48 protein-coding genes and 1 tRNA gene (1 of these 49 running past the window's edge) are annotated in these 57,671 nt (G+C 62.7%); 43 read left to right on the forward strand and 6 right to left on the reverse strand.

Features of this window, described 5'->3' with window-relative positions:
* The 17 genes from ACZYOF_RS08705 to selD form a co-directional block, all read left to right on the forward strand.
* On the forward strand, positions 1-127 hold a 127-nt coding region (locus tag ACZYOF_RS08705), incomplete at its 5' end, for an ExbD/TolR family protein (protein WP_463715522.1).
* 21 nt (positions 128-148) lie between these two features.
* Positions 149-682 (forward strand): hypothetical protein, encoded by a 534-nt coding sequence (locus ACZYOF_RS08710; RefSeq protein ID WP_394570308.1) that lies wholly within the window; start codon positions 149-151, stop codon positions 680-682.
* The gene (locus ACZYOF_RS08715) at positions 679-1,440 is read left to right on the forward strand and encodes an energy transducer TonB (protein WP_394570307.1); all 762 of its coding nucleotides are present in this window, start codon (positions 679-681) and stop codon (positions 1,438-1,440) included. The genes ACZYOF_RS08710 and ACZYOF_RS08715 overlap by 4 nt, the downstream gene beginning before the upstream one ends.
* Before the next feature lie 80 nt (positions 1,441-1,520).
* Positions 1,521-1,736, forward strand: a complete 216-nt coding sequence (locus ACZYOF_RS08720) for a hypothetical protein (protein WP_394570306.1) — start codon at positions 1,521-1,523, stop codon at positions 1,734-1,736.
* A 45-nt stretch (positions 1,737-1,781) separates the two neighbouring features.
* Positions 1,782-3,656, forward strand: a complete 1,875-nt coding sequence (locus ACZYOF_RS08725) for a putative porin (RefSeq protein WP_463715490.1) — start codon at positions 1,782-1,784, stop codon at positions 3,654-3,656.
* A gap of 2 nt (positions 3,657-3,658) precedes the next feature.
* Positions 3,659-4,258, forward strand: coding sequence for a hypothetical protein (locus ACZYOF_RS08730; RefSeq protein ID WP_463715491.1), 600 nt, complete (start codon positions 3,659-3,661; stop codon positions 4,256-4,258).
* Positions 4,255-5,304, forward strand: a complete 1,050-nt coding sequence (locus ACZYOF_RS08735; protein ID WP_463715492.1) for a peptidylprolyl isomerase — start codon at positions 4,255-4,257, stop codon at positions 5,302-5,304. Before ACZYOF_RS08730 ends, ACZYOF_RS08735 begins: the two co-directional genes overlap by 4 nt.
* A gap of 7 nt (positions 5,305-5,311) precedes the next feature.
* Positions 5,312-6,061 (forward strand): hypothetical protein, encoded by a 750-nt coding sequence (locus ACZYOF_RS08740; RefSeq protein WP_463715493.1) that lies wholly within the window; start codon positions 5,312-5,314, stop codon positions 6,059-6,061.
* A 309-nt stretch (positions 6,062-6,370) separates the two neighbouring features.
* Complete coding sequence (locus ACZYOF_RS08745) at positions 6,371-7,024, forward strand: STN domain-containing protein (protein WP_463715494.1); 654 nt, start codon at positions 6,371-6,373, stop codon at positions 7,022-7,024.
* A 92-nt stretch (positions 7,025-7,116) separates the two neighbouring features.
* On the forward strand, positions 7,117-7,596 hold the full coding sequence (locus tag ACZYOF_RS08750) for an RNA polymerase sigma factor (RefSeq protein WP_463715495.1): 480 nt from the start codon (positions 7,117-7,119) through the stop codon (positions 7,594-7,596).
* Positions 7,597-7,693: 97 nt separating this feature from the next.
* The gene (locus ACZYOF_RS08755; RefSeq protein WP_463715496.1) at positions 7,694-8,683 is read left to right on the forward strand and encodes a FecR family protein; all 990 of its coding nucleotides are present in this window, start codon (positions 7,694-7,696) and stop codon (positions 8,681-8,683) included.
* 418 nt (positions 8,684-9,101) lie between these two features.
* Entirely contained in the window at positions 9,102-21,230 is a 12,129-nt protein-coding gene (locus ACZYOF_RS08760; RefSeq protein WP_463715497.1) for a filamentous haemagglutinin family protein, read from the forward strand.
* Between the two features lie 467 nt (positions 21,231-21,697).
* On the forward strand, positions 21,698-24,775 hold the full coding sequence (gene fdnG / locus ACZYOF_RS08765) for a formate dehydrogenase-N subunit alpha (RefSeq protein ID WP_463715498.1): 3,078 nt from the start codon (positions 21,698-21,700) through the stop codon (positions 24,773-24,775).
* An 11-nt stretch (positions 24,776-24,786) separates the two neighbouring features.
* On the forward strand, positions 24,787-25,698 hold the full coding sequence (fdxH, locus tag ACZYOF_RS08770) for a formate dehydrogenase subunit beta (protein ID WP_130577375.1): 912 nt from the start codon (positions 24,787-24,789) through the stop codon (positions 25,696-25,698).
* Entirely contained in the window at positions 25,695-26,381 is a 687-nt protein-coding gene (locus tag ACZYOF_RS08775) for a formate dehydrogenase subunit gamma (protein ID WP_463715499.1), read from the forward strand. Before fdxH ends, ACZYOF_RS08775 begins: the two co-directional genes overlap by 4 nt.
* Before the next feature lie 71 nt (positions 26,382-26,452).
* A complete protein-coding gene (fdhE, locus tag ACZYOF_RS08780) occupies positions 26,453-27,310 on the forward strand; it encodes a formate dehydrogenase accessory protein FdhE (protein ID WP_463715500.1) in 858 nt (285 codons plus the stop codon).
* 3 nt (positions 27,311-27,313) lie between these two features.
* Complete coding sequence (selD, locus tag ACZYOF_RS08785; RefSeq protein ID WP_463715501.1) at positions 27,314-28,360, forward strand: selenide, water dikinase SelD; 1,047 nt, start codon at positions 27,314-27,316, stop codon at positions 28,358-28,360.
* Between the two features lie 13 nt (positions 28,361-28,373).
* On the opposite strand, the gene ACZYOF_RS08790 is transcribed toward selD, so the two are convergent.
* The 3 genes from ACZYOF_RS08790 to selA all read right to left on the reverse strand — a co-directional run bounded on the left by ACZYOF_RS08790 (position 28,374) and on the right by selA (position 31,844).
* Positions 28,374-28,469: transfer RNA gene (locus ACZYOF_RS08790), tRNA-Sec, on the reverse strand.
* Positions 28,422-30,419, reverse strand: a complete 1,998-nt coding sequence (gene selB, locus ACZYOF_RS08795; protein ID WP_463715523.1) for a selenocysteine-specific translation elongation factor — start codon at positions 30,417-30,419, stop codon at positions 28,422-28,424. Before selB ends, ACZYOF_RS08790 begins: the two co-directional genes overlap by 48 nt.
* Positions 30,420-30,422: 3 nt before the next feature.
* Positions 30,423-31,844, reverse strand: coding sequence for an L-seryl-tRNA(Sec) selenium transferase (gene selA, locus ACZYOF_RS08800; protein ID WP_463715502.1), 1,422 nt, complete (start codon positions 31,842-31,844; stop codon positions 30,423-30,425).
* A 220-nt stretch (positions 31,845-32,064) separates the two neighbouring features.
* Here selA and ACZYOF_RS08805 point away from each other — a divergent pair, with 220 nt between their 5' ends.
* Positions 32,065-32,871: an NAD-dependent protein deacetylase gene (locus ACZYOF_RS08805; protein WP_463715503.1), complete on the forward strand. Its 807-nt coding sequence runs from the start codon at positions 32,065-32,067 to the stop codon at positions 32,869-32,871.
* Positions 32,872-32,901: 30 nt separating this feature from the next.
* On the opposite strand, the gene ACZYOF_RS08810 is transcribed toward ACZYOF_RS08805, so the two are convergent.
* The 3 genes from ACZYOF_RS08810 to flgF all read right to left on the reverse strand — a co-directional run bounded on the left by ACZYOF_RS08810 (position 32,902) and on the right by flgF (position 35,884).
* Positions 32,902-33,684: a ThuA domain-containing protein gene (locus ACZYOF_RS08810; RefSeq protein ID WP_463715504.1), complete on the reverse strand. Its 783-nt coding sequence runs from the start codon at positions 33,682-33,684 to the stop codon at positions 32,902-32,904.
* A 107-nt stretch (positions 33,685-33,791) separates the two neighbouring features.
* Entirely contained in the window at positions 33,792-35,123 is a 1,332-nt protein-coding gene (gene fliI, locus ACZYOF_RS08815; protein ID WP_463715505.1) for a flagellar protein export ATPase FliI, read from the reverse strand.
* Between the two features lie 29 nt (positions 35,124-35,152).
* Positions 35,153-35,884: a flagellar basal-body rod protein FlgF gene (gene flgF, locus ACZYOF_RS08820; RefSeq protein WP_130577366.1), complete on the reverse strand. Its 732-nt coding sequence runs from the start codon at positions 35,882-35,884 to the stop codon at positions 35,153-35,155.
* A 310-nt stretch (positions 35,885-36,194) separates the two neighbouring features.
* Here flgF and motA point away from each other — a divergent pair, with 310 nt between their 5' ends.
* The 25 genes from motA to flgK all read left to right on the forward strand — a co-directional run.
* Complete coding sequence (motA, locus tag ACZYOF_RS08825; protein ID WP_245475706.1) at positions 36,195-37,040, forward strand: flagellar motor stator protein MotA; 846 nt, start codon at positions 36,195-36,197, stop codon at positions 37,038-37,040.
* The gene (locus ACZYOF_RS08830; protein ID WP_130577364.1) at positions 37,040-37,975 is read left to right on the forward strand and encodes a flagellar motor switch protein FliM; all 936 of its coding nucleotides are present in this window, start codon (positions 37,040-37,042) and stop codon (positions 37,973-37,975) included. The genes motA and ACZYOF_RS08830 overlap by 1 nt, the downstream gene beginning before the upstream one ends.
* Positions 37,956-38,237, forward strand: a complete 282-nt coding sequence (locus ACZYOF_RS08835; RefSeq protein WP_130577363.1) for a hypothetical protein — start codon at positions 37,956-37,958, stop codon at positions 38,235-38,237. The genes ACZYOF_RS08830 and ACZYOF_RS08835 overlap by 20 nt, the downstream gene beginning before the upstream one ends.
* Positions 38,238-38,288: 51 nt before the next feature.
* Positions 38,289-38,687: a flagellar motor switch protein FliN gene (fliN, locus tag ACZYOF_RS08840; RefSeq protein ID WP_463715524.1), complete on the forward strand. Its 399-nt coding sequence runs from the start codon at positions 38,289-38,291 to the stop codon at positions 38,685-38,687.
* 11 nt (positions 38,688-38,698) lie between these two features.
* Entirely contained in the window at positions 38,699-39,733 is a 1,035-nt protein-coding gene (locus tag ACZYOF_RS08845) for a flagellar motor switch protein FliG (protein WP_130577362.1), read from the forward strand.
* Positions 39,734-39,745: 12 nt separating this feature from the next.
* A complete protein-coding gene (gene flhB / locus ACZYOF_RS08850; protein ID WP_463715506.1) occupies positions 39,746-40,822 on the forward strand; it encodes a flagellar biosynthesis protein FlhB in 1,077 nt (358 codons plus the stop codon).
* Positions 40,823-40,915: 93 nt separating this feature from the next.
* Positions 40,916-41,293, forward strand: coding sequence for a flagellar basal body rod protein FlgB (gene flgB / locus ACZYOF_RS08855; RefSeq protein ID WP_130223165.1), 378 nt, complete (start codon positions 40,916-40,918; stop codon positions 41,291-41,293).
* Between the two features lie 11 nt (positions 41,294-41,304).
* The gene (gene flgC, locus ACZYOF_RS08860) at positions 41,305-41,724 is read left to right on the forward strand and encodes a flagellar basal body rod protein FlgC (RefSeq protein ID WP_463715507.1); all 420 of its coding nucleotides are present in this window, start codon (positions 41,305-41,307) and stop codon (positions 41,722-41,724) included.
* A 6-nt stretch (positions 41,725-41,730) separates the two neighbouring features.
* A complete protein-coding gene (locus ACZYOF_RS08865; protein WP_130577388.1) occupies positions 41,731-42,051 on the forward strand; it encodes a flagellar hook-basal body complex protein FliE in 321 nt (106 codons plus the stop codon).
* Between the two features lie 10 nt (positions 42,052-42,061).
* On the forward strand, positions 42,062-42,850 hold the full coding sequence (gene flgG, locus ACZYOF_RS08870; RefSeq protein ID WP_130577359.1) for a flagellar basal-body rod protein FlgG: 789 nt from the start codon (positions 42,062-42,064) through the stop codon (positions 42,848-42,850).
* Between the two features lie 21 nt (positions 42,851-42,871).
* The gene (gene flgA, locus ACZYOF_RS08875) at positions 42,872-43,351 is read left to right on the forward strand and encodes a flagellar basal body P-ring formation chaperone FlgA (RefSeq protein WP_463715508.1); all 480 of its coding nucleotides are present in this window, start codon (positions 42,872-42,874) and stop codon (positions 43,349-43,351) included.
* Positions 43,348-44,451: a flagellar basal body P-ring protein FlgI gene (gene flgI / locus ACZYOF_RS08880; RefSeq protein ID WP_207234390.1), complete on the forward strand. Its 1,104-nt coding sequence runs from the start codon at positions 43,348-43,350 to the stop codon at positions 44,449-44,451. Before flgA ends, flgI begins: the two co-directional genes overlap by 4 nt.
* A gap of 100 nt (positions 44,452-44,551) precedes the next feature.
* A complete protein-coding gene (locus tag ACZYOF_RS08885) occupies positions 44,552-45,208 on the forward strand; it encodes a MotE family protein (protein ID WP_282529132.1) in 657 nt (218 codons plus the stop codon).
* A complete protein-coding gene (gene flgH, locus ACZYOF_RS08890; protein ID WP_130577358.1) occupies positions 45,205-45,906 on the forward strand; it encodes a flagellar basal body L-ring protein FlgH in 702 nt (233 codons plus the stop codon). Before ACZYOF_RS08885 ends, flgH begins: the two co-directional genes overlap by 4 nt.
* Positions 45,907-45,956: 50 nt before the next feature.
* Positions 45,957-46,412 (forward strand): flagellar basal body-associated FliL family protein, encoded by a 456-nt coding sequence (locus ACZYOF_RS08895; protein ID WP_394565304.1) that lies wholly within the window; start codon positions 45,957-45,959, stop codon positions 46,410-46,412.
* The gene (gene fliP / locus ACZYOF_RS08900) at positions 46,409-47,143 is read left to right on the forward strand and encodes a flagellar type III secretion system pore protein FliP (RefSeq protein WP_463715509.1); all 735 of its coding nucleotides are present in this window, start codon (positions 46,409-46,411) and stop codon (positions 47,141-47,143) included. Before ACZYOF_RS08895 ends, fliP begins: the two co-directional genes overlap by 4 nt.
* 317 nt (positions 47,144-47,460) lie before the next feature.
* Positions 47,461-48,711, forward strand: a complete 1,251-nt coding sequence (locus tag ACZYOF_RS08905; RefSeq protein WP_130577356.1) for a flagellin N-terminal helical domain-containing protein — start codon at positions 47,461-47,463, stop codon at positions 48,709-48,711.
* A 129-nt stretch (positions 48,712-48,840) separates the two neighbouring features.
* A complete protein-coding gene (fliF, locus tag ACZYOF_RS08910) occupies positions 48,841-50,463 on the forward strand; it encodes a flagellar basal-body MS-ring/collar protein FliF (protein ID WP_282529134.1) in 1,623 nt (540 codons plus the stop codon).
* Positions 50,460-51,104 (forward strand): hypothetical protein, encoded by a 645-nt coding sequence (locus tag ACZYOF_RS08915; protein WP_394565303.1) that lies wholly within the window; start codon positions 50,460-50,462, stop codon positions 51,102-51,104. Before fliF ends, ACZYOF_RS08915 begins: the two co-directional genes overlap by 4 nt.
* A gap of 1 nt (position 51,105) precedes the next feature.
* Entirely contained in the window at positions 51,106-52,473 is a 1,368-nt protein-coding gene (locus ACZYOF_RS08920; protein ID WP_463715510.1) for a MotB family protein, read from the forward strand.
* A complete protein-coding gene (locus ACZYOF_RS08925; protein WP_463715511.1) occupies positions 52,470-53,657 on the forward strand; it encodes a chemotaxis protein in 1,188 nt (395 codons plus the stop codon). The genes ACZYOF_RS08920 and ACZYOF_RS08925 overlap by 4 nt, the downstream gene beginning before the upstream one ends.
* Positions 53,654-54,877 (forward strand): flagellar hook-length control protein FliK, encoded by a 1,224-nt coding sequence (gene fliK / locus ACZYOF_RS08930; RefSeq protein WP_463715512.1) that lies wholly within the window; start codon positions 53,654-53,656, stop codon positions 54,875-54,877. Before ACZYOF_RS08925 ends, fliK begins: the two co-directional genes overlap by 4 nt.
* Positions 54,831-55,400: a transglycosylase SLT domain-containing protein gene (locus ACZYOF_RS08935; RefSeq protein WP_394565299.1), complete on the forward strand. Its 570-nt coding sequence runs from the start codon at positions 54,831-54,833 to the stop codon at positions 55,398-55,400. The genes fliK and ACZYOF_RS08935 overlap by 47 nt, the downstream gene beginning before the upstream one ends.
* 78 nt (positions 55,401-55,478) lie before the next feature.
* Positions 55,479-56,717: a flagellar hook protein FlgE gene (locus ACZYOF_RS08940; protein ID WP_394565298.1), complete on the forward strand. Its 1,239-nt coding sequence runs from the start codon at positions 55,479-55,481 to the stop codon at positions 56,715-56,717.
* A gap of 34 nt (positions 56,718-56,751) precedes the next feature.
* A protein-coding gene (gene flgK / locus ACZYOF_RS08945) for a flagellar hook-associated protein FlgK (RefSeq protein ID WP_463715513.1) crosses the window boundary here: on the forward strand, positions 56,752-57,671 show its 5' portion. Its footprint extends 553 nt past the window's final position; 920 of the gene's 1,473 nt are visible here — the first part of the coding sequence; it begins with the start codon at positions 56,752-56,754; its stop codon lies beyond the right edge, outside the window.

Raw genomic sequence — 57,671 nt, forward strand, 5'->3', positions numbered from 1 at the left:
GGAGTTTCCCGTGGTGCTGCGCGGCGACGCGCAGGCCCAGTACCAAAGCGTGATGGACGTGCTCGACCTGCTCGGCCGCATCGGCCTCAACCAGGTTGGACTCGCCACCAAACCGCTCGTGAAGTGAGTTCGTCCGAAGGCACCGCCAATGATCACGCAGTTATCGCTCCTTTCCACCCAGTCGCCGCGTCAGACGTTCTGGTCGTGGCTGCGTGGCGTGACGAGATATTTCGATCACGGCGACGATGGTCTCGACGCCAATCGAGTCGCGAGGCTGCAGCAATTGTCGATGCGACGAGGCGGTGTCGTGGAGCCTCGGCTGTCTCCCCACGCGGGCAAGGCAGAATCGGCGCGCGGTGATGTGCTGCCGTTTCCGATTCGCGGCGAAGCCTTGCTGGTGCGGCTTGCGGAGGTGTTGCGGAGCCGCCTCGCGAAACAGGGGCCGGATCACGATCCGCTGTTGCTGACAATCTCGCGGTCTCCTGGATCGCGGCTCCTGATCGACGGCGTGGCCTATGTGGATTACCTCAGCGACCTTTCGACCTATCGGGCGGCGATCGAAGCGATGCCCGACACCAAGGTGATCGTGGAAACGAGCGACTTCGACACGCTCGTCAGCTTCATCGTGCAGTATCTCACCGACAGGCTCTGCAAGCCGGCGGCAACGGAGGCCACGTCATGAGCGTGCCGGCCAATAAAAAGCGCGAACTGGCGGTGCCGCAGCCGTCGTCCACCTATGATCATCCCACCGACCGGACCGAGCATCGCTCGTTCGCGCGCTTCGGCGTCGCCTTGGTGCTGGTCGCGCTCGTCTTCGGCGGCATGGCATACGTCTTTCTCGGTCACGACGATCTGCCGCCGCCGCGGCAGGTGCGCGAGCTCACCATTGTCAACCTCGTGCCGCCGCCACCTCCGCCGCCCCCGCCGCCTCCGCAGATGCCCGAGCAGAAGATGATCGAGCAGCCGAAGATGGCCGAGCCCGAATTCAAGGAAGACAAGCCGATCGAGAAGCCGCAGGACGAGCCGGTCAAGGATGCCAAGAACGACGAGCCGCCGGGCCCACTGTCGCTTGACGCCAAGGCGACTGGACCCGGCGATCTCTTCAATCTCGGCGGCAAGCCGGGCGGCAGTCCTTACGGCGGCGGGGGCGGCGGTGGCAGCCGCTGGGGCTGGTACTCGACCGTCGTCTCGACGCAGATCGAGGCGGCGATCCGGTCCAATCCGAAGACACGCAACATGGCCGCGCAGATTCAGGTGAAGCTCTGGGCTGACAGTTCGGGCCGTGTGAGTCGGGTCGTCCTGACGCCGTCGACCGGTGATCCCGAGGTCGATGCCGCGCTTCGCAACGAGGTGATCGGCAGTCTGACGCTGCGCGAGCCTCCGCCGAAAGACATGCCGATGCCGGTTGTCACCCGAGTCACCGCGCGACGGCCGACCTGACCTGATCCTGATTTTTCAAAGCTGATGTCACGAGTGAGAGTTGAGGGGCTGATGATGTTTAACGTGAGAGCAGATGCGGAATGGCGCACGATTCCGCTTGCCGTATCGCCGTGCGCGCCTGCCTGCGCAACCCTGGCTATGGATCAGACCGCGACGGAGCAGTGCCCGCGAAGCAGGCCGACGCGAAATGGCCGGCACGCAACGACGTGCTGGACGGTCTGACGCTGCGGGGCCGCCCGCCGAAGGACATGCCGATGCCGATGGTGACGCGCGTGACCGCGCGTCGGTCGAGCTAATGCGACTCTGACAAACACAACGGACTTAAGAGGACTGGGGACAAAATGTTTGAGATTAATCCAGGCGCACGCCGGCGCACGCTGCTGCTCGCTGTCTCGCTGGCTGCGCTTTCCTGCGCGGCGCCAGCACTTGGCCAGCCCGCGGACGAGGCCGGCGCGCCTGAGAAGAAGGTGGAGTCCAAGCGGCCGAAAGTGTCGGATGCCAAGCCGACCTCGCCGAATACAACGGTCAATCTGCTCAACCTCATGGTGAAGCGCAAGCTGCTCAGCGAGGATGAGGCGCAGTCGCTGATCAAGCAGGCCGAAGACGAAGCCTATGTGTCGCGGCAGGCCTCCAAGGACGCGACCAGCAAGGCGGATGAAGCGGCGAAGGCGGCGACCGCCGCCGCGGCTGCGGCCAATCCGCCCGGAACCCGGCACGTCACCTACGTGCCGGAGATCGTGAAGCGGCAATTGCGCGAGGACATCAAGAAAGAGGTGATGGCGAAGGCCGAGAAGGAGAACTGGGCCTCGCCGGGCATGTATCCGGAATGGGCGCAGCGCATCCGCTTCTACGGCGACGTGCGCGCCCGCTATCAGGGCAGCTTCTTCCCGACCGGCAACGATCCGGGCCTGACCAATTTCAACGCCATCAACACCGGCTCACCCTACGACGTCTCCAACGCCAACCTCGCCAATTACCCGACGTACAACACCTATCAGAACCGCAACCAGGTGCGGCTGCGCGCCCGGCTCGGCATGGACGCCGACCTCACCAACGGCTTCGCGGCGGGCTTGCGGATCGCCACCGGCGAGAGCAACTCGCCGGTCTCGACCAACCAGACCCTGGGCGGCAGCGGCTCGAACTTCTCGAAATATTCGATCTGGCTCGATCGGGGCTTCCTGAAGTATCAGCTCCCGAACGAGGCTCTGATGGCGTCGGTCGGGCGTTTCGACAATCCGTTCTGGTCGCCGACCGATCTGGTCTGGTACCGCGAGCTCGGCTTCGACGGTTTCGCCGTGCAGGCCAAGCAGGAGGTGATTCCGAACGTCACAGCGTTCGGCGTCCTGGGCGCGTTTCCGATCTACAATACCGACTTCAACGTGGGTACCAACGCGCTTTCCATTGATGGCGGAAAGCTTCCGAGTCACGACAAATGGTTGTTCGGCGCCCAGGCCGGTTTCGCTGCACGGTTCGACCCGGTCTCCGAGTTCCGCTTCGGCGTAGCCTATTACGATTTCGAGAATGTCCAGGGACAGCCCTCGGCACCTTGTTCTGTATTGAACGTCTCGGACAATTGCAGCTCAGACCTGACGCGCCCACTCTTCGCACAGAAGGGCAACACTTATGCGGCGTTGCGCAACATCATCTCGGACAACTTGAACAACCTCGGAACGATCAATCAGTTTCAGTACTTTGGGCTGGTGCAGAAATTCCAACCGGTGGTCGCCAGCGCCTCGCTCGACCTCGGCGAATTCCATCCGTTCCATATCATAGTCGACGGCGAGTTCGTCTGGAATTCGGCCTTCAATCGCGCGCTGACGGTCGCCGGCACCGGACTTACGGCGCTCCCGACCAACGTCGCCGGCTACGCCATCAATAACCGCGCCGGCACCGCGGACGGCTCGTTCGGCCCGTTCAACGGCGGCGACATCGGCTGGATGGCGCGCGTCACGGTCGGCAACAGGGAGATCAAGCACTTCGCCGACTGGAACGTGCATGTCGGCTACAAATACCTGGAGTCGGACGCGACGCTCGATGCCTTCGCCGATTCTGATTTCGGGCTCGGCGGCACCAACCTCAAGGGCTACTTCCTCGGCGGCAATTTCGGCCTCAGCGAGAACGTGTGGGCGTCGATGCGCTGGCTGAGCGCCAACAACATCGCCGGCTCGCCCTATGCCGTCGACGTCCTGCTGGTCGATCTCAACGCAAAGTTCTGATCATGAAGATACGCATCCTCACCTTCCTCACGGCGGCCGTCGCGGTGTGTTCGCACGTCGAGTTCGCCCACGCCGATGCCGAGACCGATCGGCTGCGCGAAGCCCTGCGCAGCGCCACCCTGCAGACCCGGCAATTGGAGGACCAGCGCACGGCGCTGCAGGCCAAGCTGGCGGACGCCGAGCGGGACAAGGCCGCGGCGAAAGCCCAGGTCGACGCCGCCAAGGCGCAGGTCCGCCAGACCGAGAAGCAGCACCGCGAGGCCGTCGACGAGTTCAACAAGCGGCTTGCCGAGCGCGACGAGACGCTGGAGAAATGGAAGTCGGCCTATGAAGAGGCGGCCAATGTCGCGCGCGACAAGGACGCCGCGCGGGCCAAGTTCGAGGGCGAGGCCAACGCCTACAAGGCCTCGACCAAAGGCTGCGTCGCCAAGAACGACCAGATGCTGAAGGCCGGCCGCGAGCTGCTGAAGCAGTACAAGAGCGTCACGATCGGGGACACGATCGTCGCGCATGAGCCGATGCTGGGGCTGCGTCGGGTGGAAATCCAGAACAACATCCAGGATAGCGGCGACAAGATCCTCGACCAGAAGGCAGTACCATGACACGCTCTCCTCTCCGCGGCGCACTCCCGATCCGCTCCCTGCGCGTGTCGCTCATGGCGACGGCGCTCGCCGGCCTCCCGCTGGCCGCGATTGCCCAGACACCGCAGCCGCCGGCGCCGCAGCGGCCCGCCCAGGCCGTCGCCAAGCCGAAGCCCGCGGCCCCCGCAGCGGCGGCCGTGACGCAGGGCGCGGCACCGGCCAAGTCCGGTGATGACGTGATCGCCCGGGTCGGCGCCACCAACATCTCGGCCGACCAGATCCGGGCCTATGTCGCCTCGCTCGGGCCGCGCGAGCGCGCCGCGTTCGGGCAGGATCCGAGCCTGCTCAGCCAGGCGGTGCGATTGATGCTCGCCAACCGCCTGGTGCTGCAGGAGGTCGCGGCCAAGAAGTGGGACCAACAGCCCGCCATCGCCGAGCAGCTCGACCGGGTGCGCGAGAGCGCGGTCGCCGAACTCTATCTGCAGCAGGTCTCGACCCCGCCGGCGAGCTTCCCGAGCGAGGACGACCTGCAGAAGGTCTATGATGCCAACCGCGCCTCGTTCCTGATGCCGCGGCAATTCGAGCTCGCGCAGATCTTCGTGGCGGTGGCCAAGGACGCCGACAAGGCGGCCGAGGACAAGGCAAAGAAGACCGTCGAGGAGCTGCAGCGCAAGCTGAAGGCGCCTGGCGCCGACTTTGCCGCGCTCGCCAACGAGACCAGCGAAGCCAAGAACGGTGAGAAGAACGGCGGCGAGCTCGGCTGGCTGGCGGAGACCCAGATCCGGCCGGAAATCCGCACCCAGGTCATGGCGCTCGCCAAGAATGCGATCGCCGAGCCGATCAAGCTCGACGACGGCTGGCACATCATCAAGCTCACGGACACCAAGGCCTCCTACACCCGGACCTTGCCGGAGGTGCGCGACGTGCTCGTCCAGCAGATGCGCAGCGAGCGCGCGGCGATGCTGCGGCGTGCCTACATCGCCGAACTGTTGAAGCAGAATCCGCCCGTCATCAACGAGCTCGCGCTGTCGGGCCTGCTCGGCGGCCAGACCCCGGCGGCGAGGTAATCGCGCGATGGCCGCCGTGCCGCCCATCGCCGAACCGGCGCCGGACTGGATGCTGACCGCCGGCGAGCTTCAGGCGCTGCTCGGGATCTGCGGCTATCGCGGCGCCGTGCTCGCGACCTGGCGGCGGCATGTACTGCCGGCCGGGTGCCGGGTCTCGCTGCAGTTCGGCGATCAGCTCGCGCGCGATGGCGACGGCCTGACCCGTGTGGTGATCCGCTGCAGCCTGGAGCTCAACGGCCCTGACGCGCGGATCGGCGAGGTGACCTATTGGCAGATCCGCAAGGTGGTGCCGGCCACGGTCGATGGGCATCGCGTCCATTTCGAACTCGAAACCGATCTGTTGCTCGGCAGCATGATCCGGTTTGACGATGTGCTGACGCAGGGGGCGGAGATGCTGCGCCATCTGCGGCTGCTGATCGCGGATGCGCGGCTGACGCTGGCGCATCTGCCCATCAACGACCGGCTTGGCGAGGAGGCCCGTGCGCCGGTGCTGCGGATCGAGGCCCGCTTCGCCGCCGACCTGGCCGCCGGACGCTCGGGTCTTGTGGTCCCCGATCCGCAAGACGCCGGCGCGCCGTTCCGCACCACGACGCGCCATGCCGGCATCGGCCTCGCCGCCTGCGATTGCCTGGCCGACCAGGTGCTGCCCGACCTGGCGCAGGCGGCGCGCGCCCTGATCGCGCAGCAGCGCTCGACCCGCGCCCCTGGGACGGCGCAATGGCCATCCCAGGTGCTGCCCGCAAGCGCCGCCTTTTGATGCCGATGACGCGGGGATTGTCGGGGCTGGACTGTTTTTCAGCATCAAGCTTGAATCCGAAATCCCGCCAACAGGGAATCCCCAATGCCGGGAATACGCACACTCAAGGACGGCGCTTTGCCTTGGGTGTTACCGTACTGTCATCTTTAATGGATATGACCCGCTTCTATGGGGTGCGATTGCCTCGTGATTAGCGCATAGCCCGGCCGCGCTCGATCCTCGTCGGAGGTGGCGTCTATCCCGGGTGCTGCGCGTCCAGAATCATTTGGCAGCAGTCACTTGTCTCTGTGTGATCCAGCACGGCTTTTGTTGGCTCTTGGCATCGCCGTCACAGTGTTCGCTTTCAGCAATATGTTGTCTCGAGCCCAGTCACAGATTGCTGAACCAGAAATAGAATTTGACATTCCAGCGCAGCCGCTCGACGTCGCTTTGGAAGCCTATATCCAGGCGACAGGGTTGCAGATTCTCTATAAGAGTGCACTCACGGCGTCCCGTAACTCTTCTCCCGTGACAGGAAAATTCACACCGCAACGGGCGATCGAACGGTTGCTGGCCGGCACGGATCTGGTCGCGAGCCAGACCTCCGAGGGCGCTTTTACAATTCGACCGCTCTCGGTCGAGCCCGATCGTGCCGTCGGCCCTCAGCGGGTCGTTGATTATGATGCGTTTCTTGGCCTGGCCCAACAGAGGATCATCAGATCGCTCTGTCAGAATGCCATGACGCGGCCAGGAGGCTATCGTGCGGCGCTGCAGTTCTCGATCGGATCAACCGGTCTGATAGAGGATCCGGCACTGCTCGATACGACCGGCGACGACGTGCGTGACCGATCGCTTCGAGGAGTTCTTTGGGGGCTTTCAATCGGGCAATCTCCGCCAGCGAATATGCCACAGCCGGTCACCATGATTATCGCGCGGCGCAGCTATCAAGACGAATGCCAGCGGTACATCCATGAAAATCGGTGAAAGCTTCGGCGTTGGCGCCGTGATCGTTCAAGCGAGGCGTACGCAGACGGAGCCGTGCCGTGTCTGAAACGACCTGGGCCAGCCTGCGTCAATTGCTGGTCGATCGGTATTACGACCTCCGCGACAGACTGACCCGCCGCCTCGGCTCTGCGGAATTGGCAAGCGAGGCGCTGCATGAGGTCTATCTGCGCCTCAATCGGACCGACAATCCCGGATCGGTCTCCAGCCCCGCGGCGTACCTGTTCAAGGCGGCCTACAATATCGCCAGCGATCATCGCAGAACCGAATATCGCCGCGGGCATCAAGTCCCTATCGATGCGGTGCTTCATGATATCCCCGATCAACGGCCAGGGCCGGACGGGATTTCCGAGGCGAAGATTGAACTTGCAGCATTGACGGAGGCATTGTTGGCGTTGCCGCCGCGGCAGCGCGCGATTCTGATCGCCGCGCGTTTCGAGCAAATTCCCCGTGCGGAAATCGCCAAGCGCTACAAGATTTCGCGCCGGCAGGTCCAGTTTGAATTGCAGCGGGCCCTGGAGGCCTGCAAGGATTACATTGACAAAAATGTGTAGTTTCGATGTTCACATCGCCGCTTGCCGGAACGTCTTAGGGATTGCGCAGGTCACTCCAGATAGCCCGGATCTGATATCGGCGAGTTGAGATATGGACATGGCCACCGATATCCCACCCGGGAATAAGGACAACAAGTCGCTGGAGCGAGACGCCATCGTCTGGTTGACACGCGTCACCGACGAGGACGTGACCGCCGAGGATCGGGCCGCCCTGCGCCATTGGCTGGCGCAGAGCCCCCGTCATGTCGAGGCGTTCGACAAGGCCAACACCCTTTGGCGGGCCATGCCGTCGGCGATCGAGACGATGGTCCGGAGCGGAAGTGTCTCCCTTCCCGTGCCGGCGGAGATGCATCGGGGAGTGATCGGCCGGAGAACGCTGATCGGCGGTTTTGCCACGGCGACGGCGGCTGCGGCATGTTACGCGATGTTTCGGCCGCCGCTCGACTTATGGCCGTCAATATCTGAACTGGCCGCGGATTATCGCACAGCGACCGGAGAGCAGCGGCAGATCACGGTGGCCGACGGCATCTCGGTCCAGATGAATACACAGACCAGCATCGCGCTTCGCTCGACGGCAACCAGTGCGGATCGCTTCGAGTTGTTGTCTGGCGAGGCCATCATTGGTGCGGCATCGATCAAGCCGGTCCAGGTGATCGCCGCCGATGGCTTGACCAGCGCGGATGCCGCGAAGTTCAACATCCGCTGCAGCACAGCGAAAATCGTTGTCACCTGCCTCTCCGGCTCGGTGCGCGTCGAACATCGCGATCACGCCGCCACTCTTCGGGAAAAGCAGCAGGTTGCCTACGGCGGCGGCATGATGAGTAACGTGGACCTGGTCGATCCCGCGACCGTCACCTCCTGGCAAGACGGCTATCTGGTGTTTCGGAATGAGCCGCTGGCCGACGTCATCGCGGAAGTCAACCGCTATCGGCCGGGCCGGATCGTGCTGCTGGACGCGGAACTCGGCCGTGGATTGGTGACGGCGAGGTTCAGGCTCGATCGTCTCGACGATGTGGTGGTTCAGGTGCGCGATGTGTTCGGAGCCCGCATCCGCACCCTGCCGGCCGGCATTGTGCTGGTTGGCTGACGGGCGGGTCCGCTCACCGCCGAAAAAAGATCAAAAAAATTCTCCGAAGTCGATTCACATCGACCCCGCTCGGAACGTCATAGGACGGTCCGAGGGGATTACATGAATAGTTCATCGAGATTCGGCTTTGAATTGACGAGGGCCACACGCGACCGGAACGCGTGTCCGGCAAGTCAGGCCTATTGGTCCGGACCACCGCGTCACCCGAATCCATCGGTGCCTCCCCACGATGAGGACAGAAGAGTGTGACGGTGCCTCCGCGCACCGCAACCGCAGTCACTCCGTAACGCTCTGATGCTCCGCAACATCGCCTCCGCTTTCTTCGTTCAGGGAATCCTCCATGCCGCTCCGCAGCTTTTCGTCCCGCTCGTTCCGCAAGACGATGCGTCTGCATCATGCTCGACCCACGGGATCGCCAATGATGAGAGCGTCGGCGGGATTGTCGCGCGGCGTGCTACTGGCGGGTGCGAGCGTGCTGGCGCTGGCGCTGGGCGGCACGGCGTTGGCAAGGCCGTTCGGCGGCTCGTCAGGCGTTGCGGCGACGACCGCTGCGATCAATGCGGCCAGCGCGGCCTCGCAGCAGGCGCAGGAAGCGGCGAAGCAAGGCCAGAGCGCGCTGTCGCGGGCCGTGCAATCCATGCAGGCGGTGCAGGCGGCCGCGCGTGCCGCCGCGGCAGTCTCGCAGCACTCGACGTCGTTGCCGCAGGTGAGCGTTCCCAACGGCCTGGGAGCAGGCGGGCTGCAGGTGGCGCCGGGCGGCACCTGGCAGGGCGCCAATGCCCCGACGCAGTCGGTCGTTGGCGGCCAGACCAATGTCGGCATCCAGCAGACCGCGGCGCAAGCCATCTTGGAGTGGAATAGCTTCAACGTGGGCGCCCAGACCACCTTGACCTTCAATCAGCGGGGCAATGCCAACTGGGTGGCGCTGAACCGCGTCACCGGTAGCAACAGCCCGAGCCAGATCCTCGGCAGCATCAAGGCCGACGGCGAGGTCTACATCATCAACCAGAACGGCATCATCTTCGGCGGCGCCAGCCAGATCAATGTCGGGTCGCTGATTGTGTCGACCGCCAACATCACCAACGCCCAGTTCCAAACCAGCGGCATCTACTCGACGCAGAGCGGCACCGACAACAACAACCACCCCAAGTACGTGCCGAGCTTCACCGGCGCCGGTGGCGCGGTCAACGTGGAAGCGGGGGCGCAGATCACGACCAGCACGCCGTCCTCGGTGACCTCGGGCGGCGGCTATGTGCTGCTGATGGGCACGCAGGTCAGCAACGCCGGCCTGATCCAGACCCCGAACGGTCAGGCCGAGCTCGCCGCCGGCGACAGCTTCGTGCTCCACGCCGGATACAGCACGATCGGCAACACCAGCTCGACCACGCGCGGCACCGAGATCGCACCGCTGTTCGGCGGCGGCAGCTTAAGCGGCGCGGTCAGCAACAGCGGCATGATCTACAGCCAGCAGGGCGACATCACGCTGGCGGGCCATGCCGTGACCCAGGACGGCGTTTTGCTGTCGACCACCTCGGTGAGCCAGCGCGGCACCATCCATCTCCTGAATTCCGCCAGCGACAGCACCGGCCGCGTCACGCTGACCGGCAACGCCGTCACCGCCGTCCTGCCCGAGATCGATAGTCCCGACACCGCGCTCAATTCCAAGCGCGACGCCCTGATCGCGGATTCGGCGACGCAGAATGTCACCCGGGCCGGCGTAGCCGTCGGGCAGTTCGACAATCTCTCGCTGCTGGCCGACCGCCAGGATCAGTCGCGGATCGAGATCGTCAGCGGCGGCATCGTCGATATCAGGAACGGCTCGCTGACCCAGGCGCAGGGCGGCCAGCTGGCGGTGAGTGCCGGCCAGCGGGTGTTCGTCGAGAATGGCGCCACCCTCGACGTCTCCGGCACCACCGGCACCGTGCTGCCGATGAGCGCGAACAACATCGCGGTCAACGTCCAGGGCAACGAGCTGCGCGACAGTCCGCAGAACCGCGACAGCGGCAATCTGTTCAATGCCAATGTCTGGATCGATGCCCGCGACCTGACGCTGGTGCCGGCCGGCACCGGCGGCTACGCCACGGATCGTTATTACACGGCGGGCGGCCTCCTGGAGGTCTCGGGCTATCTCAACAACACCGGGCACCGGATCGGCGAATGGACCGCAGTCGGTGGCAGCATCACGCTGGCGGCGCCGGAGGTGATCGCGCAACGGGGCTCGACCTTCAATGTCTCCGGCGGTTCGGTGAGCTATGCGCCGGGCTACATCATGACCAGCAATCTGCTCGGCGCCGATGGCCGCGTCTACAGCATCGGCAATGCGCCGGCGGACGTCCAGTTCGTGGCGCTCGCCGGCAGCTTTAGGCGCCCGCATCGTATCCAGGGCCAGGTTGACGATCGGCTGACCGAGATCTGGGCCTCCCCGTTCGGCAAGGGCGCCGTCAATCTGCGATGGGAAGACGGCTACACCGCGGGCCGTGACGCCGGCAGCCTGATTCTGTCGACGCCGACCTCGCTCTTCGAAGGCGCGATCGTCGCCGGCGTGATCGACGGCGAGCGCCAGCGCAACGCGCGCCCGGCCGGCGTCACCGACGGCTACAAGCTGACCCAGAACGTGGCGCCGCTCGCCGGCACCTTGGCGCTTGGCCAGTACACCGCCCGCGGCCTGGCCGGCGCCTACGGCACCGATGTGGTGTTCGGCAACGTGGCCGCCGGTGTCGCCAGTTCGATGTCGGCGACCAGCTCGGTGCCGACCGAGCGGACCAACACCGCCTGGTTCGATGCGCCGACGCTCAACGGCTTCGGCCTCGGCAGCCTCAACGTCGCATCGGCGGATGCGATCAAGGTCGACGCGCCGCTGACCTTCGCGCCTGGCGCGCAGGTCAAGCTGGTCGCGCCGACCGTCGACCTCGCCGCCGACATCACCTTCCGTTCCGGTGCCGTTACCGTCAGCAACATCCTCACCAGCGCTTTGGGCACCCAGACGCTGACGACCCCAAGCGGAGGCGCCGACCTCACGCTGAGGGGCGGCGTCACGATCGATGCTCGCGGAATGTGGGTCAACGAGACGACCGATCCGGACAGCGCCGCCAACCTTGCCTTCCTCAACGGCGGCAGCGTCACTTTCGATTCGACGCAGAACGTGACGCTGGCGGCGGGCAGCACCATCGATGTCTCATCCGGTGGTGCCGTCCTTGTCACTGGCAAGACCCAGGGCGGCAAGGGCGGCAATGTCACGATCATGGCCGGCCACGCACAGCAGGACGCCGGAACGCCCGGTGACGGCACTCTCGTCCTGGATGGCACCATCCGCGCCTATGGCGTGACCGGCGGCGGCGCGCTGACGATATCTTGGCCCGGCAACCTCCTGATCGGCGATAACGCTGGGCTGGCCGGCGGCGTGCTACCAGCCGGCACGCCGGCACCCGTCGCGCTGAAGCTCAAACAGGCGCTGACGATTCCGGCAGGTCAGCCGTTGCCGACGGCGCTGGTGCTGACCTTTACATCAATCGTTTACGACGCGCCGATCCCGGTCGAGGTCCGGTCGGCGGGTGTGCCGAGCACGCCGACAGGCGCGGACTGGACTATTCCGAAAGGGATATTGGTGCAGACACGGGTGAACGGCAACATAGAGTATTGGGACGCGGGTAAGGTGTTGCCGGCGGGGTCGGTCATCTTTAACTTTAACCTGGGCGGAGACGCCGGTGATGTCTTTCCGGCCGGCACCGTCTTCCCTTCGAGCGTTTTTCCCAACGGCATTCCGATCAAGCCCTATCAAATTACCTACGCCGCTGGATCGGTCCAATCCACGCCGATGACCTATCCGGTCGGCGCGATCATCCCGGCCGGCACGCTGTTGCCGCAAACGGTTGCGATCACCCCCGCGCCCGCGCTCAATCCCTCGTTCTTCACCGCAGGATTCTCCAGCTACGACATCAATGGCGGGCAAGGCATTCTCGTTGCGAACAACACTGTCCTTGCGCCCACGATGCCGGTCTACCGGTTTACCGCCGACAGCTATGCGGCGCGCACCGGCAGTGATCCGTCGTCGGCGATGTCGCTATGGCTGCCGCCGCTGTTCACCGAGAACCCGACGGGCGCGACGCTCACGCAGCGCGGCGGCGCCAGCGTGATCTTGCGCTCACTGACCAAATCCAGCGCTGGGGGACTCGTCGATGGCGGCGCGATTGTCGTGAGCGACGGCGCGTCGATCGCCGTCGATCCCGGGCAGAGCATCAAGCTCGATGCCTTTGGCCAGATCACGGTGCTCGGCAATCTCATCGCGCGCGGCGGCAGCATCAACCTCGTCAACGACGCTGACGGCAGTTCACTCGACAAGGGGCGCAACTTCGATGCGGCGGGTAACGGCCGCGGAGTTTCGATATGGATCGATGCCAATGCCAAGCTTGACGTGTCCGGGCTGGCTTACGGCGCGTCCGATTCCGCCGGGCACCGTTACGGGCAAGCAACTGACGGCGGCGCGATCACCATCAATGGCGGCGGCGCCTTCGTGATCATCCGTCCGGGCGCCGAACTCAATGCCGACGGGACGCAGCTCGCGATCGATCTCGCGGCGGGCGGCAATGCGCAGACAGCCAGCCAGCCGCTGACGCTTGCCCGTGGCGGCGGCTCGATTACGCTGTCCTCGCAGAGCGGGCTTTACCTCGACGGCGACATGCATGCGTTCGCCGGTGGCGCGGGCGCCTCGGGCGGCGGCCTGTCGATCGCGCTCACCACGCCGATCTTCGACCCGCGGTCGTTCCCCTTTGACCTGAGTGCTGGGTCCCACCTTGTTCCAGCGACTGCAGTCCTTCCCAGCGTCATGACGGTGGTGCAGGGACGTCTGGATTCGGCGCTGCCGCCCGACATCGCGCCCGGCACCAAGGCCGCCTCGCTCATGTTCGGACGGACCACGGTGAGCGCCGATATGGTCAAGGCCGGCGGGTTCGACAGCCTGACCCTGACCTCCGGCGACTATATGCAGTTCTCCGGCAACGTGTCGCTGGCGCTCGGCCGCAGCCTGACGCTGACCGCGGCGGCCTTCACGTCAGGGGCGCCCGTGTCCGGACCGATCGATTCCTCGATGCAGCCGACGACCGGCAGTGTGAAGCTGTCGGCGCCCTACATCCTCTTCAGTGAACCTGCGTCCGAGGTCAAGGACGGGTTCACCAGCGGCAGCATTCGCAATCCCGGCGGCGCGGCGGTGCCGACCATCGCGACCTTCGAAGCTGACGCAAACCAGATCGACATCCAGGGCCTCGTCCAGTTCTCGGCGCGCGCGCCGAACAACATGTTTGCGCCAGGGTTCCTGACGACGAAGCTGGTCAGCCAGGGCGACATCCGCTTCCTGTCGATGGCTGGGGTCATCACGACGCAGCTTGCCACCAGCGGCAATCTCGATCTCCTCGCCGCACAGCTTTATCCGGCGACCAACACCCTTGCCGCCGTGATCGCGGGCAGCGGCAATTCCGATCCCACCGTGACGCTGACCATCGGGCGCACCACCGATACCATTCCGGACGCGCCGTTGTCCGTGTTCGGCAGCCTCGCATTCCAGGCGCCGATCGTCGAACAGGGCGGCATCGTCCGCGCACCGTTCGGCACCCTGACGTTCGGCATGGGTTACCCGGTCTTCACGCCGCGCGTCGATCTGCTGCCGGGCAGCCTGACCTCGGTCTCGATGGCGGGCCTGACGATTCCGTACGGCGGCACTATCGACGGAGTCAGCTATAGCTATAACGGCGCCACCGTGAACAGCATCACGCTGCCCCTGACCAACTTCCCTAGCAACGGACGTGGGTCCGGCATCATCCTGGACGGGCAGTCGGTCAATGTCGCCAGCGGCGCAGTCCTGGACATGTCCGGCGGTGGCACGCTCAGCGGCGCGGGCTTCGTCTCCGGACGTGGCGGCTCGGTCAACGTGCTCACCACCCCGCTCGTCAACGCCAATCCCGCGGCCCCGCTCAGCAAGGCCGGCGACAAGGTCTACGCCATCGTGCCCGGCTATGCGTCCAGCTATGCGCCGGTCGCGCCCGAGAATGGCGCGGGCGATCCGGCGATCGGCCAGCGGGTCACCATTCCGGCGGGCGTTCCGGGCTTGCCGGCCGGCACCTACACCTTGTTGCCGTCCAACTATGCGCTGCTGCCCGGCGCGTATCGCGTCGAACTCGGCGGCAGCAGCACCAACCCGATCACCAGCCCCACGTCGGTCGGCAACGGCACCTACGTCGCCTCGGTGTCGACCGGCGTCGCCAACACCGCGATCCGCAGCAGCCTGCCGGTGACGGCGCTGATCACCGCTGGCGCGTCGGTCCGCAAATACTCGCAATACAACGAGCAGAGCTTCAGCGATTTCTTCACTGCGAATGCCGCGCAATTCGGCGGTCTGCGCCCGCTGCTGCCGGCCGACGGCAAGGCGCTGGTGCTGCAGTTCGAGGCGCCGTCATCCCCCGCGACGGGATCGGCGCTGACATTCAACGGCACCGCCTTGTTCCAGGGCGCGCAGGGCGGCTTCCCCGGTCAGGTGTTGTTGAGGAACGTCGGTGAAATCTATGCCGATGCGCCCACGCCGGGGTTCACCGGCGCCTCAGTGCGCGCAGCCGATCTCAATGCCCTCGGTGCGCCACGCCTGATGGTCAATGGCTACGAAGGGATCGTCGACGGCGTGATCCTGTTCCAGGGGGGAAGCGACATCGTCATCCGTGACGGGGTCACGCTCAGAGCAGGTGAGATATTCCTGGTCGGCGGCAACATCAGCCTCGGCAACAATGTGACGTTGAGCACGATCGGGCGGGGCGCCGCGCCGTTCGATTCGGTCTCGACCGGCATGGGTTACAACACCGCCTACGACGTCTCGGTGCTGGCGCTGTCCAACGGCGACCTCAATTTCCTCGGCTCGCAGGGCAACGGCGCTATCACGATTGGAGCAGGGGCGCAGCTTTATTCCGAAGGCACGCTGGCGTTTGCCACCAACGGTGCGTCCACGGTCGATTCCACGGCCCGTTTCGGATCGCGCAACATCGCGCTCGCCGCCGGCGCCATCAACATCGCCGCGACCGTCGCCGCGGCCGGCGCGCCGGCTGGTCTGCTGTTCGACCAGACACTGTTCAATACACTTGTTCATGGCGACGCCAGCCATGGCGCGCCAGCGCTAGAAAGGATCACACTGACTGGCAGCAACTCGATCAACCTGTTCGGCAGCGCCGGGCTCGATGCCACCGGCAGCGGCGTCGATCTCGTGCTCAACGCGTCAGCGATCTACGGATATGGCGCGGCAGGCGACCGTAACGTGATCGCCGCCAACAAGATCACCTGGAACGGGATCGCCGGCGCCACGCCGCCGGCCATCGCCGCGGGCGGGCCGGGCACCGGCAGCGGCACGCTCGATTTCGTCGCCGATGAGATCGATTTCGGCCGCTTCGCCTCGCTTGATACCACGTCGGTGAGCCGCGTCGTCTATGGCTTCGGCAATGTCAACATCACCGGTCGATCGCAGATCGTCTCGGCCGGCAACGGCAAGCTGTACGTCTATCAGTCGCCCAGCTCCGATCCTGCGGCCGTGTTCGGACAGAGCGGCGTGGGCGGCAACCTGACGCTGACGACCCCGCTCCTGACCGGGCTGCAGAAATCGATCATGGCCTATGCCGCAGGCGGCGCGCTCAACGTCGTCGCGCCCGCAGGTATCGCGCCGAGCGCGGCGAAGACCACGGTGTCGGGCGCCGAGATCGACCTGACCGGCGACAGCGTCGCCATCGGCAGCACCATCCTGCTGCCGAGCGGCAAGCTCGTGGTCAACGCCACCAACAACATCGCGCTCAATGATGGCAGCCGCATCGATCTCAGCGGCCAGCCGTCTCAGATCCAGAAGGCGACGGTCTACGGCTTCGGCGGCACGGCGATCTTCAACAGCGCGCAGGGCGGCGTCACGCAGACCGCGGGCTCGACAATTGACGTCTCCGCTACCAATGCCGATGCCGGATCGATCAGCATCAGCGCGGTCAATGGACCGGTCGCGCTCCGCGGCACGCTCAACGGCACGGCGACGGGGGGAGCCACCAGCGGCGACTTCAGCGTTACTACCGCCACGCTCTCCAACGCCGACTTCGCCGCGCTCAATGCACTTTTAACGCAGAGCGGCTTCTTCAATGCGCGCAGCTTTGACATCCGGACCGGTGATCTCGTCATCGGCGATGGCGTGAAAGCCCGCAATGTCATGGTCTCGGTCGACGGCGGCAGTCTCACCGTCACCGGCACGATCGATGCCTCCGGCGCGGCGCCGGGCACCATCCGGCTCTCCGCCGGCAACGGGTTGACGCTGGCCTCGAGCGCGGTGCTCGATGCCCATGGCACGGTGCTGCAGACAGACAGCTACGGGCACGCCATCGAGGCCAAGAACCGCGGCCATATCGAGCTGACCGCCGCGGGTGGCACGCTGACGCTGTCTCCTGGCGCCACGCTCGATCTTACCACGCCGAATGGAGTGGCCTATGGTGATGTCCAGCTGAACGCGCAGCGCACCGGCGAGACCTCGGGCGACATCGCCATCGATGCCGCCGGTCCGCTCCACATCAAGGGCGCGTACAGCATCGCGCTCAACGCGTTCTGGACCTACGACCTGCCGGCCGGCAGCGCCATCAGCCAGGCAACGCTTGACGGCTACGACACCGCGAGCACGGCATTTATCAATGCCGCACTGGCGAACGGCGCACTGCAGGGCAGGATCGCGGGCCTGTCCTCTTACGGCCGTACCTTCCACCTGCGCCCGGGCGTCCAGATCACCTCGAGCGGCGACCTGTCGACCTCGGGAGATATCGACCTCGCCAAATATCGTTACGGCGCGAGCGCCGATCGTGACCCCAACTCCGCCACTTACGGCGCAGGCGAACCGATGGCGCTGGTGGTTCGCGCCGCCGGCAACGTGACCGTCAACGGAAGTATCTCGGATGGGTTTAGATCGTCGCCGGGCGTGCCGGCCGTTTATGACCTTGTCGATGTCGCGAACAGCTCGTTCTTCCGTCTGACCACCACCAATCCCGGTGGCCCTTACACCTACTACCTTGACGACACAAAGGATGTGACGGTCGTTAATGCTTGGACTATTCCAAATGATGGTTTCTATATTTGGTGGACCACTTGGTGGTCGGGTCCTTACGTCGACAATAATGGCAATCAGTATAATCCTGGCGATACCATTCCGGCAGGCACGGTTCTTAGCATCAGTGACAGCTACGCCTTCGGGTTTGAGCTTTCGAACATGCCGACCCTTGCAGTCGTGGCGAGCCCGGCCATTCCAGGCGCGGCTGCCACAGCCCCGGCGGCATCAATGCTCGCGCCCGGCTCGCTGTCGGCATCGGTTCGCCTCGTGGCGGGCGCAGATCTCGCAGCCGCCGACCAGCGCGCGCTGCAGACGAGACAGGCGCTCAACGGTCGCGGCAATCTCACGCTGAACGATCCTGCTTACGATTCATCGCGCATGTTCAGCGTGGTCCGCACCGGCACCGGCAATCTCGACCTGCTCGCCGGTGGAAGCTTCAGCGAGACCACGCCTTACGGCGTCTACACCGCCGGCACACAATCCGCGCCGGTCCTCGCGGCTGACGGCAGCAACCCTTACGACGTCGTTGGAGCTGCGAGCAGCGGCACCTCGCACGCGTGGTATCCGGAGCATGGCGGCGACCTCCTGCTCACGGCTCAGCAGGACGTCACCGGCAACATCCAGATCTTCAACAACAACACCCGCTGGGTGGACTCCGATCTCACCGGCAACTGGTTCGGCCGGCAGGGAGGCGGAGGCTTGTCCGCCGATCCGACCGCTTGGTGGGTCAACTTCGGCTCCTACGCAAAGACCGCTCCAGATCGCGATAGTAAGCAGCTCGTCGGCTTCCAGGGCATCGGCACTCTCGGCGGTGGCAACCTGACCGTGATTGCGGGCGGCAACGCAGGCGTGACGGGCAACGGCTCGACCGGTCTCGATCTCGCGGTGGCTTCGACTGGACGGGTGCTGGCGGACGGCACGCTGCTGCAAACCGGCGGCGGCGACCTCACACTGAAAGTCGGCGGCAAGCTTAACTTCGTAATGCCGATCTTATCTTCGCAAGTGCCCGACTATTACGGCTCTATCACCGATCTGCGCGGCGACATTGTCGTGAAAGCTGGTTCTATCGGTGCGTTCGCGGTGAACAACGGCGGTGCCGCCTTCACCTCGGTCGATCCGCGCGCAACCGATCCCAATATCTTCAAGCGCTCGCTGAAGACGCCCGGCCCGATCTTCACGCCGGGTGACGGCACGGTCAGCATCATGACGCGCGGCGACCTGGTGTTCGGCGGCGCCGGTGATGCCGGCATGGGAGCCTTGGTCGATCTCAAAGGCATTCCCTATACGCTGCGCAATGCGGATGGCACGACCACGCTCGTCGCCGGCGGGCAATCGAGCTTCACGCTATGGAGGCCGGCGACCGCGATCAACCTGTATTCAGCCGGCGGCGACGTCGCGCCGTTGACGGGGACCGCCTTCAACGCCGTTGAAAACAGCAACGGCTTCTATCCAGGAACGTTGATCGTTGCGGCGGCCAACGGCGATATCCGCTTTGCGGAGCCCGTGTCTCGCGATCAGACCTTCACGGTTCTCGAGCTGATGCCATCGCCATCAGGCCAGCTTGAACTCCTCGCCGCAGGCTCGATCTACGGCTCGACCCAGGTGGTCGCAATGTCAGGGGCCGATATGAGCACGCTGGCAACGCCGTTCCGTCCCGTGTTCAATACGTCGGTGGGCGGCGGCGGCAACACCAACGCCAGCCCGACGTCGGCGTACATGGTCAATCAGTTCAATCCGATCGCCTTTGGTGAGGATACGCCCATCTCCAATCTGCATGCGGGCGATGCGCAGCCCGCGCTGGTCTATGCAGGCTTGGACATCGACGACCTGATCCTCGGGCAGCAGCAGAACGCCAGCATCAACTTCCGAACCGCTCCGAACCACGACACCTGGTATCTTGCGGCCAAGCCGTTCGAGGTGATCGCCGGGCGCGATATCGTCGGCACCGGCCCGACGCCAAGCGTGTTCCTGAACACGAGCGACAACGATATCTCGCTCATGCAGGCGGGCCGCGACATCATCTACCAATCGGTCACCGTCGCAGGTCTCGGCCTGCTTCAGGTGCAGGCCGGCCGCAACCTGTACCAGGGCTATTACGGATCGCTGCTTAGCGTGGGCGATATCGTCAACCCGTTAAACAAAGCGGGTGGCGCCGGCATCACGGTGCTGGCGGGAGTCGGCGCGAGCGGTCCCGACTATGCCGCTTTCGCCAAGCTGTATTTCGATGCGGCCAACCAGTTGCCAGGCGACGGCACGCCGCTCGCCGGCAGCGGCAAGGTGGTCCACAGCTATGACCAGGAATTGCTGGCGTGGCTGCAGCAGCGCTTTGGCTACACCGGCACCGCGGCAGACGCGCTCGCCCTCTTCCTGGCTCTGCCCACGGCGCAGCAGGGCGTCTTCGTGCGTGACGTCTATTACAAGGAGCTCACCCTGAGCGGCCGCGAATACAGCGGTGCGATCACGAGCCCGCGCCCTCGCAGCTATCTGCGCGGCCGCGAGGCGATCGCGACGCTGTTCCCGGATCAGGATGCCGACGGCAAGCCGATTGCCTATTCAGGCACACTCACGATGTTCAGTGGCTTTACAAAGGATGTCTTGGGCAATACCTACCTCGCCGATGCCGGCATCCAAACCCAGTTCGGCGGCGGCATCCAGATCCTCAATCCGGGCGGAAGGACCCTCATCGGCGTGGAAGGCGTGTCGCCGGGCGCCGGCGCAGGCCTGATCACGCGGGGCTCAGGCGACATCGACGTCTATTCGCTCGGCAGCGTGCTGCTCGGCCAGAGCCGCATCATGACCACTTTCGGCGGCAACATCCTGGTGTGGTCGGCCACCGGCGACATCAACGCCGGCCGCGGCTCGAAGACGACGACGATCTTCACGCCGCCCAAACGCACCTACGATGCCTATGGCAACGCCTCGCTGTCGCCGGTCGTGCCGTCGGCCGGCGCCGGCATCGCAACGCTCAACCCGATCCCGCAGGTGCCGGCGGGCGATATCGATCTGATCGCGCCGCTCGGCACCATCGACGCCGGCGAGGCCGGCATCCGCCATTCCGGCAACGTCAACCTTGCCGCGCTGCAGATCGTCAATGCCGCCAACATCTCCGGGCAGGGCACGGTGACGGGCGTGCCGACCGTGCAGGCGCCAAACATCAATGCTGCGCTTGCGGCGAACAGCACCGCCGGGGCGGCGCAAAAGACCACGGCGCCGACGCAGTCCACCAACAGCGACCAGCCATCGATCATCATGGTCGAATTCCTAGGTTTCGGTGGCGGCAATGGCGACCAGGATGAAACCTCACGCAAGGATCGCCGCAGCGACGCTTCCGGTGGACTCCGCTACGATCAAAATAGTTCGGTTCAGTTCGTGGGCCTCGGCAACCTCACCAGTGAGGAAAAGGTCCAGCTAACCGAGAGAGAAAGACATAACCTGAAAGGGCAATCTCGATAGCGCGCCGGAGGTTCTGCCCGCGCAAGCCCGATGACCCGGTTTTCGCCGAAATGCGGGATACGATAAACTCGGCGACCCCCGTCGTCCCGGGCTTGCCCCGGGACCCATAACCACAGGCCTCTGTGGTGCGCTCCGCTGCAACCAATTGCTCCCGCCACAACAACCTCCTGTGGCTACGGGTCCCTGCTTTCGCACGGACGACAGTCGTAGGATGGGTAGAGCGCAGCGAAACCCATCATTCGCGTGGAGAGGTCTGCGCGGATGATCTTCGAGCTATGCTGGCATTGCACTGCGACCTGACGATGAGACATCGCCTTTCGAAAACGCACGAATGAAAGCGGTAGAGGGGCTGACGTAGTCGAGGATTGTTGATCTATGCTGGGTTGACCGCCCTGTTTTCTCTTGTGAGAACGCGGCCCCAACTTACTATTATTATGGGTGCAAGGTTTGTGGCGCAGATTCGGAGTATGCCAATGAATTTGAGTCGCCGAGGTTTCATCAAACTCACCGGAACCAGCCTTGCAGCCTCAAGCCTCGGTGCACTGGGCTTTGGCTATACCGGCGAGGCGCTTGCCGCAGCGGTTCGACCGTACAAATTGGCAGCCGCGACCGAGACCCGCAACACCTGCACCTACTGCTCTGTCGCCTGCGGCATACTGATCTACAGCATGGGCGACCGTGCCAAGAATGCGCGATCCAACATCATCCATATCGAGGGCGATCCGGATCATCCGGTGAACCGCGGGACGCTTTGTCCGAAAGGCGCGGGCCTCTTGGACGTCGTTCATGCGCCGACGCGGCTGAGAGCGCCGCGCTATCGCGCTCCCGGCAGCAACGCGTTCAAGGAAGTCACCTGGGACTTCGCGCTCGACCGTATCGCGCGGCTGATGAAGGACGACCGCGACAAGAATTTCATCGCCAAGAACGCCGCCGGCACGACCGTGAATCGATGGACCAGCACCGGCATGCTGGCGGCCTCTGCGTCGTCGACCGAGACCTCCTACGCGACATGGAAGGTCGTGCGCGCGCTGGGCATGGTGGTCTTCGACAACCAGGCGCGGGTCTGACACGGACCGACGGTGGCCAGTTTGGCCCCATCATTCGGTCGCGGTGCGATGACCAACACCTGGCAGGATATCAAGAACGCCAATGTGGTGATCGTGATGGGCGGCAACGCCGCTGAAGCGCATCCGTGCGGCTTCAAATGGGTGATCGAAGCCAAGATCGAGAACGGCGCCAAACTGGTGGTCGTCGATCCCCGCTTCACGCGCACCGCTTCGGTCGCGGACATGTATGCGCCGATCCGTCCGGGCACCGACATTGCGTTCCTGAACGGGCTGATCCGCTACTTGCTGGAAAAGGATGCGATCCAACATGAATATGTGAAGCACTACACCAACGCCGGCCTGATCGTGAAGGAGGACTTTGGATTCGAGGACGGACTCTTCAGCGGCTTTAACGAAGAGAAGAAGACCTACGATAGATCGAGCTGGGATTTCGAACTCGACGAACAGGGCTTCGCCAAGGTCGACGACACCTGGCAGAACCCGCGCTGCGTCATCAACTTGATGCGCCAGCACGTCGATCGCTATACGCCGGAGATGGTGTCGCGTATCAGCGGCACGCCACAGGACAAAATTCTGCAGGTCTATGAACTGATCGCCACCACGGCGGCACCTGACAAGGCATTGACATGCCTGTTCGCGCTTGGCTGGACGCAGCATTCTGTCGGCTCGCAGAACATCCGCGCCATGGCGATGGTCCAATTGCTGCTCGGCAATATCGGCGTCGCCGGCGGCGGCATGAACGCGCTGCGCGGTCATTCCAACATTCAGGGCCTGACGGATGTCGGTCTGCTGTCGAACCAGATTCCCGGTTATCTGTATCTGCCGACGGACCAGGAGACGACCTTCGAGGACTACATGAAGACGCGGCAGTACAAGCCGCTGCGTCCCGGTCAGGTCAGTTATTGGCAGAACTACCGCAAATTCATTGTCAGCTTCCAGAAAGCGATGTTCGGCGATTCCGCGACATCAGACAATGACTGGGCCTATGACTGGCTGCCCAAGCTCGACGTTCCCCTCTACGACATCATCCGCGCGTTCGAAATGATGAACCAGGGCGAGATGAACGGTTACATCTGCCAGGGCTTCAATCCGTTGCAGGCATTCCCGGATCGCGGCAAGATTCGTCGGGGCCTCAGCAAGCTGAAATTCCTGGTGACGATGGATCCGCTGGATACGGAGACCTCGCGGTTCTGGGAAAATTTCGGTCCGCAGAATCCTGTTGATCCGTCCCAGATCCAGACCGAAGTCTTCCAGTTGCCGACGACCTGCTTTGCCGAAGAGAACGGCTCACTGGTCAATTCCGCGCGCTGGCTGCAATGGCACTGGAAGGCTGCCGAGCCGCCGGGCGACGCGAAGTCGGATATCTGGATCATGAGCGGCATCTATCATCGTATGCGCGAGCTGTACCGCAAGGAGGGCGGCGCATTCCCGGATCCGATCCTGAACATGACCTGGAATTATACCGACCCGACCAGCCCCGATCCGGAGGAATTGGCGAAGGACATGAACGGCCGGGCGCTGGTCGATCTCAAGGACGCGACCGGCGCGGTGACGGTGGCTGCGGGCAAGCTGCTCGACGGCTTCGCGCAACTGCGCGACGACGGCACTACGGCAAGCGGCTGCTGGATCTTCACGGGTTGCTACACCGAGAAGGGCAACCAGATGGCGCGGCGCGACGCCAGCGATCCACGGGAGCAGGGCATCGCTCCGAACTGGGCCTGGGCGTGGCCAGCCAATCGGCGAATTCTCTACAATCGCGCCAGCGCCGATCTCAATGGCAAGGCGTGGAATCCGGAGAAGCCCATCATCGAATGGAATGGCAAGCAGTGGGTCGGCATTGATGTTCCCGACTACACGCCGACGACAAAACCGTCTGATGGCGTCGGTCCGTTCATCATGAACGCCGAAGGCACCGGACGATTGTTCGCGCGCGACCAGATGGTGGATGGTCCGTTCCCTGAGCACTATGAGCCGCTGGAGTCGCCATCTCAAAATGTCCTCCATCCGAAGGTGAGGTCCAATCCGGTGGCGCGCGTGTTTGCCGATGATCGCGCAGATTTCGGCACCTCGTCCGAATTTCCGTATGTCGGCACCACCTATCGGCTCACCGAGCATTTCCATTTCTGGACCAAGCACGCGCTCATCAACGCGATCCTCCAGCCGGAGGAGTTCGTCGAGATCGGCGAAGCGCTGGCCAAGGAAAAAGGCATCGACCAGGGCGGCTGGGTGCGAGTGTCCTCGAAGCGCGGCTTCATCGTCTGCAAGGCTTACGTCACCAAGCGCATCAAGCCTTTGACGGTCGACGGGAAACCGACACATGTGATCGGCGTGCCCCTGCACTGGGGTTTCACGGGGCAGGCGCGAAAGGGATTCGGCGCCAATACGCTGACTCCTTCAGTGGGCGATGCGAACACGCAGACGCCGGAATTCAAGGCGTTCCTGGTGAACGTCGAAAAAGCAACCGGTCCGGCGGCCTGAAGGAGCGATCAATGGCAGACCTACAGTCCCAGGACTACATTCGGCGCTCAGCGACGACCTTGACGCCTCCCGCAGCGCGCAACTACGAGCAACAGGTTGCAAAACTCATCGATGTGACGCGTTGCATTGGCTGCAAGGCCTGCCAGTCGGCATGCATGGAATGGAACAACCTTCGTCCCGAAGTCGGATATTTCGAAGGCTCTTACGAAAATCCGATGGATCTAGGCCCAGAAGTCTGGACGCTGATGCGTTTCAACGAATGGGAGAATGAAAAAGGCGATCTGGAGTGGCTGATCCGCAAGGATGGCTGCATGCACTGCGAAGATCCCGGTTGTCTCAAAGCCTGCCCGGCGCCCGGCGCGATCGTGCAATATGCGAATGGGATCGTGGATTTTGTCAGCGACGCCTGCATCGGCTGCGGCTATTGCGTGAAAGGGTGTCCATTCAATATTCCGCGCATCAGCCAAACCGATCACAAGTCCTACAAATGCACGCTGTGCTCGGATCGGGTGTCGGTGGGGCTGGAGCCGGCTTGCGTCAAGACCTGCCCGACAGGCGCGATCATGTTCGGGACGAAGAGCGACATGACGGATTGGGCTCAAGAGCGGATCAAGGATCTGAAATCGCGCGGCTTTGAGAATGCCGGTCTTTACGATCCTCCGGGCGTCAGCGGCACGCACGTGATGTATGTTCTGCATCACGCCGATAAGCCATCGATTTATTCGGACTTGCCGGAACAGCCGCATATCAGTGATTTCGTCAGCTTCTGGAAGGGGCTGATCAAGCCCGTCGCGCTCGCCGGTCTTGCGTTCACCGCGCTGGCCGGATTCTTCCACTGGATCACGGTCGGGCCGAATGACGTGCAGCCTGAAGATGAAGCCGAAGCGGAGCGGCTGTTGCGTTCAGCGGAGAAGCCGCGATGACATATCCGAGCGGCACCATCATCCGCTATTCGGCAGCCAGCCGGATCAACCACTGGATCACCGGTGGCTGCTTCGTGCTTCTGGTGTTGTCGGGCCTGGCGATGTTTCATCCCATGCTGTTCTTCTTGTCGAACCTGTTCGGGGGCGGCCAATGGACACGCGCCGCTCATCCATGGATCGGCGTTGTGCTGTTCATCAGTTACACCGGGTTGATCATTCAGTTCTGGCGCGATGAAATGTGGACTCGCGACGATCTCGCCTGGACCGGGGCCATCACCCGCGTTCTCGTCAATGAGGAAGACGGCGTCCCGGAAGTCGCGCGATTCAATGCCGGCCAGAAGTTCGTGTTCTGGGCCATGGCTCTGCTGGTGCCGGTTCTGTTCTTTAGCGGCCTTGTGATCTGGGAAGTCTATTTTTCGTCGTACACGACGATCGAGCAGCAGCGGATCGCCGTGCTGATCCATAGCCTGGCGGCCATCGGGGCGATCATCGTATGGATCATCCACGTCTATGCCGGCCTCTGGATCAGAGGCTCGATGCGGGCCATGACCCTAGGCTATGTCACGCCGGGCTGGGCATATCGGCACCATCGCAAGTGGTTCACACGTTTGGCAGAAACAGGGTCGAAAGGACCGGTGCCTCGCGTAAGCCATGACACTCCATCGATAAGGAGCGGTTCGTGAGGCAAGGCGAAGTCGCACCGCAGGGAAAATGGGAGGGCGTTCTCGGAGGCGTCAAAGCTCCGGAGGCGATCGTGCTTGCCGATCCGTTGAAAAGATTCGCCAATACATCCACTCGGCTCGCTGCGTTGGCGCCCGGGCATCCGATGGAAGACTGGCTGCGTTTCATGTCGCACCTCGCTCGGGCTCAGCAGGCCGCGGCGATCACCGCGAAGTCTCCCGTGCCCCCCGACCGATTTGCTGTCGAACAGGCGGTCGAAGCCCGCATGCCGCCACTCGCTGCGGATGGACATCGCAGAGATTCTGCCTGGCGCGACGGCTTGACGGCATTACTGGATAATTTCGACAACGCATCTGCGCCGCCACAAGCGCTGGCGGTCATGGCCGACTTACGCGCAAGCGACGCCGCCACGCTCGAGCGGTTGGCCGATGCATTCCTTCACGGCCACGTCGGAGCTTCGCAGGCCGGCGCGGCGCTCTACATTGCCGCCGCATTGCAGGTCTATTTCACGCGCATGGCGGCGAGCCTGCCCGCATCGTCGCTTCGTTTGTTGGAGCGCCGCGGACTTTGTCCGTGCTGCGGCTCGACACCCAGCGCAGGTCTGGTGACGGCGTCGGGGCAGACGCCGGGCGCGCGTTATCTTTACTGCTCGCTCTGCTCGACGGCGTGGAATCACGTTCGCGCGGTTTGCATCACTTGCGGCGAATCGCGCTCAGTCGCGCTCGAAGGTATCGAAGGTGACAGCGGCGCGGTCAAAGCCGAGACCTGCAACGAATGCCATACCTATGCGAAGATGATCTACCAGAAGCAGGACACCAAGGCCGACCCGTTCGCCGACGATCTCGCGACACTCGGGCTTGATGTGCTTGTCGGCGAAGCCGGCTGGTCGCGTCACGCACCCAATCCATTGCTGCTGACGGGAGAAGGTTGATCCATGTTGACACCGTCCGTTCGTTTGACTGATCTTGCCCATGGAGGAGGCTGCGGCTGCAAACTGGCCCCGTCCGTTCTCCAGCAACTTCTCGCCAATCAAGCAGCGGCTGCGCCTTACGCACAGCTCCTCGTCGGCACCGAAACCGGGGATGACGCCGCGGTCTGGCAGATCGACGACAAGACCTGCATCATCGCGACCACCGATTTCTTCATGCCGGTCGTAGACGATCCGCATGATTTCGGACGGATCGCGGCGGCGAACGCGATATCGGACGTCTATGCCATGGGCGGAAAGCCGATCATGGCGCTCGCTATTCTCGGCATGCCGCTCGGAAAACTTCCGATCGAAACCGTGCAGGGGATTCTGGGCGGCGGCGCGTCGATCTGCGCTGAGGCCGGCATTCCTATCGCGGGCGGTCATTCGATCGACTCCGTGGAGCCGATCTATGGTCTCGCTGTGATCGGTTTGTGCAGCCCGGATAACGTTCGCAAGAATTCCGGCGCCCGTCCCGGTGACGCGTTGATCCTGACCAAGGGCATTGGCATCGGCATCTATTCGGCCGCCTTCAAAAAGCGCGCACTCTCCGACGAGGCCTATGCGGAGATGATTGCGTCAACGACCTTGCTGAACCGGATCGGTCAGGTGCTGGGTGACGACGCGGATGTCCATGGCATCACCGATGTGACCGGGTTCGGCCTGTTGGGGCATGGCCTTGAAATCGCGCGAGGGGCCCGCGTGCGCCTGACGATAGAGCAGGGCCGCATCCCGTTTCTCGAAGCGGCGCAGCGGCTGGCGCTTTCGGGCTATATTACCGGCGCCTCCGAGCGCAACTGGGCGAGCTACGGTCATCAGGTGATGCTGCCGCCTGAGTTACCGTCATGGCGGCGTGCGCTGTTGACCGATCCGCAAACATCCGGTGGTTTGCTGGTGGCCTGCAAGGCGGATCGAGCTGAGGCGATCTGTGCGATGATCAAAGCGGCCGGTTATCCGCGCGCCAGCATCATTGGATCGGTCGGCGCAGGCGAGCCCGCCATTGAGATCATCTAGGTCATTCAGGAAGTGGCGGAAGAGAGCGGGAGTCGAACCCACCAAAGACAGGCTCGCTGCCTCACTCGGATTTGAAGTCCGAACGCCCCACCGGGGACGATTCTCTTCCCTGTATTTGATCGGTTGAATGCACCAGGGGTCCGAACAAGTCCAGACGATGCCGGTTTATCCGGCGCATGTCATCCTTGTTGACAGTCACGCCATGCCGATCGAAGAAGTCGAGGATCTGGATGGCGACCTTTCGGCCGTTCTCGACACGGTCGCGAAATTGCGCAGCGGTGAAAACGCCGTTCGCGGAACGGCCGGCAAGGTCGGCAACGATGCCCACCATTTCAAGGACCGTGCCGCGCAAGAAGAAATGGTCATGCGCGATTTCGTCGGCCCAGCCCATCCGGCCGGCCAGCTTCAACAGCCTGCGGATGTCGCGCTCCGGATGCCCCGTTGCGGTCGCGATGTCGCGCACGCGTGGCGGGCGGAAGCGGGCGCCTCCTGCCAGGAGCGGTTGGACCGTGGCCCAGGATTCTTCATCTCTGGGCGAAAGACGCACGGCATGGGTGGGCAAGCGCACAAAGGAGCCGTCGAGGACAACATGACCCATCGACGCCATTTTTTGCAACGCTGCGGCGAATTCCGCCGCCGGCAGCGGCGGCTGGAACATAAGCCGGAGTTTCTCGCGTCCGATCCCTTGCAGATCGGGATTGTCGCGATGGTAGGCGGCGACGTGCTCAGTGAGCTCGGCGAGCACCAATTGCCAACGGTCGGGGGCGAGCGCGAGTCTCGATTCCCGCGTCTCCAGGACAACCAGGTCCAGTGCGTCTTCGATGCGCTTTGCTTCTGTCGCGGACAGCGCGCGGCCTCTTGCAAAGGCGGCGAGGTCCCAGGCGAATGGCGATGTGGCCAGCAGCTTCTTGAAAGCAGTCAGCGGATCGAAAAGCGCAAGGGCGGCACGCTGCGCCCGCCGTTCGGCCGTTCCGCGCCGCCGCTTCGGCGGACGCAGATCGATGAAATAACCGCCGCCCATCGTGCGTTGCGCGGACGCATCGCGGATCACGTAGCGATCCGGAATGGCGGCGGCGATCGGCCGCTCCAGCACGAGTTGAACATCGGCCGTCGCGCCTGGACGAACGGGCTCATCGCCCAGCAGCACGATGCGCGCGCCTATTTCGGTAGAGGCGTGGTGCAACCGGACCGGAAGCCATTGCTTGATCGGTTTGGTCTCGCCCGGCAACAGACGCAGCCTGGCATCGATCCGATCCGTTGGCGCGTGCAGGTCGGGATCCAGCACCACATCGCCTCGATGAATGCTCTCTTTCGTGATGCCTTCGCCGGCGAGATTGAGCGCGCAACGGTCTCCGGCTCGTCCGATCTCCGCCGGTTTGTTCTGAGCATGCAGGGACCGCACGCGCGCAGGCAGGCCCGACGGACTAATGAGGATGTGATCCTCGACGCGAACGGAACCGGACAACACCGTGCCGGTAACGACAACGCCTATCCCCTGGAGGGTAAAGACGCGGTCAACCGCGAGCCGAAAACGGCCCGCCGCCGAACGTTGCGAAACATGCTTTGCCGACGCCGCCAGCCTTGCGCGCAGGTCGTCAATTCCCCGCCCCGTCGGAGCGGAGACCGGGACAATGTCGGCTCCCTCAATGGTGGTCCCTTCGATTGCTTCGCGGACTTGCGCGGAGAGATCAGCAAGCCGCTGCGGTGAAACCAGATCGGACTTGGTCAGCGCGACGATTCCGTGCCTGATGCCAAGCAGATCGATGATCGCCAGATGCTCCAGCGTTTGCGGCATGATGCCGTCATCTGCGGCGATCACGAGCAAGGCGAAGTCAATGCCGCTTGCGCCGGCGAGCATGGTATGTACCAGGCGCTCGTGACCTGGAACGTCGATAAAGCCCAGGATCTCCCCGCCATCGACGGGCAGATAGGCGAAGCCGAGATCGATGGTGATGCCACGCGCTTTTTCTTCCTTCAGCCGGTCACCATCGACGCCGGTCAATGCTTTGACCAGCGCGGTCTTGCCATGATCGATATGGCCGGCCGTTCCGATGATCATTGCTCAGGTCGACGCATCAGGATTCAATTCGGCAGGATTCAATTCGGAAAGCGTGGATACGAATTCATCTTCCTCCGACAGGCAACGCAGATCCAGCGTCAGGCCGTCATCTGCAATTCGTCCGATCACAGGCCGTCGCAGCCCGCGCAGGCCGGCGGCCAATCGGTCCAGCGCGCCGCTTCCGGAGGCGGAGCGAATCACAAGACCTGCGCTGGCGATGGTGTCGAGCGGCAGCGCGCCGGAGCCGATCTGGCTTTCACAATTGCACAAATCCACCGTGTAAGCCTTGCCAACGGCTTGAGCGACGACCGGGCGCAACCGGCCAGCTTGAGCTTCGATATCCGTCTTGGTGCGCGCCAGCAAACGCAAAGTCGGCAATCGCTCGGCCAGCCGATCCGGATCGCGATAGAGCTTCAACGTCGCCTCGATGGCGGCAAGTCTGACCTTGTCGACGCGGAGCGCACGCTTCATCGGATTGCGGTTGATCGCGGCGATCAAGGATGTCTTGCCGACAACGAAACCTGCCTGAGGTCCGCCAAGCAGCTTATCGCCCGAAAATGTCACGAGGCCGGCGCCGGCCGCAACCGCCTCCCGCACCGTCGGCTCCTTTTGCAAACCGTATTTCGAAAGATCGACCAGCGTGCCGGACCCGAGATCGTTCAGGAGCGGAACGCTCGCTTCGCTGGCGATGGTCGCAAGTTCTGCGGCGCAGACTTCAGCCGTGAAGCCCTGGATGCGATAGTTCGACGTATGAACTTTCAGGATGACGCCGGTCCGTTCGCTCAGTGCCGCGCGGTAATCCTTCGCGTGCGTTCGGTTGGTGGTTCCCACTTCGACCATGTTTGCACCGGCCCGCGCCATGATATCAGGCATACGGAAGGCGCCGCCAATCTCGATCAGTTCGCCGCGCGAGACGATCGCTTCGCGCCCTTGAGCCAGCGTGTTGAGGCAGAGCAGAACCGCCGCTGCATTGTTGTTGACGATGGTTGCGTCTTCCGCGCCGGTCAGCTCGCAAAGGAGCTGCCGCACGTGATCGTCGCGCTCGCCCCGCTTGCCCGTCGAGAGATCGAATTCGAGTGCTACGGGGCCGCGCATTGCCGCAACGGCTGCCTCGATCGCCTCGTCGGCAAGCGAGGCCCGGCCGAAGTTGGTGTGCAGAATGGTCCCGGTCAGATTGAACACCGAACGCAGTCCTGACATGTCCCGTTCGTTGAGCAGCGCCAAGGCGCGAAGCGCAACGTCCTCGATGCTGGGAGGCGGGGCACCGCTCCTTATCTCGTTCCGGGCGTCGTCGATCGTGGCGCGAATAGCCTCAGTCGACGCCACGCGCCCAAAGCGCTGCAACAGGGCGACAGCCGAATCCGAATTCAAGATCGCCGAGACAGATGGCAGGCTGCGCAGGCTGGCGGATGTCGAATCTTTCATTCGCATTCCGGACATTAGGTGGGTTGGGAGCAACTCCAGCGTTCTAAAGGGCGGTTGTGTCCCCGCCTGTTGCAAAGTGTCTATGAATTGGGACGTTTTCAATACCCTGAGCACCCATCGGTTGAGTCTCTCGCGTTCCGCCGGGATGCGATTGATCCTGGGTCCAGAAGCTGATCCAACTCTGGCGTCAGCGATACCGGTGCATTAGATACTCCCCACCATGCACGACCATGCGCTCGAGGACTTCGTCAACCGCCACTCACGTCTGTTCGTTCTGACGGGAGCGGGCTGTAGTACAAATTCCGGTATCCCGGACTATCGCGATAGCGACGGCAAGTGGAAGCGGACACCGCCGGTCACCTACCAGGCCTTCATTCGTGAGCACGCGACCCAGCAGCGCTATTGGGCACGAAGCCTGATCGGGTGGCGGAGATTCGGCCGTGCATTGCCCAACGATGCCCACCATGCGCTGGCCAAGCTGGAAGCGAAGGGGCGAAGCAAGATTCTCCTGACCCAAAACGTGGATGGGCTTCACCAGGCTGCCGGCAGCAAGCAGGTCATCGACCTGCACGGACGGCTTGATATGGTTCGGTGCCTGGGATGTGCGTCGACGACGCCAAGGTCGACTTTCCAGGACGAATTGGCGCGCTTGAACGGCGCATGGCTCGCTTTGGACGCTGCGGATGCGCCGGACGGAGACGCTGATGTTGAGCAGGAAGATTTCTCAAGCTTTGTCGTCCCGGCTTGCCAGTGCTGCGGGGGCGTTCTCAAGCCGGATGTCGTCTTCTTCGGCGAAAATGTTTCGCGCGACATCGTCGCCACTGCCAGGAGCCATCTGAACGAAGCCGACGGCATGTTGATCGTCGGTTCCTCGCTTATGGTCTATTCCGGCTTTCGCTTCGCGCAGATGGCGGCTCAAAATGGCCTACCGATCGCGGCTGTCAATCTCGGTCGGACCCGAGCCGATCACCTGCTCACGCTGAAGGTGGAAAATCGGTGCGAAGCGGCACTTGCCTTCTTGCTGTGAGAAATCCGGCGAGCGTCAGGAGCGACAAAGCTACGGTGACTTTCCAATAGACCAAAGAATGGCGTTGGTGAGGATTCGTTGAAAGCGAGTGTCGCGCCATACTGAAGCCTCGTGGCCCAGCGCCGTATAGAACACTCGCCCCCGGCCGTAAGATCGGGTCCAGGCGAGGGGCCAGCCATAGGACCGTTGATGCACACCCGGCTTGCCAAGGTCCACCGAGTTTTGGTCGAGGCGTAGCAGCACCTGTGATCCGCGATGGTCGAAGTCTCTGATCTGGTAGATCTCGTCCTCGAACTGCAAGGTATCGCCGAGATGCGCCACCAGTGGATTGCCGGGATCAACGACATTGATGGTCACGGCCTGATGCCATGGATGACCATCGAAGTAACCGCCGATCAGATCAAGATAATCCGGCCAAGTGTAGAACGTGTCCGTGGCTGAATGAACGCCGAGGAAACCACCGCCGGAGCGCACAAAATTGAGAAGAGCTGCTTTTTCAGCGTCCTTCATTGGGAGTTCTCCGGTGGTGAAGAACATCACCCCGGCATAGCGTCTGAGGTTGTCGGTCGAAAACTCGGATATGTCTTCTGTGGCAGTGACCTCAAAGGCGCCGGAACTCCGTCCAAGCTGTGTCAGTATTGACTCGGAAAGCGGTATGACTTCGTGCCGATAGCCGGCGGAGAGTGTGAAATAAAGGATGCGTTCCGGCAACCGCTCTGCACGCGCGCCGAACGGCCGGATTGCCGCCGCGCTGCCGAGGAGCGCTATGAACTCGCGTCGCCTCACGGTCCCTCCCGCAGCCTGCGCAATCATAATCACCCTCGCGCAAAGTGGAAGGGTTTCGAGGCGAACAGGGGAGAGCCGATCGTCGCGCGCATGTACGACACTGCGATGGTCTTGGCGCCCAGAAAGACAAATCGCTACTCGATTGCGGCCTTGATGAGGTTCAGCAATTCCTGATACGGCTCACGGCTCGGCGGGTCCGACGGCGCTTGCCGCATCAGATCGTAGATCTTCGGAACGAGTTGGACAGCCTGGTCGAGTTCGCCGTCGCGACCCGGCTGATAACCGCCCATTAACCGAAGATCGCGCGTGTCCTCGAAGCGCGCGATCATGGCGCGCAACTTTCGCAGCAAATTGCGTTCATCCGCGGTCCAGACTTGCTGGGCGAGGCGCGATACCGATGAAAGTACGTTGACGGCGGGATAGCGCCCCTGATCTGCGACCTCCCGGTCAAGCACTATGTGCCCATCGAGGGTGCCGCGCACCGTGTCTGCTACCGGCTCATTGTGGTCATCGCCATCGACGAGCACGGAATAAATGCCGGTGATTGAGCCCTGTCCGTCGATGCCGGGTCCGGACCGTTCGAGCAGGCGCGGCAGCTCGCTAAAGACGCTTGGGGCGTAGCCGCGCGCAACCGCGGGCTCGCCGGTGGCCAGCGCGATTTCGCGGGCCGCATGAGCGAATCGCGTGACCGAATCGACGATCAGCAGCACCGATTCGCCGCGATCCCGAAAATATTCGGCGATCGTGGTGGCGGTCTTTGCCGCCAGGCGGCGCATCATCGGACTCTCGTCGCTCGTGGACACCACCGTGATCGCGCGCGATCGATGGTGAACCAGTGCCTCCTCGAGGAATTCGCGTACCTCGCGGCCGCGCTCGCCGACCAAGGCCGTGACGACGGTGTCGAAGCCCTGGCTTTGCGCGATCATGGACAGCAACGTTGTCTTGCCGACGCCCGATCCGGCAAAAATACCAATGCGCTGCCCGACGCAGAGCGGCGTAAACAGATCCAGCACGCGCACTCCCGTCCGCAACGGCGTGCGCACGCGGGCCCGGCTGATGGCGGGCGGTGGGCTCGCATCCGTTGACATCACCCGGTCGCCGACGTGCAACGTGCCAGCGTCGTCGATCGGCTCGGCGAGGGCGTTGAGCACCCGGCCCTTCCAACTCGGATGCGGCGAGATCGTCTTCGGTGGATGACGATAGGCAACGAGACCCAGGCCCGCCCCGATGTGGGAATCGAACGGCTTGGCAGTGACGCCGTTCCCGTCGATACGAACGACCTCGCCGAGTTGTACCTGGCCATCGATTTCGAGCCCGATCAACTCGCCCAGTCTTACGAATCGCGAGAGGCCCGACACGCGGTAATGCGTCGGCGCGACCTCTGAAACGGTGCCGCCCACCCGGACCGTCGGCACGTCCTTGCGGAGCGACGAAAGCGTCGATTCCAGCCGCTCCAGCGCATTCATCGATTACCAGGCTCCTGTGTTGCTGGCCGCTATGCCTTGGACGGTTCGCCAAGCGAGCGAATCGCGTTCTGCATTGTGCCCTCGGAGCCCTCGACGAGCGAGGTGACGCTCTGGAACGCCCGCGACGCGGTGATCAACTGTGTCAGCTCCGACAGCGGGTCGACGTTGGACTCCTCGACAAAGCCCTGCTGGAAGCCGGTGTACATGAAATCGACGACGGGCGTCGCGGCACGGTCCGGAATGACCCCCGAATTGCCGTAGCGCTCCAGCTTTGCGCCCACAGGAATGTCGAACAGGCCGAGCACCCCGACCTGGTTGTTGTTTTGCGTAATGGTCCCGTCTCGCGAGATCGTCAGCGGTCCGCCCTCGGGATCGACGATGATCGGCGTGCCGCCTGCATCGAGCACGGGGAACCCTGAAACGGTCTGCAATTCGCCAGTGCGGTTGATCTGCATCCGGCCGTCCCGTGTGTAAGCCTTGCCGGTGGGACCGGTAAACCCCATCCATGTGTTCCCGATGACGGCGACGTCGAGGCTATTCTCGGTCCGCGTCACACTTCCGGGCCTTCGAGAGATGAAGTTTTCTCCGGGAGTCGAGAAGGCGACGGGCTGGGATGCGGCGCGCGACATTGCCGTTTCGAACTTCACTGCGTCGGCGCGGAAAGCGGTCGTCTTCATGTTCGCCAGATTGTTGGCGATGGTCTCAAGCCTCTTTTCGACGGCGACCTGAGCGGAAAGGCTGACATAGAGCGCTGATTGCATACCGGCTATCTTCCGATCTTGAGGTTCGTGCGTGCGGCCTGCTCGGAGATCGAGCCGGATTGCCGGAGATCTCCGATAGTTTGCGATCGTGGGACACCATCGCGGAAGCAACTCCTGCGCGCCCACAAGGATTAAGACTGGCTGAAAAATCGACCGGCAAGCTTGTGTGAGGCTGTCCGCGCCGGTCCAATGACAGCCTCGTGCAAGGATCGCTGCCTAAACGAATGTGTCCCAATTCGGAGCGGTGGGCTTGAGCATTCTTTTTGGCGTCATCGTCACGATCGCGAGCCTGCTGGGCGGCTTCGTGGCGATGGGTGGGCATGTCAGCGTGATCTGGCAGCCGTGGGAGTTTGTCATTATCGCCGGCATGGCGATCGGCACCTATATTGTCGCGAACCCCTGGAAGGTCGTCATCGACACGGGTGTCGCGACCGTACAGGCGCTTACCGTGGCTGTGCCGAAGCAGCGCCACTACCTCGACCTGCTCGGACTTCTGCACGCGCTCATGCGCGAAGTGCGCAACAAGGGGCGCAATGAAGTCGAGGCGCATATTGACGACCCGACATCGTCGGAGATCTTCCAGAACTTTCCGACCGTACTTGCCAACGATTCTCTCGTGCATTTCATTTGCGACTATTTTCGCCTGATCGTCATGGGAAGTGCGCGACCGCATGAAATCGAGGCGCTGATGGACGAAGAGATCGAAACGATCGTTCGCAGCAAATTGAAGCCGTACCATTCTCTGATGATGGTTGCGGAAGGCCTGCCGGCGCTCGGGATCGTGGCTGCGGTCCTGGGCGTCATCAAGGCGATGGGGGCGCTCGATCAGTCGCCCAAGCTTCTCGGTGGCCTGATCGGGGCGGCGCTGGTCGGAACATTTGCCGGAATCTTTCTCTCGTACGGTCTTGTTGCGCCCTTGGCGCACAAGGTCAAAATGGTGCGCGAGCAGCAATGCCGGATGTACATCATCGTCAAGCAGACGCTGCTCGCCTTCATGAACGGCGCGCTGCCGCAGATCGCAATCGAGCATGGCCGCAAGATGATCGGACCTGGCGATCGTCCCTCGATCGACGTGGTCGAAAACGAAACCATCGCCGGCGCCGCAAAGGGCGGCGGTGGTGAACAGGGGGCGAAAGTGGCGGGAGCAAAGGCCTAATGTCGGAAAGCAAGCCGCTGCGGCACGAGCCGGCGCCGGATCAACTGCTCGGGGCTGCCGGAATCTCGGTCGATCGCATGCCGATGCTGCATGTGATCTTCGATCAGATGACCAACCTCTGCGCCGAGAGTCTCCGGTCGATGTCGCCATCGCAGTCGTATTTTTCGCTGACCGGCGTCGGTAGCGACCGTCTTTCCGAGATTCTCGACGGCCGCGAATCAGAGGCGATCGTGGCGGTGTTCTACGCTCAGGCGTGGGACGGCCGAATCCTCATCGGCTTCGATCGCGACTTCGTATATACAATGGTGGAGCTGTTGTTCGGCTCCGACGGGGCGGAGCCGCCGCTGGACATGCCGCGCGTTTTCTCGAACGTGGAGCTGCATGTTGCCGAAGCGCTGTTCGAACGCTTCGGCAAGGCATTGCAATCGTCGTTCTCGCGCGCTTCGGATGTCCAGTTCAATCTGGAACGCGTCGAGACGCGGATGGATTATCTGGCAATCGGCCGGCTCAACAACATGGCGGTATATGCCAAGATTCTGGTCCAGGGATTGGACCGCGGTGGCGAGATGTTCATCGTCATTCCGCACTCGGTTCTCAATCCTCTCCGCCAGGCGCTCTCGCAGATCGTGTCCGGAGAGTCCGTATCCACGGACCCGAACTGGAGCAAGCAGCTCCACAACGAGATACAGCGCACCGAGGTGGTGCTGAAAGCAGTGCTCGAGGAGCGCTCGCTCACTCTCGGCGAAGTCGCGGGATTCCAGGTGGGTCAGGTGATCGAGCTGAATGCCACGCCGAGCACCCTCGTGAGGCTCGAGTGCAACAATCAGCGGCTGTTCTGGTGCCAAATGGGACAGCTAAACGGGGCCTATTCACTGCAAGTCAAGGAATCGGCGGATCAAAAGCGGGAGTTCATCGATGGCATCCTATCTCGTTGACCTTATTCTCCTGGCGGCGCTGCTTGTCACCACCATCCGTGTGACGAGGATGCACCGGGAGCTCGTTCACCTGCGCGCCAGTCAGGGAGACTTCGCTTTCATTCTGGGCAAGACCACTGAAACCATGGACGACATGGTGCTCATGGTGCGGGAGTTCAGCGCCGATGGAAAGCAGCTCGTCAACATCCTCGGGAGCAAGATCGAAGAGGCGCGCAAGGCAATCATCGATATCGAAACTCGCGCCGATGTGTCCCGCAGGTAGTTATAATTGGCGTGGTCGCCAGAAAACGAAATTGCCGAGAAAGCACGTGAAATGAAGCAGCCATTCGAAACCGAATCAGCTACCGCGCCGACGGCGAATCCGTCGGAGACGGCCAAGCTGGGAGGAGCCGCGTTCGGAAAACTGGCGGATCTTGCTGCGCGCGCGGCGGAGGAAACCAGCCGACTTACAAACCTCGAGCCGATCCTGCGCATTCCGGTCACTGTCCAGGTTCTTCTTGGCTCGGCGACGATGCCGGTCGCCGATCTGATGAAGCTGGGGCGAGGCGCCGTCATTCCGCTTGATCATCGCGTTGGCGAGCCGGTGGAGGTGGTTGTCAACGGCCGAATCGTGGCGCGCGGCGCGGTCGTCGTCGTGGAGGATGAGAACTCGCGATTCGGCGTGTCGCTCACCGAAATCGTCGGAGGATCCCCAGGCGATGCAGAGGCGTAAGGGATCTCCGAATGGCGTTCAATGCACCTGCAAAGCGTAGCTCCGAAGCCAGGCCGCTGAGCGGTACCGAGAAGGTTGCCGCGCTCCTTCTGGCCATGGGTCGGGAGCTCTCGGGCGGCGTTCTAAAGGAGTTCGATCCGGAAGAGATCAAGCTCGTCACGCGCGCAGCGGCGGAATTGAAGCCTATTTCAGGTCCCGAGCTCGAGGCGATCATCGAGGAGTTCGCCCAGCACTTCACGACCGGGCCAAACATCTTCGGAACGGTCGGCGAGCTGGAAAAACTGCTGACCGGCGTTCTTCCTCCCGAGCAGGTCACGGACATCATATCGGAGGTGCTCGGCAACAAGACCAAGTCGGTGTGGGAACGGGTCTCTTCCGTGTCCGAAAGCCTGCTGGCCAACTATCTGCTCAAGGAGCATCCGCAAACGGCCGCCTTGATCCTTTCCAGGGTGAAGCCCGCGTGCGCCGCACGCGTGATGAGCCTGCTGCCGGCGGATTTGCGGCACAATCTGATGCGCCGCATGCTGAGCCTGAAACCCGTTGTCGAGGAGGCGATGGGGGTCATCGAGAAGACCATGCACGAAGACTTCATGATCAACTTCGGGCGCAACCTCGCATCCGACACCTATCCTCGCATGGCCGACATCATCAACAAGATGGAGCGGACGCAGATGGAGGAATCGCTGAAGAATCTCTCCGAATCGCGACCGAAGTCGGCGGAGATACTGAAAGGGATGCTGTTCACGTTTGACGATATCGTCAATCTCACCGCCAAGGCGCGCATGCTGATCTTCGACCAGGTCCCGACCGATCGCACGGTGACGGCGCTGAAGGGAACGGATACGAGCTTTCGCGAACTCATTCTGTCGTCGCTGGCGTCGCGGACGCGCCGGCTGGTCGAGCACGAGCTTGCCAGCAGCGTCCCTTCGAACCAGCGCGAAATCCTGGAGGCGCGCCGCACGATCACGGACCTTGCGCTCGACATGGCCGGGCGAGGAGAGATCGAGCTCAATCCGGATCAGGAAGATCAGCCGGTATTCACGTAAAGACTGACCGTTATGGCCGAGGGACCCGACAAGGAGAGCAAGACCGAAGAGCCGACGGAAAAGAAGATAAGAGACTCCGTCGAGAAGGGCAAAATTCCGGTCTCGCGTGAAGCGTCGGTCTTCTCGTCCATGATCGCGCTCCTCATCATCCTGAGCTTCCTTACGGTCGACAGTGTCCGGAAACTGGCATCGACGCTGAGCCGGTTGATCGATGATCCCTCCGGGATTCGCATCCGTAACGGTGCGGATGCGGTGGAATTCATGGTCGTCATCGGGGGCAGTTCGGCCGCGCTATTGCTTCCAATCGTGATCGTCTTGGCGATTGCCGGGTTGGCGGCTTCGTTTCTGCAGAACGCTCCGCGTCTGGTGTTCGAGAGGATAACGCCCGACAGCTCACGTATTTCGATTTCCCAAGGATGGGAAAGATTGTTCGGCGGTCAGGGACGCGTCGAGTTCCTGAAGGCCGCTTTTAAGTTTTTTGCCGTAGGCATTGTGGTGAGCATCGTATTGAGGGCCGAGGAGGCTGTGGCCGTGAATTCCTTGTTTAGCGACCCGACCGGCGTTCCGGAACTTATCTTGACGACTGCGATGCGGCTCGTATCGGCAATCAGCATTGCTACTATCGTGCTGGTGGCACTCGATCTCGTCTGGGCACGATTCCATTGGCGGCGTGACCTGCGCATGACACGGCAGGAGCTCAAGGACGAATTCAAGCAGGCCGAGGGTGATCCTCTTGTCAAGTCGCGGCTGCGGTCGTTGGCCCGCGATCGGGCACGAAAGTCGATGCTGGCTGCGGTCCCCCGCGCGACGTTGGTCGTGGCCAATCCCACTCATTATGCGATCGCCCTGAAGTATCGACATGGCGAAGATGCAGCTCCGACCGTGCTTGCGAAGGGGCAGGATCTCATCGCTCTCAAGATCAGGGAAATCGCCGAGCAGAACAATGTGCCGGTCGTGGAGGACAAGATGCTTGCGAGATCCATGTACGGTGCCGCCCAGGTCGACCGCGTGATTCCGCAAGAGTTCTTTCGTCCGGTGGCCGAAATCATCTATTTCCTGCATTCACGCAAGCAGAAGGCGGGTGCGTGAAAAACGCTCCGCATCAACGGCGGAGATTTCAACAGCCTCGGACAAGTTTGGGTTCGTATACGATCGTCATAGGATGACTGTGACGAGGACGTTGTGGGACCCGTTTATCTCTTCGATCTTGCCTCATCTCACGCACGCTGGCTGTCGCTTCGGCAGTCCACGATTTCGTCGAACGTAGCCAATGCAAATACGCCCGGCTACCGAGCGCAGGATATCGAGCCGTTCGACAAGATACTCGATACCAAAGTCGTGCCGCTCGCAGTCACATCTCCGAAACATATGACCACCGGCTCGCTCGTGCGTCCGCAGGGCACGCGCAAGGAGAATAGCTGGGAAGTCGTTCACTCCGGAAACTCGGTGAGCCTCGAGCAGGAAATGCTCAAGGCGGGCGATATCAACAAGGACTATTCGTTGAATGTCGCAATCGTCAAATCGTTTCACCGCATGTTCATGACCGGTGCAAAGAGCTAACGCGAGGCTTGATGATCGATCCGCTGCAGGCATCAGTTCAAATCGCCAGTTCCGGACTTGAGGCGCAGTCGACCAGAATGCGCGTCGTATCCGAGAACATGGCAAACGCCAACTCCACTGGCCGTACGCCCGGTGCCGAGCCCTACCGACGCAAGACCACGACGTTCTCTGCGGAGGTCGATCGCGCGGCGGGTGTGCGGGTCGTGAAAATCAAGGACATCGGTGTCGACCGTGCTCCGTTTCGGGTCGACTACGAGCCAACTCATCCGGCGGCCGGCCAGAACGGCTATGTCAAGCTGCCGAACGTGAACATGCTGATCGAAATGGCCGACATGCGGGAAACCAACCGGTCGTATGAGGCCAATCTGCAGGTGATCAAGCAGGCGAGGTCGATGGTTGCCATGACGATCGATCTGTTGAAGGGGGCATAGTCCATGATGATGGAAGCGGTTTCTTCGGTTCTGAAAGACGTTGCCGGCGTCGTTCAATCAAGCAGCGTTGCGACGTCCGCGCCGGCCGCGCCGCAGGCGGCTCGACCCTCGCTCGGTTTTGACGGAGTCCTGGAGCAGGTTGCCGCCGATGCGATCGGTAGCCTCAAGGGCGGAGAGGCCGCGTCGGTGTCGTATATCCAGGGCAAGGTGTCGGCCCAGAGCGTGGTGGAGGCCGTCATGTCCGCCGAGCAGACGCTGCAGATGGCGGTCGCCGTGCGCGACAAGGTCGTGCAGGCGTACCAAGAAGTCAGCCGAATGGCGATCTGAGGGATAGCAAATGAGAGCGCTTGCCATCGCGGCGACCGGAATGAGCGCGCAGCAGCTCAATGTCGAGGTCATCGCCAACAACATTGCGAACATCAATACGACATCGTACAAGCGTTCGCGAGCCGAGTTCACCGACCTGTTCTACCAGGTCGATCGCATGCAGGGCGTTCCGAACCGCTCCGGCGAAGCTGCGGTCCCCGAAGGGGCCAAGCTGGGGCTGGGCGTCCGGTCGGTGGCCGTGCGCAAGTTGCACCTGCAGGGCGCGTTGGCGCAAACCGGCAATACCTACGATCTCGCCGTCAACGGCAGAGGGTGGTTCCAGGTCGTGGGGCCGAACGGCGAAACGCTCTACACCCGCGCCGGGGCGTTCAATACCAACGCGGACAGACAGTTGGTGACGGCGGATGGTTACAACGTCGATCCCGCGATTATCATCCCGCAAGGGACGGTCGATGTCACGGTCAATGAATCGGGCCAGGTGTACGCCAAGCTGGACAACGAGGTTAATCCGCGCCTGCTCGGCCAGCTAAATCTCGCGAATTTCGCCAACGAGGCCGGCCTCGATCCACTTGGTGGCAATCTCTACAAGGAGACGTTGGCGTCCGGCGTCCCGGTCGTTGGCGTTCCCGGCGATATCGGCTTCGGCAAGATCCATCAGCACTATCTGGAGAGTTCGAACGTCGATCCGGTCAAGGAGATCACCGAATTGATCTCGGCGCAGCGGTCTTACGAAATGAACTCGAAGGTGATCCAGGCGGCCGACGAGATGGCGTCGACGGTCTCCAAGGGCCTTCGATAGGATCGCAAGCGGAGAAGCGTCTTGAAGCTCGTCCAGTTCGCCCTGGTTTCCTTGCTCGCAGCGCTCTTGCTCGCTGCGGGCGGTGCAGGTGGTGGCGCGATCGCGGAAGAATCCGTGCGCTTGCTCGTGCCGGCAACGGTGATCTATCCGGGCGATCTGATCAAGGACGAGTTGATCATCGATCGCGCCTTCGCGCCGAACATGCCCGGTGCAGCGGCCTTTGCCGCCGACCGGGCATCGCTCGTTGGCCGGGTCGCGCGAAGGACGCTGGTGGCGGGCCAGCCGATCCCGATCAACGCCCTCGAAGAGCAGAAACTCGTGGCGCGAGGCAATGTCGTCAAGGTGATTGTCGAGGACGGATCGCTTACCATCGTCACCTACGCCTCATCGCTGCAGTCCGGCAGTCCGGGCACCATGATCCAGCTTCGGAACCTCGATACCGGCGTGATCATCAGAGGCGTCGTCCAGTCGGACGGATCGGTGCGGATTCAAAACGGATGATATTGCGACTTCTATCATTCATCGTCCTGCTGCTTTCCTGCACCGTCGCCGATGCCGCGGTGCGGATCAAGGATATCGCCAACCTCAAGGGTGTGCGGGAAAACCAGCTTATCGGCTACGGTCTGGTGATCGGTCTTAAAGGGACCGGTGATACGTTACGCAACGCCCCTTTCACCGAGCAGTCGCTGCAATCGATGCTCGATAATATGGGGATCAACATCCGGGGAACGTTGCTCCGGACGCGAAACGTCGCCGCTGTCGTGGTGACGGCCGATCTGCCGCCGTACGCTACCGGTGGTTCGCGGATGGATGTCGCGCTCTCCTCGCTCGGTGATGCCTCTTCGCTGTTGGGGGGCACTCTCCTCATGACCCAACTCCGCGGCGCCGACGGTGAGGTCTACGCCGTGGCCCAGGGCGCCATTGCAGTCGGCGGATACTCGGTCGAAGGTGCCGCGCAGACGGTCAGTCAGGGCGTTCCGACCTCAGGCCGCATTCCGAACGGCGCGCTGATCGAGCGCGAGGTGCAAGGCAAATTCTACCAGATGGAATCGCTCATTCTCGAGCTGAAAAATCCGGATTATGTCACCGCGACGCGAATCATCGACGCCATCAACCACTACGGTCAGGGACGATACAGCGCCAGCATGGCCTTCGAGCGCGACTTCCGGTCGATCGTATTGTCGCGGCCGCGCTCGGTCGCGCCGGTTCGTTTCATCGCCGAGATTGGCGAACTGCTGGTCGAGCCTGATACACCCGCGCGTGTCGTCATCGACGAACGGACCGGCACCGTCGTGATCGGCCGAAACGTCCAGGTCTCGACCGTCGCCGTCACCCACGGCAATCTCTCGGTTCGGATCACCGAGATGCCGGTCGTTTCCCAGCCTGGGCCATTCTCGCGCCGCGGCGAAACGGTCGTGGTGCCGCAAACGTTCATCGAAGCCGGTGAGAATGGCGCGCAAGTCGCGATCTTGCGCGGAACGGACTTGCAGCGTCTTGTGCGTGGCTTGAACCAGATCGGATTGAAGCCGCAGGGCATCATCGCGATCCTGCAGGCGATCAAGGCGGCGGGCGCACTGCAAGCCGATCTTGTCATCCAGTAGAACGTCGCGTCAGCGTCGCACAAGCTTGAACGTGCAACGCTTCGGACAGATGCTGTGCGGAGAGCGGATGGTGAGGCGCGCGACGTTGCTGGGAAGAAGCATGCTCCTTGCGGGGTGTCTTGCGCTCTCCGCGCAGGCGTCGGCATGGGCGCAGCCTGAGCAGAAATTGTCGAAGCCGCTGAACCTGGCCAACTTCGCCAAGACATCGCGCGCGGTGCCGTCTCGCCCTGTCGCCAAGCCGGAGGCGCCGTCCGGCAACTCCCAGCTTGAGCTGCCGCTGACGACTGCGACCGTTGCAAAAAATGCAGCGTCGCCATCGGTGCCTGCAGAGCCGGCGACAACCGATCAGCGCGGATCCGACGCCACCGACTTCTGCAAGAACATCACGGATGCAGCGTTGGACGCGCGCGTGGCGTGGCAGCAAAAGCAGCTTGAAGCGTCCGAGGCCAAGCTTCGGGAGCGGATCGCCGAGCTGGAGGCGAAGCGCGCCGAGTACGAGAAATGGCTGAAGCTGCGCGAAGACTTCCTGAAGAAGGCGGAAGACAACGTCGTCGAGATTTACTCCGGCATGGACCCGGATGCCGCCGCACGGCAGATCGCCAGCATGGCGGATGAAACGGCGGCTGCCGTGCTCGCCAAGCTTCGCGTGCGGACCGCAAGCGCGATCCTCAACGAGATGGAGACCGGGCGCGCCGCCCACCTGGCCGATACCCTGGCGGGCATGCGGCGCCCCGACGACGGGAAGACGAACAAATGAAGGTTCTTCGCTTACTTTCTCTGTTTCCGGTTCTCGCTCTGGGGGGCTGCATGAGCAGCCTCGCCGAGATCAACCAGGCGCCCTATATGTCGCCGATCGGCCAAGGCCTGCACGCCGAAGCGCGCGCGGTTCCCGTCGAGCCGCGCAGCCGATACGCTGCAGGCTATCACTCGCTGTGGGACGAGCGGAGGGATCTTTACCGCGATCCGCGCGCAGCACGCATCGGTGATCTCATCACCGTCACCATCTCCATGAACGACAAGGCGACCTTCGACAACAAGACCGACCGGTCACGGGATTCGAAGACGAAGTTCAGCGCCGACTACCTCGTCGACATATTTGGCTGGTCGCCCAAGGGACAGGCCAATGGCAACGTCGACTCGCAAACGTCGACCAAGGGAGCGGGCAAGATCGACCGCACCGATGAGGTCAAGTTCTCGGTCGGGGCGGTCGTGGTCGACGTGCTGCCGAACGGTAACCTGCTGATCAGCGGATCGCAGGAAATGCGCGTCAATTACGAACTGCGCATCGTGAACGTTGCCGGTATCGTCCGGCCGCGGGACATCGGCCGCAACAACACCATTCCCTACGACAAGATCGGAGAGGCGCGAATTTCCTATGGTGGCCGCGGCCGGCTCATGGAGGTGCAGCAGCCGGCGTGGGGGCAACAGATCTACGACCAGGTCGGGCCGTTCTAGCCGATGGTGCGGCCAGAAGTGGCGAAGCTCGTCAGGCGGCGGAGCGGAGCATGGGAAACGTGATGCAATGGTTGGCCGCATTGTTGCTGATTACGATGCTGTCGGCTGGGGCGGGCGGCCTTGCCAGCCTGTATCTCCTGTCTGCCGGGCAGCGGATCGCGGATAGCCAAAAGGATCCCGTGGAGCGGCCGGTCGCCAGCGCATTCAGTCCGACGGCGCGCCTGCGGAAGATCTCACCGGTAGTGACCAACCTGGCGGCGCCGACCGGCACCTGGGTCCGCATGGAGGGATCGGTCGTCACCGATCAGATGAACGAGGAGGAGGCGAACCTTCTCGCGGCCCGGCTGGGCGAAGACATCGTGTCCTACCTGCGAACGGTGTCGGCGACGCAAATCGAGGGCGCGCGCGGGCTGCAGTATCTTCGCGAGGATCTCAACGAGCGGGCGGCGATCCGTTCGGGCGGAAAGGTGCGCGAACTGATCATCGAAACACTGGTCATCCAATGAAGCGTTTCTGCCTCGTCCTGCTCCTGGCTCTTCTCCCCACCGCGGCGGCGGCCCAGATTCCGGATCTGTCCACGCTGATCCCGCAAGGCGGCGGAAGCGCCAGTGGCCGGATCATCCAGCTCGTGGCGCTGCTCACGGTGTTGTCGCTGGCGCCCGGACTTCTGATCATGGTGACGAGTTTCACGAGGTTCGTCGTCGCGCTTTCGTTCCTGCGCGCAGGCCTCGGACTGCAGACGACGCCGTCAAATATCGTCATGATCAGCCTTGCGCTCTTCATGACTTTCTATGTCATGGCCCCGACATTTGACCGCGCCTGGAAGGACGGCGTTCAGCCCTTGATGCAGAACGAAATTTCCGAGCAGGAAGCATTTACGCGTGTGACCGATCCGTTCCGCGATTTCATGATGGCGCATGTTCGCGAGAAGGATCTGCAAAGCTTTGAAAGCCTGGCGGCCGAAGGCTTCAAGACGCGGCCTGACGGCCAGCGGATCGATCTGCGCGTGATCATACCCGCCTTCATGATTTCCGAGCTGCGAAGGGCCTTCGAGATTGGCTTCCTGGTCATCATGCCGTTTCTGGTGATCGACATGGTTGTCGCCACGCTTACCATGTCCATGGGCATGATGATGATGCCGCCGACCGTGTTCGCGCTTCCTTTCAAGGTGCTGTTCTTCGTGCTGATCGATGGGTGGAATCTCCTCGCCATCGGCCTGGTACGATCGTTCCAGTAGAGCATGATCCGGAAAAAACCGGTTTTCCCTCGCGATAAATGCACAGCGTTTGCGCGGAGATCATGCTTAACAAAGAGATGAGATCATGATCCGATTTCGTCTGATCGGATCATGATCTGGCATCGGGTGCCTGGCATGGCATCCGGACCGCAAATCTTCGAGCTGCTGTTCAGCTCTGGGTAAGGTTCGGATGCTAGCAAGGATGAACGGCAGGTTGGGTGTTCCTTCAACCCCAAAGGCATGATGCCGCCCTGCCGTACCGGTGAAAGCCCGGTATGTCCCCCCAGATAAACACCTCACACTAAGGGACATAATCAATGTCAAGCTTGATGACCAACTCCTCCGCCATGACCGCTCTGCAGACCCTGCGGACGGTTAGCGCGGGTCTTGCGACCACCCAGAACCGCATCTCCACCGGCTACCGGGTGTCGACGGCGTCCGATAACGCCGCTTATTGGTCGATCGCCACCACGATGCGTTCGGACAACATGGCTCTGAGCGCCGTGCAGGACGCCCTCGGCCTCGGCGCCGCGACCATCGACACGATGTATACGGGCCTGAACGGCACTGTCAGCGTCGTCTCGCAGATCAACGCGAAGCTGGTTGCCGCCCGTACGCCTGGCGTCGATCGCGCCAAGATCCAGAGCGAAATTACCGAACTGCAGAAGCAGTTGAAGAACACCGCCGACAGCGCGGTTTTCAACGGTGAAAACTGGATCTCGGTCGATTCGACCTCGGCGAGCTACAACTCCTCGAAGACCGTCGTTTCGTCCTTCTCTCGTGCCGGCGGCACCGTCAAGATCGACACGCTTTCGGTCAATCTTGACTCGATCAAGCTCTACGACGCGAACCTGGACACCACCTACGCCGCGCAGGCCTTCCCGACGGCCACCACGGGTGCCTACGATGCCACCAACGACGTTGGCGGCAACATCGTGGTGACCGTCGGCGGCACGGCCACCAACATCGCTGTGGCGAAGAACACCTCCCTCAAGGACATCGCGACGGCGATCAACAAGCTCGGCATCGAGGGTCTGTCGGTCGGCGTCTCGGCGGCCGGTGACGCGCTGTCGTTCAAGAGCCGCAACGACGCGGACATCTCGATCGACGCCAGCGTCTCCGGTCTCGGTGCCGCGGTCTCGATGACCGCGATCACCCCGCCGGTCGCCACCAAGAAGGGCATCCTCGACCAGACCTACGATGCCTATAACGGTACGGCCTGGGAAACCTTCAGCGTCGCGACGCTGGACATCTCGAAGCTCACCGACAGCGCTGCTGACCTCAACAAGCTCGAGACCTACATCCAGGGCACTCAGGATGCTTTCGCCAAGATCACCGACTCGGCGACCAACCTCGGTGCCATCAAGAACCGCATCGGCCTGCAGCAGGACTTCGTCAAGACCCTGACTGACTCGCTCGATCGCGGTATCGGCCAGCTCGTCGACGCCGACATGAACGCTGAATCGACCCGTCTGCAGGCCCTTCAGACCCAGCAGCAGCTCGGCATTCAGGCGCTGTCGATCGCGAACGCGGGCAGCCAGAGCATCCTGTCGCTGTTCCGCGGCTAGTAGACTCGACCTCGTGACTACGACGGCCGCGACCGACCTGGTCGCGGCCGTTTTGCTACCTTCGCGCCGCGCAACCCTCGGACAAGCTTCACGATCGAGAATCGATTCGGAAGTATGGCAGAGGGTTTGATGGTTAACCGCGAACATGCGCAACGGCTCTGGAACAATCTGCTCGAGCTTGGCCCCAGGCGCCTCACCGTGCTCGCGCTTGTCGGCCTTGCCGTTTTCTTGGGTGTGGGCGGCGGCGCCTATTACTTGAGTCGGCCGGAATTCGATGTGCTCTACACCGGTCTTAGCCGGGAAGACGTCTCGCGCGTCGGTTCGGTCCTGCGCGACGCTAGCATTGCCTTTGATGTGAATGCCTCAGGCGACACCATCTTCGTGCGACCGGGGCAGACCGCCCAGGCAAGAACGTTGCTGGCCGAGAAAGGTTTGCCGAACAGCAGCAGCGGAGGCTACGAGCTGTTCGACAAGATCGGCTCCCTCGGTCTCACTTCCTTCATGCAGGAAGTCACCCGCGTCCGCGCACTCGAAGGCGAGATCGCCCGTACGATCCAGGTCCTCAAAGGCGTGAAGGCCGCGCGCGTCCACATTGTCATGCCGGCGCGTGGATCGTTCCGGCGCGAGCAGCAGCCGCCTTCGGCATCTGTTGTGATCCGGACCGACGGGGCTGCCGATGCCAAAACGGCGCGATCGATTCGTCACCTCGTCGCCGCGGCCGTCCCGGGGATGGCGGCCGACAAGGTGACTGTCCTCGACAGCGATGGATCGCTGCTTTCATCAGACGACGAGGGTGCGGCGCCGACAAGCATGGCGAACCTGCAACGCGTCGTCAGCCGGCTGATCCAGGAGAATGTCAGCAAGGCGCTTGCGCCCTATCTGGGGCTCGACAATTTTGAAGTCAGCGTCGCCACTCAGCTCAGCACGGACAAGCGGCAGACCAACGAGACCGTCTACGATCCGGAGTCCCGCGTCCAGAGATCGGTTCGCGCCGTTCGTGAGAAGGAATCGTCGCAGAGCCTGGATCGGCAGACGCCGACGACGGTGCAGCAGAACCTGCCGGATCAACAGATCAACGCGTCCGGTAACAAGAATACCAACGATGAGAAGCAGCGGCGCGAGGACGTCACCAACTTTGAGGTGTCGTCGAAAACGACGACGACCGTGAGCGATGGCTACGTCGTCAACAAGCTGTTCCTTGCGGTGCTGGTCAATCGTCCGCGCCTCCAGGCCAGCCTTGGCGACAAGGCCAGCGATGCGGCCTTGGAGGCAAAGGTCGCCGAGATCAGCCAGCTCGCCGCAACCGCGGCAGGTATTGACCGTCAGCGTGGAGACCAGATCCAGGTGTCGGCGGTCGAGTTCATGGAAGGCGCGCGCGACTTCCCGCCGGTTCCTGCAATCACTTTCACCGATGTGTTGATGCGGCAGTCGGGCGCCTTCGTCAGCGCGGTCGCGATCGTCGCCGTCGCGGCAATGCTGATCTGGTTCGGCCTGCGGCCCGCGATCAACGCGATCCTCGACTCCCGCTCGGCCGAGACTGCCCAGCTCGAGACGGGCGAGACCGCCGCGCTACTCGGCCGCGAGGGCGGCTCGATGGAGCAGTTCGGGGAAGAGCCGCCAAATCTCGTCCAGGATATATCGAAAAGAGTTCTGCACGCTCCACAGAGGCGGTTGGAGCAAATCGTTCAGCTTGATGAGAAGCAGGCGGCAGCGATTCTCAAGCAATGGATTAGGCAGGAGGAGTCGGCATGAGTTCGGACAAGGTCGCGCGTTTGCTGGCAAGCTTCGATCAGCCGGAGCCGCAGAAGGCTCGTAGCCGCGTCATTCCGTTCGACTACACCCAGCATTCCACTCCCAAGGCGCAGCCGAGGCCGGCGGCCCCGCCGCCTCCGTCCGCCGAGGACGAGGCGTATGAGCGTGGAAGGTCCAGCGGCTATGCGGCGGCCTTGGCCGAGTTCGAGCAGAAGCTTGCCGACGAGAGACACAGGCTGAGCATGCAGCTCGCCGAGGAAAAGCACAATCTGCTGGATGAAATGGCTGTCAAGATTGCCAGCGAGATCGCCGAAGCGGGCGCGCAGCTTGAAGCCAAGATCGCCGGAGTGACGGCACGCATCCTCGAGCCGTTCATTTCGAACGCGGTGCAGAAGCAGGCGGTTAGCACCTTCGTCGAGCAGCTCGCGTCGGTCGCCTCCGATGTTCGCCGGCCGGCTTTGCGGGTCACATGCCCTGCCGAACTGGTGGAGGTGCTGCGCGGCAAGCTTGCGGTACGCGCGATTGCGGTGGAGCTTCGGGCCGCTCCGGTGGCGGAGGCTTCCGTCACCGTCGATCAGGTCTTCCTTGAAACCCAGATCAAGCTCTGGGCGGAGCGACTGAAGTTCGCGATCCTGAACTGACATGGCCGATCAAGACAGGGCAGAGCTGATCATCGTTCGACGCCGGAGCAGTCTCGACGGCGAGGAATCACACAACAGTGTCTGGAAAATCGCCTATGCCGATTTCATGACGGCGATGATGGCGTTCTTCCTGGTGATGTGGCTCATCAGCGCCACCAACCAGGAAACCCGCGAAAGCGTCGCCAACTACTTCAATCCGATCAAGCTGACCGACTCGACCCCTGACCGCAAGGGTATCAACGATGCCCGGCGCGTCGATCCCGGCAAGGCCGAGGAGGAAGACAGCCTGCGGCCGAAACCCGAACCGGGCAAGTCGGCGCAGTATACGCAGCGCCCGGAGCAGGCGCAGCCAGCGCAGCCGCCGCGTTTCGGTGAGGCGACGCTGTTCCGCGATCCTTACGCGGTGCTGTCGGAAATTGCCGGCGGTCCCCCGCGGATCGCGGAAGTGGGCACTGCGCTGGATTCGACCCGCAAAGAGGGTTGGAAGGGCGGCGAGGCCTTCAAAGACCCGTTTGATCCCGTCTATTGGCCCATGGGGTCTTCAGCGCCGCTGGAAAAGAAGGCGTCAGGCAGCAAGGAGCTTGGCAATCTGCCGTTCGACAATGACGCCACGGCGCTCAGCGAGGGAAAAGGTCCACGCCCGTCGGAAGGCAAGCCGGACGCCACGGCGGCCCCCATTCAGGGATCGGATTCGGCCAAGGGATATCCGGTACCGACCGAAAAGCAGAATACGGCAAAGGCGATTGGCCTGTTCGCCGATGATGACTCCATGAACGATCCGGCCGCCAATCGTTCATCTGCGGCGCAAGGAGAGAAGGGCTCGACTCCGCCCGCAGGAGACAAGGGCTCAACCGCTCCTCCAGGAGATAAAGGCTCAGCCGCTCCGCTAGCCGAAAGGAAGCCTGTGCAGAGCGAGGCGGCCAAATTGCAGGCTGCCATCTCTGCCGTTCTTGCGCCGCTCGGATCGGCGCGTCCTGTTGCTGAGGTCCGCGAGAGCAGTGAGGGCCTCCTCATCAGCCTCACCGACGATGTCAACTACGGCATGTTCGCCACCGGGTCGGCCGAACCAACCGCTGGCCTCGTGCGGGCCCTCGACAAGATCACGCCCTTGATATCGCAAAGCCAGGGTCCGGTGATTGTACGCGGCCATACCGATAATCGCCCCTATCGATCGTCGGAATACGATAATTGGAGATTGTCGACCGCGCGCGCTCACATGGCTTATCACATGCTGATACGCGGCGGGCTCGATGCCCGGCGCGTCGACCATATCGAAGGTTTTGCCGATCGCCGGCCGAAAAACCAGAACGATCCGTCGGCCGCCGAGAATCGGCGGATCGAGCTTTTGATTCGTACTCCTTTGCCATGAACCGCGCGGGAACCATCGCTGTCGCGCTGGTCGTTCTGGTCGGCGCAGCCCGAGCGGAAGAGGCTGAAGCGCCGTCGCGCGAACCCTATCAACTGGTCCGGACGCTTCACGCTTTGCAGGATGACATCGCGCGCGGAAGCCTGGAGGCGCACAATGCGCAGCCGGCCCTGCTCAAGCGATTGGGCGAAGAGTTTCAGAAAGTTGATCCGTCCGTCTGGAAGGAGCCGAAAAACTCGCGCGCGGTGGTGACCTTCCTGCTGAGCGGAGGATCGCCCCAGGTGGTGGAAGCGCTGCGCTCCCGGAAACTGCTCGTCCTCGATGAGGCGATCCTGGATGGCGCGATCGCCTATGTGGAAGGCCGGGCGGAGGACGCCAAGGCGCGGCTTGGGAGCATCCATGCGCGCGACTTGCCGCCGACCATCGCGGCCGAAATTGCGCTGGTGCAGTCCGCGCTCGTCGCGCAGACCGACCCGAAAGCCGCGATCGAACGGCTCGATGACGCGAGACTACTGATGCCGGGAACGCTGGTCGAGGAGGCCGCGCTGCGTCGGGAGATCTTCGTCGCCGGCCAGGTTGACGATTTCGACAAGTTCGAAGCGCTGGCTCAAAGATATTTTCGACGCTTCAGGCATTCGATCTATGCGGGGAATTTCCGCCAACGCCTCGCAGTGGCCGTCGCGCGCTTCAGCTTCGTGCAGCAATCGGATCGGTTTCCCCGCCTTGTCGCCTTGCTCGATCAACTCGACGACGCCGGCCAGCGCGCCCTCTATCTGCTGATCGCGCGCACCGCGCTGGTGCGCGGCAAGGTCGAAATGGCGGATCTGGCGGCAGAGCGCATGCTGGGGCTCACGGAAGAGGGGAGTTCCGAGCGAGAGCGCGCGCGCTTTTATCGCGCGGCCGCGCGCGTGGTGACAAACGCGCATGAACAAGCGCTGTTGGATCTGCAGAAGATCGAGGTTGGTCGGCTTCCCGAACGAGATGCCGAGTTGCTGAAGGCAGCGCTCGCGGTCGGACGCAACGTCAAAAAGGCGCTCCCCGCAGCCCCGGCACAGCAGGACCAGTCAGGCGAGGCGCAGACGTCGATGCGCCCGCGGATCGACTTCGGCCGCTCGCTTGCGGCCGTCAATCGGGCGCAAGTCCTTCTCGACGAATCGAAAGAGCAATTGAAGGAGCGAGCTCGATGAACAAGACCGACCCTTTGATGGCCATGATCCGCCAGCTCACCGGTGGCAAGGCAGCTTCGCGCCTCGCTCCCCAGAACGCGATGCTCGCCAAGGACCACAAGGGGAAGGTCGAGGACAGCAAGGGTGACGCCGGGCATTTCCGTGAGCAGCTCCGGGTGCTCGCGCAGGGAACGAAGCAAAAGCCGCTCGATATAAAGCCGCAGCTCGATGCCAAGAGCGTCGATATGGAGTCTCCGCAGGACCCTGAGCCGTCCAATCCCCTCGCGGAAGTGCTGGACCACGTCGCCGGTCGGCCCAAGGATCGGACCCGCCAGCAGCCGCGTGAGACTTCTTCGCACCAACCGGGCGGAGAAATCACCTCGCCTGCTCCGGAATGGCGCACGCCCGAGGCTGCACTCAGTTCCATGATCTCCAGGCTCGATCAGCCACTCTCTCCGCGGGATGATGGCGATGCTCCGCTCCCAGCCCGGTCGCAAGCCCGGGTCGATCACCGAGCGGACCTGCTCACGCCGGGTGAGCCAAAATCTCCAAAGGTAGATGTCCCCGAGCAGCGCTTTGCATCGTCAGTCAGTGCAATCGAGACGCGGCCCATGCCGACGGTGAAGGTGGCGGTGCGCGAACAGGAGACGCATTTCCAGCCCGTCGGCCAGCCGACGCTATTGCAGAAGATCGTCGATCGCATCGCTCCTGATCTGTCAACGGCGCCGGCCGCAGCCCCCGCGACTGCGGCCGATTTCACACCTCCGGATATGCGTCGGGGGCCGGACGCGCCGATCAGGATGCTGACGCTGCAACTCGATCCGCCCAGCATGGGTACGGTGACCGTGAGGATGCGTCTGGCCGGCGATGCCGTCGAGGTAAGGCTGCTGGCGGATCAGCCAGAGACAACGGAGCTGCTGCGCAAGGATCGCGGCGCCCTGATGGATGCGATGCGGTCCGCCGGCTACACGTTCGAAATTGCGTCGATTGACCATAGCAGTGCGCGCCATCCGACGTCAGGTGGCGGCCAATCGCACGCGCAATCGGACCAGCAATCGTCGCAGCAGCCCCAGGGCGGATCGCAGTTCAACAACGGCGCCTCGGAGCGTCAGTCGAGCGATGCGCAAGCCGGGACGCGTCACAACAGGCAGCAGGGCCATGACCAGTTCATCAAGCCAACCGAGCGTCGCCAGGATGAAGAGGTTGCGGTCGATCGCAATGGCGGTGCTGTCTATCTGTAGCCTGTCCACCGTCGCACGTGCCGACGGGCTCTGCGAGCGCGAGATGGCGCGTGCGGCACGTGCTCACGGCGTGCCGCTTGGGGTGTTGTATGCAGTGGGCCTGAGCGAGACGGGACGCAAGGGTGTCCTGCACCCTTACGCGCTCAATATCGATGGCCGGACAGCCATGGCTAGCGACCTCCCAGATGCCGTTGCTCAGTTCCGTGAGGCCAAGAGCAAGGGCGCCAAGCTGGTCGATCTCGGTTGCATGCAGATCAACCATCACTATCACGGGCGCGAGTTCGCCAGCGTCGAGGCGATGTTCGATCCGGTGAAAAACGTCGACTATGCGGCGCGCTTTCTCAAGGAATTGCGCGCGCGGGAGGGGAGCTGGACCATGGCGGTCGCCCGCTACAACGCAGGTCCGAACAATACGGTCGCGCAACGGCGCTACATTTGCAGCGTGATCGGAAGCTTGGTGGCGAGCGGCTTTGGAGCGTGGACCACCGGCGCACGCGCATACTGCGCGGAGCGCACGACCTGAGCTAGAGGAATGCGCCGCAGACAGCCTCGCGCAAGGAAGAACGGCTCTAATGATATTCACTCACGATGGAGGTGATTGATGAGTCTGTATGGTGTCATGCGCACTGGTGGCTCCGGCATGAATGCGCAATCCAACAAGTTGTCGACGGTGGCCGACAACATCGCGAACGTCAACACCACAGGCTACAAGCGCGCCTCCACCGAATTCTCTTCGCTCATTCTGAGGAGCGGGTCCGGCAACTACAATTCCGGCAGCGTGGAGACGAATGTCCGCTATGCCATCTCCGATCCCGGAGCGCCGCAATACACGACATCAGCGACGGATCTCATGATCCAGGGCAACGGATTCTTTGTCGTGACCGATGCCGGCGGCACGCCGTTCCTGACCCGCGCCGGTTCCTTCGTGCCGGATGGCGAAGGCAATCTGGTCAATGCCGCGGGCTTCTATTTGATGGGCTATAACGTCAAGAACGGTCCGCCCAACGTTGTCGCGAATGGTCTGACCGGCCTGGACGTCGTCAACATCGCGCAAACGGCACTTCAGGGTAATCCCTCGACGAGGGCGACCTTGGAGAGTGCCAATCTCGATGCCAACTCGGCCATTACCGCAGGTCCGCCCGCCTATACGTCCAAGACCTCGATCGTCACCTACGACAATATCGGGAACAAGGTGACCCTCGACGTGTACATGTTCAAGACGGCGGCCAACACTTGGGACGTGCAAGCGTATGACAACGCTGCATCGACGAACGGCGGTTTCCCCTATTCAAGCGGACCACTGGATTCCGACACGTTTACCTTCGACGTCAGTGCGACCGGAAAAGGCAAGCTGGACGCGGCCAGCCCCACCACTCTCACGTTTACAATTCCGGGCGGCTCGCCGTTCACGCTCGACCTTTCGGCGATGACGCAGGTCGCCGACGACTTCGCCTTCAAGCCGAACGTCAACGGCAATGCTCCGAGTTCGATCGACAAGGTGGAGGTCGATGCCGACGGCACGCTATACTCGATCTATGCCGACGGCACGCGGCTCGCCTCCTATAAAATTCCGCTCGCGACAGTGCCGAGCCCGGACAATCTCGTGCCGGAAGCTGGGAATGTCTATTCGGTCGGGATCGACTCCGGAAACGTGCAGCTCGACTTCGCCGGGCGGAGCGGCCTGGGCACCGTTAAATCGGAGGCGCTCGAACAGTCCAACGTCGATCTTGCGGCCGAGCTGACATCGATGATCGAGTCGCAGCGCGGATATACCGCCAATTCAAAGGTCTTCCAGACCGGCGCCGACCTGCTTGACGTGCTGGTCAATCTGAAGCGCTAAGCGGCGTCAGCGCATCATCGGGGCGGGGGGTCTAATGTCACTCACGGTCGCACTCAGCTCGGCGCGTACGTCGCTCATGACGACCAGTGCGCAGGCTTCCGTGATATCGCGCAATATCGCCGGCTCCATGCAGGACGGCTATTCGCGAAAGAATGTGCTGGTCGCGTCGCTGCCAGGAAACGGGGTCTATGTTGCTGGCATCCAGCGCGCCACCAGCCAGGGGCTGTTCTACAATGTGCTGAAGGCGGCCTCTTCCACTGCCAAGCAGGATTCGATCTATAACGGCCTGCAGAAGATCGCGGCGACAACCGTTGACGACCCGCAGCAGGACCAGTCGCCGGCCGCGCAACTTGCCAAGCTGAAGAGCGCCCTGCAGCAATATGCGACGGCGCCGGACAATATCACGCTCGCGCAAGCGGCAGTAACGGCGGCCAAAGGCGTCGCCTCAGCACTCAATGATGCGACGAAGACGGTTCAGTCGGTACGCGCCGATGCCGATGCCGACATGGTGACATCGGTCTCGACCATCAACCAACTGCTGGCCCAGTTCGAGACGGTCAATACATCGATCGTCAAGGGGACCATCACCGGAAGCGATGTCACAGACTACCTCGATATGCGGGACAACATCCTCTCCAAGCTCTCGCAGGAGGTCGGCATAACGGTCGCGACCCGTACCAACAACGATATGGTCATCTACACGGATTCGGGCGTTACGCTCTTCGAGACCAAAGCGCGATCGGTCACGCTTGCCCCGACCCATGCTTACGCCGCCGGCACCACCGGAAATGCGGTCTATATTGACGGCGTGCCCGTCACCGGCGCGTCTGCCGTGATGCCGATCCATGGCGGAAAACTCGCGGGCCTTGCCGCGCTGCGCGACGATTCCACGGTCACCTATCAAAACCAGCTCGACGAAATCGCGCGCGGCCTGATCGAGACGTTCGCGGAGAG

It is taken from the genome of Bradyrhizobium sp. LeoA1Lang, from assembly GCF_055413685.1.

Bases quoted from the DNA above. Each gene is read 5' to 3' on its own strand.
- ACZYOF_RS08710 (WP_394570308.1), top strand. From the start codon at position 149: ATGATCACGCAGTTATCGCTCCTTTCCACCCAGTCGCCGCGTCAGACG.
- ACZYOF_RS08715 (WP_394570307.1), top strand. From the start codon at position 679: ATGAGCGTGCCGGCCAATAAAAAGCGCGAACTGGCGGTGCCGCAGCCG.
- ACZYOF_RS08720 (WP_394570306.1), top strand. From the start codon at position 1,521: ATGGCGCACGATTCCGCTTGCCGTATCGCCGTGCGCGCCTGCCTGCGC.
- ACZYOF_RS08725 (WP_463715490.1), top strand. From the start codon at position 1,782: ATGTTTGAGATTAATCCAGGCGCACGCCGGCGCACGCTGCTGCTCGCT.
- ACZYOF_RS08730 (WP_463715491.1), top strand. From the start codon at position 3,659: ATGAAGATACGCATCCTCACCTTCCTCACGGCGGCCGTCGCGGTGTGT.
- ACZYOF_RS08735 (WP_463715492.1), top strand. From the start codon at position 4,255: ATGACACGCTCTCCTCTCCGCGGCGCACTCCCGATCCGCTCCCTGCGC.
- ACZYOF_RS08740 (WP_463715493.1), top strand. From the start codon at position 5,312: ATGGCCGCCGTGCCGCCCATCGCCGAACCGGCGCCGGACTGGATGCTG.
- ACZYOF_RS08755 (WP_463715496.1), top strand. From the start codon at position 7,694: ATGGCCACCGATATCCCACCCGGGAATAAGGACAACAAGTCGCTGGAG.
- ACZYOF_RS08760 (WP_463715497.1), top strand. From the start codon at position 9,102: ATGATGAGAGCGTCGGCGGGATTGTCGCGCGGCGTGCTACTGGCGGGT.
- fdxH (WP_130577375.1), top strand. From the start codon at position 24,787: ATGGCAGACCTACAGTCCCAGGACTACATTCGGCGCTCAGCGACGACC.
- ACZYOF_RS08775 (WP_463715499.1), top strand. From the start codon at position 25,695: ATGACATATCCGAGCGGCACCATCATCCGCTATTCGGCAGCCAGCCGG.
- selD (WP_463715501.1), top strand. From the start codon at position 27,314: ATGTTGACACCGTCCGTTCGTTTGACTGATCTTGCCCATGGAGGAGGC.
- selB (WP_463715523.1), bottom strand. From the start codon at position 30,419: ATGATCATCGGAACGGCCGGCCATATCGATCATGGCAAGACCGCGCTG.
- selA (WP_463715502.1), bottom strand. From the start codon at position 31,844: ATGAAAGATTCGACATCCGCCAGCCTGCGCAGCCTGCCATCTGTCTCG.
- ACZYOF_RS08805 (WP_463715503.1), top strand. From the start codon at position 32,065: ATGCACGACCATGCGCTCGAGGACTTCGTCAACCGCCACTCACGTCTG.
- ACZYOF_RS08810 (WP_463715504.1), bottom strand. From the start codon at position 33,684: ATGATTGCGCAGGCTGCGGGAGGGACCGTGAGGCGACGCGAGTTCATA.
- fliI (WP_463715505.1), bottom strand. From the start codon at position 35,123: ATGAATGCGCTGGAGCGGCTGGAATCGACGCTTTCGTCGCTCCGCAAG.
- flgF (WP_130577366.1), bottom strand. From the start codon at position 35,884: ATGCAATCAGCGCTCTATGTCAGCCTTTCCGCTCAGGTCGCCGTCGAA.
- motA (WP_245475706.1), top strand. From the start codon at position 36,195: ATGGGTGGGCATGTCAGCGTGATCTGGCAGCCGTGGGAGTTTGTCATT.
- ACZYOF_RS08830 (WP_130577364.1), top strand. From the start codon at position 37,040: ATGTCGGAAAGCAAGCCGCTGCGGCACGAGCCGGCGCCGGATCAACTG.
- ACZYOF_RS08835 (WP_130577363.1), top strand. From the start codon at position 37,956: ATGGCATCCTATCTCGTTGACCTTATTCTCCTGGCGGCGCTGCTTGTC.
- fliN (WP_463715524.1), top strand. From the start codon at position 38,289: ATGAAGCAGCCATTCGAAACCGAATCAGCTACCGCGCCGACGGCGAAT.
- ACZYOF_RS08845 (WP_130577362.1), top strand. From the start codon at position 38,699: ATGGCGTTCAATGCACCTGCAAAGCGTAGCTCCGAAGCCAGGCCGCTG.
- flhB (WP_463715506.1), top strand. From the start codon at position 39,746: ATGGCCGAGGGACCCGACAAGGAGAGCAAGACCGAAGAGCCGACGGAA.
- flgC (WP_463715507.1), top strand. From the start codon at position 41,305: ATGATCGATCCGCTGCAGGCATCAGTTCAAATCGCCAGTTCCGGACTT.
- ACZYOF_RS08865 (WP_130577388.1), top strand. From the start codon at position 41,731: ATGATGGAAGCGGTTTCTTCGGTTCTGAAAGACGTTGCCGGCGTCGTT.
- flgG (WP_130577359.1), top strand. From the start codon at position 42,062: ATGAGAGCGCTTGCCATCGCGGCGACCGGAATGAGCGCGCAGCAGCTC.
- flgI (WP_207234390.1), top strand. From the start codon at position 43,348: ATGATATTGCGACTTCTATCATTCATCGTCCTGCTGCTTTCCTGCACC.
- ACZYOF_RS08885 (WP_282529132.1), top strand. From the start codon at position 44,552: ATGCTCCTTGCGGGGTGTCTTGCGCTCTCCGCGCAGGCGTCGGCATGG.
- flgH (WP_130577358.1), top strand. From the start codon at position 45,205: ATGAAGGTTCTTCGCTTACTTTCTCTGTTTCCGGTTCTCGCTCTGGGG.
- ACZYOF_RS08895 (WP_394565304.1), top strand. From the start codon at position 45,957: ATGGGAAACGTGATGCAATGGTTGGCCGCATTGTTGCTGATTACGATG.
- fliP (WP_463715509.1), top strand. From the start codon at position 46,409: ATGAAGCGTTTCTGCCTCGTCCTGCTCCTGGCTCTTCTCCCCACCGCG.
- ACZYOF_RS08905 (WP_130577356.1), top strand. From the start codon at position 47,461: ATGTCAAGCTTGATGACCAACTCCTCCGCCATGACCGCTCTGCAGACC.
- fliF (WP_282529134.1), top strand. From the start codon at position 48,841: ATGGTTAACCGCGAACATGCGCAACGGCTCTGGAACAATCTGCTCGAG.
- ACZYOF_RS08915 (WP_394565303.1), top strand. From the start codon at position 50,460: ATGAGTTCGGACAAGGTCGCGCGTTTGCTGGCAAGCTTCGATCAGCCG.
- ACZYOF_RS08920 (WP_463715510.1), top strand. From the start codon at position 51,106: ATGGCCGATCAAGACAGGGCAGAGCTGATCATCGTTCGACGCCGGAGC.
- ACZYOF_RS08925 (WP_463715511.1), top strand. From the start codon at position 52,470: ATGAACCGCGCGGGAACCATCGCTGTCGCGCTGGTCGTTCTGGTCGGC.
- fliK (WP_463715512.1), top strand. From the start codon at position 53,654: ATGAACAAGACCGACCCTTTGATGGCCATGATCCGCCAGCTCACCGGT.
- ACZYOF_RS08935 (WP_394565299.1), top strand. From the start codon at position 54,831: ATGAAGAGGTTGCGGTCGATCGCAATGGCGGTGCTGTCTATCTGTAGC.
- ACZYOF_RS08940 (WP_394565298.1), top strand. From the start codon at position 55,479: ATGAGTCTGTATGGTGTCATGCGCACTGGTGGCTCCGGCATGAATGCG.